The 56,524-nt window shown below is 73.3% G+C and carries 51 protein-coding genes and 3 pseudogenes (2 of these 54 cut by a window edge); 18 read left to right on the forward strand and 36 right to left on the reverse strand.

The window, feature by feature from the left end; genetic code table 11:
- Positions 1-251, forward strand: partial view of a type ISP restriction/modification enzyme gene (locus ACF07S_RS19390; RefSeq protein WP_391974646.1) — the 3' portion only. It extends 943 nt beyond the left edge of the window; 251 of the gene's 1,194 nt are visible here — the last part of the coding sequence; its start codon lies off the left edge, out of view; its stop codon occupies positions 249-251.
- A 557-nt stretch (positions 252-808) separates the two neighbouring features.
- On the opposite strand, the gene ACF07S_RS19395 is transcribed toward ACF07S_RS19390, so the two are convergent.
- The 3 genes and pseudogenes from ACF07S_RS19395 to ACF07S_RS19405 all read right to left on the reverse strand — a co-directional run bounded on the left by ACF07S_RS19395 (position 809) and on the right by ACF07S_RS19405 (position 2,844).
- A complete protein-coding gene (locus tag ACF07S_RS19395; protein WP_016826944.1) occupies positions 809-1,084 on the reverse strand; it encodes a hypothetical protein in 276 nt (91 codons plus the stop codon).
- A 126-nt stretch (positions 1,085-1,210) separates the two neighbouring features.
- Positions 1,211-1,777: pseudogene (locus ACF07S_RS19400) on the reverse strand (anti-sigma factor); the annotation flags it as partial.
- 260 nt (positions 1,778-2,037) lie between these two features.
- Positions 2,038-2,844, reverse strand: a complete 807-nt coding sequence (locus ACF07S_RS19405) for an SGNH/GDSL hydrolase family protein (protein ID WP_391964630.1) — start codon at positions 2,842-2,844, stop codon at positions 2,038-2,040.
- A 598-nt stretch (positions 2,845-3,442) separates the two neighbouring features.
- On the opposite strand from ACF07S_RS19405, the gene ACF07S_RS19410 reads away from it, so the two are divergent.
- The 5 genes from ACF07S_RS19410 (at position 3,443) to ACF07S_RS19430 (ending at position 7,427) form a co-directional block, all read left to right on the forward strand.
- Positions 3,443-4,264, forward strand: coding sequence for a glycosyltransferase family 2 protein (locus ACF07S_RS19410; RefSeq protein WP_391964631.1), 822 nt, complete (start codon positions 3,443-3,445; stop codon positions 4,262-4,264).
- Positions 4,261-5,259: a glycosyltransferase gene (locus tag ACF07S_RS19415; protein WP_391974647.1), complete on the forward strand. Its 999-nt coding sequence runs from the start codon at positions 4,261-4,263 to the stop codon at positions 5,257-5,259. Before ACF07S_RS19410 ends, ACF07S_RS19415 begins: the two co-directional genes overlap by 4 nt.
- Positions 5,252-6,052: a polysaccharide deacetylase family protein gene (locus tag ACF07S_RS19420; RefSeq protein WP_391964633.1), complete on the forward strand. Its 801-nt coding sequence runs from the start codon at positions 5,252-5,254 to the stop codon at positions 6,050-6,052. Before ACF07S_RS19415 ends, ACF07S_RS19420 begins: the two co-directional genes overlap by 8 nt.
- Positions 6,053-6,138: 86 nt before the next feature.
- Positions 6,139-7,233 carry a DUF5925 domain-containing protein gene (locus ACF07S_RS19425; protein WP_391964634.1) on the forward strand — a complete coding sequence of 365 codons (1,095 nt, stop codon included), beginning with the start codon at positions 6,139-6,141 and terminating at the stop codon, positions 7,231-7,233.
- Between the two features lie 8 nt (positions 7,234-7,241).
- Positions 7,242-7,427, forward strand: a complete 186-nt coding sequence (locus tag ACF07S_RS19430; protein ID WP_391974648.1) for a hypothetical protein — start codon at positions 7,242-7,244, stop codon at positions 7,425-7,427.
- 96 nt (positions 7,428-7,523) lie between these two features.
- Here the strand turns inward: ACF07S_RS19430 and ACF07S_RS19435 are convergent, their stop codons facing one another.
- Entirely contained in the window at positions 7,524-7,892 is a 369-nt protein-coding gene (locus ACF07S_RS19435) for a GntR family transcriptional regulator (RefSeq protein ID WP_391964635.1), read from the reverse strand.
- Positions 7,893-7,965: 73 nt separating this feature from the next.
- Here ACF07S_RS19435 and ACF07S_RS19440 point away from each other — a divergent pair, with 73 nt between their 5' ends.
- From ACF07S_RS19440 to ACF07S_RS19450, 3 genes are all read left to right on the forward strand, one after another.
- On the forward strand, positions 7,966-8,895 hold the full coding sequence (locus ACF07S_RS19440) for a GNAT family N-acetyltransferase (RefSeq protein ID WP_391974649.1): 930 nt from the start codon (positions 7,966-7,968) through the stop codon (positions 8,893-8,895).
- Complete coding sequence (locus tag ACF07S_RS19445; protein WP_391974650.1) at positions 8,876-9,376, forward strand: DUF402 domain-containing protein; 501 nt, start codon at positions 8,876-8,878, stop codon at positions 9,374-9,376. The genes ACF07S_RS19440 and ACF07S_RS19445 overlap by 20 nt, the downstream gene beginning before the upstream one ends.
- 524 nt (positions 9,377-9,900) lie before the next feature.
- The gene (locus tag ACF07S_RS19450) at positions 9,901-10,968 is read left to right on the forward strand and encodes a lytic polysaccharide monooxygenase (protein ID WP_391974651.1); all 1,068 of its coding nucleotides are present in this window, start codon (positions 9,901-9,903) and stop codon (positions 10,966-10,968) included.
- A gap of 71 nt (positions 10,969-11,039) precedes the next feature.
- Here ACF07S_RS19450 and ACF07S_RS19455 read toward each other — a convergent pair whose 3' ends face one another.
- The 4 genes from ACF07S_RS19455 to ACF07S_RS19470 all read right to left on the reverse strand — a co-directional run bounded on the left by ACF07S_RS19455 (position 11,040) and on the right by ACF07S_RS19470 (position 16,476).
- Positions 11,040-11,903 carry an esterase/lipase family protein gene (locus ACF07S_RS19455; RefSeq protein ID WP_391964639.1) on the reverse strand — a complete coding sequence of 288 codons (864 nt, stop codon included), beginning with the start codon at positions 11,901-11,903 and terminating at the stop codon, positions 11,040-11,042.
- A gap of 413 nt (positions 11,904-12,316) precedes the next feature.
- Positions 12,317-13,363 (reverse strand): S1 family peptidase, encoded by a 1,047-nt coding sequence (locus ACF07S_RS19460; RefSeq protein WP_391974652.1) that lies wholly within the window; start codon positions 13,361-13,363, stop codon positions 12,317-12,319.
- Positions 13,364-14,041: 678 nt separating this feature from the next.
- Positions 14,042-14,947, reverse strand: a complete 906-nt coding sequence (locus tag ACF07S_RS19465; RefSeq protein WP_391964641.1) for a S1 family peptidase — start codon at positions 14,945-14,947, stop codon at positions 14,042-14,044.
- 335 nt (positions 14,948-15,282) lie between these two features.
- Positions 15,283-16,476, reverse strand: coding sequence for a DUF5685 family protein (locus ACF07S_RS19470; RefSeq protein ID WP_391964642.1), 1,194 nt, complete (start codon positions 16,474-16,476; stop codon positions 15,283-15,285).
- Between the two features lie 292 nt (positions 16,477-16,768).
- On the opposite strand from ACF07S_RS19470, the gene ACF07S_RS19475 reads away from it, so the two are divergent.
- A complete protein-coding gene (locus ACF07S_RS19475; RefSeq protein WP_391964643.1) occupies positions 16,769-17,206 on the forward strand; it encodes a cell division protein SepF in 438 nt (145 codons plus the stop codon).
- A gap of 51 nt (positions 17,207-17,257) precedes the next feature.
- On the opposite strand, the gene ACF07S_RS19480 is transcribed toward ACF07S_RS19475, so the two are convergent.
- Positions 17,258-18,448, reverse strand: a complete 1,191-nt coding sequence (locus ACF07S_RS19480; protein WP_391964644.1) for an acyl-CoA dehydrogenase family protein — start codon at positions 18,446-18,448, stop codon at positions 17,258-17,260.
- Between the two features lie 75 nt (positions 18,449-18,523).
- Positions 18,524-20,158, reverse strand: coding sequence for an MFS transporter (locus tag ACF07S_RS19485; RefSeq protein WP_391974653.1), 1,635 nt, complete (start codon positions 20,156-20,158; stop codon positions 18,524-18,526).
- Positions 20,159-20,429: 271 nt separating this feature from the next.
- On the opposite strand from ACF07S_RS19485, the gene ACF07S_RS19490 reads away from it, so the two are divergent.
- Positions 20,430-21,683 (forward strand): glycosyltransferase family 39 protein, encoded by a 1,254-nt coding sequence (locus tag ACF07S_RS19490; RefSeq protein ID WP_391964646.1) that lies wholly within the window; start codon positions 20,430-20,432, stop codon positions 21,681-21,683.
- A 238-nt stretch (positions 21,684-21,921) separates the two neighbouring features.
- Positions 21,922-22,923: a phosphatase PAP2 family protein gene (locus tag ACF07S_RS19495; protein WP_391964647.1), complete on the forward strand. Its 1,002-nt coding sequence runs from the start codon at positions 21,922-21,924 to the stop codon at positions 22,921-22,923.
- Positions 22,924-22,995: 72 nt separating this feature from the next.
- On the opposite strand, the gene ACF07S_RS19500 is transcribed toward ACF07S_RS19495, so the two are convergent.
- Positions 22,996-23,211 carry an I78 family peptidase inhibitor gene (locus ACF07S_RS19500; protein ID WP_391964648.1) on the reverse strand — a complete coding sequence of 72 codons (216 nt, stop codon included), beginning with the start codon at positions 23,209-23,211 and terminating at the stop codon, positions 22,996-22,998.
- Between the two features lie 437 nt (positions 23,212-23,648).
- Positions 23,649-24,305, reverse strand: a pseudogene (locus ACF07S_RS19505) (transglycosylase family protein); the annotation flags it as partial.
- A gap of 537 nt (positions 24,306-24,842) precedes the next feature.
- Here ACF07S_RS19505 and ACF07S_RS19510 point away from each other — a divergent pair.
- The gene (locus ACF07S_RS19510; RefSeq protein WP_391964649.1) at positions 24,843-25,631 is read left to right on the forward strand and encodes a hypothetical protein; all 789 of its coding nucleotides are present in this window, start codon (positions 24,843-24,845) and stop codon (positions 25,629-25,631) included.
- Positions 25,632-25,720: 89 nt separating this feature from the next.
- Positions 25,721-26,140, forward strand: a complete 420-nt coding sequence (locus ACF07S_RS19515; RefSeq protein ID WP_391964650.1) for a hypothetical protein — start codon at positions 25,721-25,723, stop codon at positions 26,138-26,140.
- A 63-nt stretch (positions 26,141-26,203) separates the two neighbouring features.
- Here ACF07S_RS19515 and der read toward each other — a convergent pair whose 3' ends face one another.
- The 5 genes from der to aroH all read right to left on the reverse strand — a co-directional run bounded on the left by der (position 26,204) and on the right by aroH (position 30,690).
- Complete coding sequence (der, locus tag ACF07S_RS19520) at positions 26,204-27,682, reverse strand: ribosome biogenesis GTPase Der (RefSeq protein WP_391964651.1); 1,479 nt, start codon at positions 27,680-27,682, stop codon at positions 26,204-26,206.
- A 77-nt stretch (positions 27,683-27,759) separates the two neighbouring features.
- Entirely contained in the window at positions 27,760-28,431 is a 672-nt protein-coding gene (locus ACF07S_RS19525) for a lysophospholipid acyltransferase family protein (RefSeq protein WP_391964652.1), read from the reverse strand.
- On the reverse strand, positions 28,428-29,114 hold the full coding sequence (gene cmk, locus ACF07S_RS19530) for a (d)CMP kinase (protein ID WP_391964653.1): 687 nt from the start codon (positions 29,112-29,114) through the stop codon (positions 28,428-28,430). The genes ACF07S_RS19525 and cmk overlap by 4 nt, the downstream gene beginning before the upstream one ends.
- Before the next feature lie 131 nt (positions 29,115-29,245).
- Complete coding sequence (locus ACF07S_RS19535) at positions 29,246-30,331, reverse strand: prephenate dehydrogenase (RefSeq protein ID WP_391964654.1); 1,086 nt, start codon at positions 30,329-30,331, stop codon at positions 29,246-29,248.
- Positions 30,328-30,690, reverse strand: coding sequence for a chorismate mutase (aroH, locus tag ACF07S_RS19540; RefSeq protein WP_391964655.1), 363 nt, complete (start codon positions 30,688-30,690; stop codon positions 30,328-30,330). Before aroH ends, ACF07S_RS19535 begins: the two co-directional genes overlap by 4 nt.
- 177 nt (positions 30,691-30,867) lie before the next feature.
- On the opposite strand from aroH, the pseudogene ACF07S_RS19545 reads away from it, so the two are divergent.
- Both ACF07S_RS19545 and ACF07S_RS19550 read left to right on the forward strand, forming a co-directional pair.
- Positions 30,868-31,337, forward strand: a pseudogene (locus ACF07S_RS19545) (Rieske (2Fe-2S) protein).
- Between the two features lie 22 nt (positions 31,338-31,359).
- Complete coding sequence (locus ACF07S_RS19550; protein ID WP_391974654.1) at positions 31,360-32,049, forward strand: DNA polymerase beta superfamily protein; 690 nt, start codon at positions 31,360-31,362, stop codon at positions 32,047-32,049.
- 27 nt (positions 32,050-32,076) lie between these two features.
- Here ACF07S_RS19550 and ACF07S_RS19555 read toward each other — a convergent pair whose 3' ends face one another.
- The 14 genes from ACF07S_RS19555 to ACF07S_RS19620 form a co-directional block, all read right to left on the reverse strand.
- A complete protein-coding gene (locus ACF07S_RS19555) occupies positions 32,077-33,099 on the reverse strand; it encodes an ADP-ribosylglycohydrolase family protein (protein ID WP_391974655.1) in 1,023 nt (340 codons plus the stop codon).
- Entirely contained in the window at positions 33,096-33,815 is a 720-nt protein-coding gene (locus ACF07S_RS19560) for an NUDIX domain-containing protein (protein WP_391974656.1), read from the reverse strand. The genes ACF07S_RS19555 and ACF07S_RS19560 overlap by 4 nt, the downstream gene beginning before the upstream one ends.
- 68 nt (positions 33,816-33,883) lie before the next feature.
- On the reverse strand, positions 33,884-34,801 hold the full coding sequence (locus tag ACF07S_RS19565) for a transporter substrate-binding domain-containing protein (protein ID WP_391964692.1): 918 nt from the start codon (positions 34,799-34,801) through the stop codon (positions 33,884-33,886).
- Positions 34,802-34,822: 21 nt separating this feature from the next.
- On the reverse strand, positions 34,823-35,587 hold the full coding sequence (locus tag ACF07S_RS19570; RefSeq protein WP_391964659.1) for a hypothetical protein: 765 nt from the start codon (positions 35,585-35,587) through the stop codon (positions 34,823-34,825).
- Positions 35,584-36,060 (reverse strand): hypothetical protein, encoded by a 477-nt coding sequence (locus ACF07S_RS19575; RefSeq protein WP_391974657.1) that lies wholly within the window; start codon positions 36,058-36,060, stop codon positions 35,584-35,586. The genes ACF07S_RS19570 and ACF07S_RS19575 overlap by 4 nt, the downstream gene beginning before the upstream one ends.
- A 202-nt stretch (positions 36,061-36,262) precedes the next feature.
- Positions 36,263-37,321 carry a pseudouridine synthase gene (locus ACF07S_RS19580; RefSeq protein WP_391964661.1) on the reverse strand — a complete coding sequence of 353 codons (1,059 nt, stop codon included), beginning with the start codon at positions 37,319-37,321 and terminating at the stop codon, positions 36,263-36,265.
- Entirely contained in the window at positions 37,321-37,986 is a 666-nt protein-coding gene (gene scpB, locus ACF07S_RS19585; RefSeq protein ID WP_391964662.1) for an SMC-Scp complex subunit ScpB, read from the reverse strand. The genes ACF07S_RS19580 and scpB overlap by 1 nt, the downstream gene beginning before the upstream one ends.
- Positions 37,983-39,047 (reverse strand): segregation and condensation protein A, encoded by a 1,065-nt coding sequence (locus tag ACF07S_RS19590; protein WP_391974658.1) that lies wholly within the window; start codon positions 39,045-39,047, stop codon positions 37,983-37,985. Before ACF07S_RS19590 ends, scpB begins: the two co-directional genes overlap by 4 nt.
- Before the next feature lie 18 nt (positions 39,048-39,065).
- The gene (locus ACF07S_RS19595) at positions 39,066-39,635 is read right to left on the reverse strand and encodes a hypothetical protein (protein WP_391964664.1); all 570 of its coding nucleotides are present in this window, start codon (positions 39,633-39,635) and stop codon (positions 39,066-39,068) included.
- On the reverse strand, positions 39,620-40,621 hold the full coding sequence (locus ACF07S_RS19600; protein WP_391964665.1) for a ParA family protein: 1,002 nt from the start codon (positions 40,619-40,621) through the stop codon (positions 39,620-39,622). Before ACF07S_RS19600 ends, ACF07S_RS19595 begins: the two co-directional genes overlap by 16 nt.
- Positions 40,622-41,168: 547 nt before the next feature.
- The gene (gene ald, locus ACF07S_RS19605; RefSeq protein ID WP_391964666.1) at positions 41,169-42,293 is read right to left on the reverse strand and encodes an alanine dehydrogenase; all 1,125 of its coding nucleotides are present in this window, start codon (positions 42,291-42,293) and stop codon (positions 41,169-41,171) included.
- 135 nt (positions 42,294-42,428) lie between these two features.
- Positions 42,429-44,492 (reverse strand): tetratricopeptide repeat protein, encoded by a 2,064-nt coding sequence (locus tag ACF07S_RS19610; protein ID WP_391974659.1) that lies wholly within the window; start codon positions 44,490-44,492, stop codon positions 42,429-42,431.
- A 175-nt stretch (positions 44,493-44,667) separates the two neighbouring features.
- Positions 44,668-45,294, reverse strand: a complete 627-nt coding sequence (locus ACF07S_RS19615) for an NUDIX domain-containing protein (RefSeq protein WP_391964668.1) — start codon at positions 45,292-45,294, stop codon at positions 44,668-44,670.
- A 121-nt stretch (positions 45,295-45,415) separates the two neighbouring features.
- Positions 45,416-47,083: a CTP synthase gene (locus ACF07S_RS19620; RefSeq protein WP_391964693.1), complete on the reverse strand. Its 1,668-nt coding sequence runs from the start codon at positions 47,081-47,083 to the stop codon at positions 45,416-45,418.
- Positions 47,084-47,547: 464 nt separating this feature from the next.
- On the opposite strand from ACF07S_RS19620, the gene ACF07S_RS19625 reads away from it, so the two are divergent.
- Complete coding sequence (locus ACF07S_RS19625; RefSeq protein ID WP_391964694.1) at positions 47,548-49,350, forward strand: glycoside hydrolase family 15 protein; 1,803 nt, start codon at positions 47,548-47,550, stop codon at positions 49,348-49,350.
- A gap of 299 nt (positions 49,351-49,649) precedes the next feature.
- Entirely contained in the window at positions 49,650-51,281 is a 1,632-nt protein-coding gene (locus tag ACF07S_RS19630; protein ID WP_391964669.1) for a PucR family transcriptional regulator, read from the forward strand.
- Positions 51,282-51,296: 15 nt separating this feature from the next.
- Here ACF07S_RS19630 and ACF07S_RS19635 read toward each other — a convergent pair whose 3' ends face one another.
- The 5 genes from ACF07S_RS19635 to ACF07S_RS19655 all read right to left on the reverse strand — a co-directional run.
- Complete coding sequence (locus ACF07S_RS19635) at positions 51,297-52,448, reverse strand: glycosyltransferase family 4 protein (RefSeq protein ID WP_391974660.1); 1,152 nt, start codon at positions 52,446-52,448, stop codon at positions 51,297-51,299.
- A gap of 247 nt (positions 52,449-52,695) precedes the next feature.
- Positions 52,696-54,438 carry a DNA repair protein RecN gene (recN, locus tag ACF07S_RS19640; protein WP_391974661.1) on the reverse strand — a complete coding sequence of 581 codons (1,743 nt, stop codon included), beginning with the start codon at positions 54,436-54,438 and terminating at the stop codon, positions 52,696-52,698.
- A 196-nt stretch (positions 54,439-54,634) separates the two neighbouring features.
- Positions 54,635-55,540: an NAD kinase gene (locus tag ACF07S_RS19645; RefSeq protein WP_391964672.1), complete on the reverse strand. Its 906-nt coding sequence runs from the start codon at positions 55,538-55,540 to the stop codon at positions 54,635-54,637.
- Positions 55,537-56,352, reverse strand: coding sequence for a TlyA family RNA methyltransferase (locus ACF07S_RS19650; RefSeq protein ID WP_391964673.1), 816 nt, complete (start codon positions 56,350-56,352; stop codon positions 55,537-55,539). Before ACF07S_RS19650 ends, ACF07S_RS19645 begins: the two co-directional genes overlap by 4 nt.
- A 54-nt stretch (positions 56,353-56,406) precedes the next feature.
- A protein-coding gene (locus ACF07S_RS19655; RefSeq protein WP_391974662.1) for a hypothetical protein crosses the window boundary here: on the reverse strand, positions 56,407-56,524 show its 3' portion. Its footprint extends 206 nt past the window's final position; 118 of the gene's 324 nt are visible here — the last part of the coding sequence; the start codon falls outside the window, past its right edge — the gene reads right to left on this strand; its stop codon occupies positions 56,407-56,409.

Genomic DNA, 56,524 nt, shown 5'->3' on the forward strand with positions numbered 1-56,524 from the left:
GCACCCTGTCCGCGATCCGGCCGGCCACCTGGCCGCAGGCCTGGACCTCGGAGCTGCTGGAGCTGATCACGGTCCTCGCCCTGCTGGCCGAACTGCGCCCGCGGCAGGCGGCGTTGACCGTCCCGGACCCGATCGCCCCGGCCGAGCTGCGCGCGGCCGGCGTGCTCCCGGCACCCCCCTCCGCCCACCGCCCCGCCTCGGTGCTGGACACCCGCGAGGAAGGCCCGGAGGGCCAGCTCGCCCTGCTCTGACGGCCCTTCGGCGAGGGTCACCGGGGGCCGGCGCCGGGGACGTCGCCGTCGGGCATCCGCGCCGGTCGCGATCCGGCCGCCCGGGCAGGCGATCCGCACCGCGTTCCCCTGCTCCTGATCCAGCGGCCAGGGCAGCGAGCGGGTGCGCTCGACGGTGGCCGGCTCGGCGGCGACGTACGTGGTCACGACGCCGTCCGGCATCCCGATCGGCTCCGCTCACCCGGAACGAGGAGGCGGCCGGTCAGCTGGGCGGGGCACCTTCCCGCTGCCGCCGCCGTCCAGCGCGTACACCCCGACAGCGGGGTGGCCGGACGGGCCGCGCACGGTGTTCCGCCTCTCACGGTGCGGCAGCGCGCGCACGGAAGGCGGTGAGGCCGGCGGCGGGGCCGGAGGGAGGTCCCGGCCGGAGGGCGGGAAGGCCGACGGGCCCCCGGGTGACTGCCGGGTGGGGTCGGGGACGCCGGGAAGGGGGACGTGTCGGTGGGCGCCGGGGCACCGCGGGTACCGCGGACGGGGCGGGGCGCCGCGCCGGGACGGTGGTCCGTCCGGCGCGAGCGCTACCGGCTGCCGAACAGGGAACGGCGCAGCCGACGCAGCGGGGCGAAGAGCGAGACTCGGCTCGCCCGGGCCCGCGCGCTCCTGGCGCCGCGGTCGTGCGCGGTGTCACGCGCGATGAGCTCACGCATCAGCGACGTCGCCTCGGCCGTCTCCCGCTGCGGGACCGCGGGTCCCGCGAGAACCGAGAGGTGGCGGTCGAGACGCGAACTGGTCGCGCTGCTACCGCAGGTGATCGCAGGGACCCTGGCCCTGCTGCGCACTGTTATCTGTTCCATGTCACTCCCCACCCGTACGAGTCCACCCGGCCCGGGCAGGGTAACCCTATCGCTCCGTCCGGGCACGCGCGTATCGCGGCCACAGGATTCACCTTTCCCACAAGGGCGTTGACGAACACCTGGCGGCTACTCTCCGAAGCCGACCGTTTCCAGGTCGAGTTGGGCGGCAGGTCGGGTGGTGGGCCGTGGCGGCCCGCCGTCGGGCTCGACGGTCACGGCGAGTGACGTCGCGGAGGTGCCGAGGCCCGTCGCGACCAGGGGCGTGTCGTCCGCGAAAAGCCCGGGAGACCGCGGCCGCCCGCCCGGGCCCATGAGCCGGAGCAGGCGCACACGTCCGTTCGGAGGGTCCCCGTGTCCGCCGAAGGTGACGACCGCGCTCCGGGCCGAAGCGGAAGCGATTACTCCAATCGTTCGGCCGCGCGCCGTCCCGCGCGCTGTTCGCGCGGGCGTCCGGAGCCGCGGGAACGTGGGCGATCTCACGTGACCGGTCGCGGTCGGCGGCCTGCCGGTCCTGCCTCCGGTCCGCCCGGACGGCGAAGAGCGCGGCGACGACGGGCGCCGCGGGCGTGGGGCGGGGGCCGGCGACGTCCGCGCGGGTGCAGGTTCCTGCGGAGTGGTCCGTACGGTGGCCGGGACGCGATCCCGCGGCGCGGGCGGCGCGGGCGCGGCGGCGGACCGGGCGAGGCGGACGGCGGTGTTCCACGAAGGGGGCGGGCGTCCGCGGCGGGAGGCGGTCGCCGTGACGGCGCATCGGTTCGCGGCGGGACGCGGTCGTCATGACGGCGCACCCGGTGGCCGTGAGGTTCGAGAGCGAGATCGGTGTGGAGGCCGGGGAGCCGGTGCGGACGGCCTCCGCCCCGGTGCCGTTCCCGGTGACGTGCGGGAGGGAGACCCCGCCGGGCGGGGTCCCCCCTTCCTCGCGTGGTTCGGCCGACCGGTCCTGACGGGCCGGGTCAGGCCGCGGCGTCGAGCACCGGCAGGTAACCGCCCGACTGGCCGGCGGCCTTGGGGTGGTACGAGTTGCCGATGTTCAACCAGTCCACGCTGTGCAGCCAGGAGTCGCCGGAGCAGATCTCGTGGCCGGTGAACGCGGAGCGTACGTCGCCGAAGGTGAAGCCGTGCGCGCGGGCGCGCTGGGCGATGGCGTTGTCGAGGTGGTCGGCGGCGTCGTTGATCGCCTTCCGCTTGGTCTCGGAGAGCCCGACGCAGGAGGTGCCGAGCCGGTAGAAGCGCGGGTAGCCGATCACCACGACATGGGCGTTCGGGGCCCGGGAGCGGATCGCCGAGTAGACGCCGTCGAGCCCGCCGGGCAGCGTCGAGTCGACGTACGCCCGTGCGGTGGCGACCCGCGAGAGGCAGGCGCTGTCGGACTGGAGCACACAGGTCGTCATGACGTCGGCGAAACCGGCGTCGTTGCCGCCGACACTGATCGAGACCAGGCCGGTGGCGGAGCTGAGCGGGCCGAGCTGCCCGGAGAGAACATCACCCGTTCGGGCGCCCGAGCAGGCCGTGAAGTCGAAGGACGAGGGGGAGTTGGCGGCCGCCCAGAGGTAGGGGTGGGCCTTCGTGCTGCGCTTGCAGTCGCCGCTGTCGGAGAGGTAACCGCCGGCTCCGACACCGGAGGCGTAGGAGTCGCCGAGCGCCACATAACCGCCCGCTGCGGCCTGCTGGGACGCCTGGGCCGCCGTGGCGCCGGTGAGGGCGGTGACGGTGGCGAGGAGGAGGGAGCCGAGTAAGAGGGCAAACCGGGAACGTCTCATGAAGCCTCCGTTTAGCAGGATCTCTGCCACAACCGTGGTACCGGCTACGCGTGTTGACTGGGAGTGTTCATGCCAAAAACGAGGGTCGTTCAAACCTGGGGGGAATCCGGCCGCGGCACCGAGTGACCCTTGACGCCCCCTACGGGGTGCGCCACATTGAAGCCCGGCATCCGACGCTTCGGGGGGCAAAGTCGGCCGTGCAGGAACACACATCCGGGCAAGAGGCACACACAGCGGCCAAACCGACAAGAACGGGAGAGGTCGCTTCAGGCCTTGCCATACGGGTTCAATCGTCAATACCGTCATAGATCTCACCCGCACCGGTCCGTCATCATGTGGCTCCAGGGGAGGGCTCAGGACCGCGACGAACCGGCGCGGGGCGCGGTAGGGGGGTGCCGTGCCCGGTGACCGCATCGGTGACCGGGCCGTGCCGCGCGGTCGGCCGTCATTTCCGTGGCCGGCCAGTTCTGCCAGCTCACCCGGCGTGCACATCGGTTCCGCCGGTCGTGCCCGTGGGTGAGAACCCCCCTTTCGAACCGGACGTACAGCCGGGCCGCCCGAGGGGCGGGCGGTCCGCCGGACGAGAGGGACCAGACTCATGAGCTCCGTTCTGCAGCCGGCGACCGCGGATCAGAATCCGCCCACCGCAGGCAAGTACCGGCCCGTCTCCTCGCACCTGGCCATCGCGCCACCGGTGAGCGTGGTGATACCGGCCATGAACGAGGCGGAGAACCTGCCGTACGTCTTCAAGACGCTTCCCGACTGGATCCACGAAGTGGTCCTGGTCGACGGCAACTCCACCGACAACACCGTCGAGGTGGCCCGCGCACTGTGGCCCGGCGTGAAGGTCGTCGGACAGCGCGGCAAGGGCAAGGGGGACGCGCTGCGCTCCGGGTTCGAGGCGTGCACCGGCGACATCGTCGTGATGGTCGACGCGGACGGCTCGGCGGACGGCAACGAGATCGTCAGTTACGTCTCCGCGCTGGTCTCCGGCGCGGACTTCGCCAAGGGGTCCCGCTTCGCCAACGGCGGCGGCACCGACGACATGACCTTCATCCGCAAGCTCGGCAACCGGGCGCTGTGCGCCGTCGTCAACCGCAAGTTCGGCGCGCGGTACACCGACCTCTGCTACGGCTACAACGCCTTCTGGCGGCACTGCCTGGACAAGATCGACCTCGACTGCACCGGCTTCGAGGTCGAGACCCTGATGAACATCCGGGTCGTCAAGGCGGGCCTGAAGGTGCAGGAGATCCCCAGCCACGAGTACCTGCGCATCCACGGCACCAGCAATCTGCGGGCCGTGCGCGACGGGCTGCGGGTGCTGAGGGTGATCCTCGAGGAGCGCTCCAACCGGCGTGCGCTGCGCCGGCGCCCGCACCGCTCACCGCTGCTCGACCCGGTCCGGGGGAAGGTGTCTTGAGCGATCCCGGCGTGCCCGAGATCTCCGTCGTGATCTGTGCCTACACCGAGGACCGCTGGGAGGACGTCCGCGCGGCGGTCGCCTCGGTACGGGCGCAGTCACGGCCGGCCGTGGAGACCCTCCTGGTCGTGGACCACAACCGGGCCCTCCTGGACCGCCTGGGCCAGGAGTACCCGGAGACCGGGGACGTGCGGGTGCTCGCCAACGCGGGCCCCCGCGGCCTGTCCGCCGGCCGCAACACCGGGATCGCCGCCTCGCGCGGCGAGATCGTCGCCTTCCTCGACGACGACGCCGTGGCCGAGCGCGACTGGCTGAGGCACCTCGCCGAGGGGTACGCCGATCCGCGCGTGATGGCGGTCGGCGGGCGCACCGAGCCGGTCTGGGCGTCGGGCCGGCGCCCCGGCTGGTTCCCCGAGGAGTTCGACTGGGTGGTGGGCTGCACCTACCGCGGCCTGCCGCCCGGCCGGGTGCGGGTGCGCAACGTCCTCGGCGGCAACGCGTCCTTCCGGCGCAGCGCCTTCGACGCGGCGGGCGGCTTCGCCACCGGTATCGGGCGGGACGGGAACAAACGCCCGCTGGGCGGGGAGGAGACGGAGCTGTGCATCCGCCTCAGCCGCGCCCGGCCCGACGCGATCCTGCTGATCGACGACCGCGCGGTGATCCACCACCGGGTGCCCGAAGCCCGCGAGCGCTTCCGCTACTTCCGGACGCGGACCTACGCCGAGGGACTGTCCAAGGCGCTGGTGGCCCGCAGCGTCGGCGCGCGGAAGGGGCTGGAGTCCGAACGCCGGTACACCACACGGGTCCTGCCGGCCGGGGTGGTGCGGGGACTGCGCGACGCCCTGCTGAGCCGCCCCGGCGGCGCGGGACGCGCGGGCGCGATCGTCGCCGGGGTGCTCACGGCGGCGGGCGGCTATCTGGTGGGGAGCGTGCGGGCCCGGCGGGGCGGGGTCACCTTCTCCGTGACCGGGATCGAGGGGGCCGGCCGTGACTGACGAACGCGTGCCGATCCTGATGTACCACGCGGTCTCGGCCGACCCCAGCGAGGCGGCCCGTGCCCTGTCCGTGACCCCGGCGGCGTTCGCCGGGCAGATGGCGGTGATCGCCGACCGGGGCCTCACCCCCGTCACCACGGCCGACCTGGCCGCCCGTTGGCGCTCGGGCCGCCCGCTGCCCGACCGGCCGGTCCTGCTCACGTTCGACGACGGGTACGAGGGCGTGCACCGGCACGCCCTGCCCGTACTGGCCGAGCACGGCTTCCCGGCCACCCTGTTCGTCTCCACGGGCTGGCTGAGGGGACCGCACGACACCGGCGGCGGCCCGGACACCATGCTGGACTGGGACCAGGTGCGCGAACTGGCCGGCGCCGGCGTGGAGATCGGCGGCCACAGTCACAGCCACCCGCAGCTCGACCAGCTCGACGACCGGCGGCTGCGCTCCGAGCTGATCCTGTGCAAGGAGATCGTCTCGGACCGGCTGGGCACCGTACCCGCCTCGTTCGCCTACCCCTACGGATATTCCAGCCGCCGGGTGCGCGAGGCGGTGCGGGAGACGGGGTACGCCCAGGCGCTCGCCGTCGGCAACGGCCTCGCCCGGCGCGCCCAGGGGCCGTACGCCCTGCGGCGCGTCACGGTGCGGCGGTCGACGGGCACGGCCGAGTTCGAGCGGCTGGTGACGGGGCGGGCCGTCGCCCGCGCCTTCGCCCGCGACCGTGTCCTGACCAAGGGCTACGCGATGGTGCGCCGCGCGCGGCGGGCGCGGGCGCTGCTCGGCCGCCCGCCGGAGTGATCACGCGGCGACGCGCCGCACCCGGGCTTCGCGCGCACACCGGAAACCGGGTGCACGCGGAGCCCGGGTGACCGATCATGGCGGACATGTCCTCGCACCCGCACGACGCCCTGCCGATCCGGCTCAACGTCGACGACAGCGACTCCCCGTCCGATGTCGTCGACGCGCTGTTCCTCGGCCGCTTCGCGACGGGCGAGCAGCCGTACTCGCACGCCGTCAACATCGACCGCGTGCGCTCCGGGGCGACCCTGCTGCCCGCGAACGCGCGGGTGCTGCGGCTCGCCCGGGACGACGACCGCAGCGCCACCCTGGCCGAGGGCGACGGCTGGACGCTGCTGGTCTCCCGCTGGAACCGGGGCGCCGACGTCACGGTCACCGCGACCAGTGCCGAGCTCGCGGCGGAGATCCTGGACGAGACCACCGACGGCGCGGCGGACGAGCCCGAACCGCAGCCGGAGAACGTCGCCATGGGCTTCTGGTACGTCTCCCCGCGCCGCGGCCCGCACCGCACCACCCGGCAGATCGCCGCGGGCACCTGGGACGAGGTCCGGCCCAACTACACCGCGCCGGTGGCGGACGCGATGGACCGCCTGATGAAGACCACGCCCGAGGACATCTCGGGCCGGCTGCTCCTGCTGCACGGCCCGCCCGGCACCGGCAAGACGTCCGCGCTGCGCACCCTGGCCCGGTCCTGGCGGGACTGGTGCCAGGTGGACTGCGTGCTGGACCCCGAGCGGCTCTTCTCCGACGTCGGTTATCTGATGGACATCGCGATCGGCGAGGAGGACGCGGCGGGCAGGGGCCGCTGGCGGCTGCTGCTCCTCGAGGACTGCGACGAGCTGATCCGCGGCGAGGCCAAGCACACGGCCGGGCAGGCACTGTCCCGGCTGCTGAACCTGACGGACGGTCTGCTCGGCCAGGGCCGCAACGTGCTGGTCGGGGTCACCACCAACGAGGACCTGGAGCGTCTGCACCCGGCCGTGGTCCGCCCGGGCCGCTGCCTCGCCCGCATCGAGGTGGGTCCGCTGACCCGGGCGGAGGCGGTGACCTGGCTCGGCCGCGAGGAGGGCGTCGGCCGGGAGGGCGCGACCCTGGCCGAGCTGTACGCGCTGCGCCGGGGCACGTCCCCGACGGCGCTGCCGGAACCGCGCGGGGACGCGGACGCGGGACTGTACCTCTAGGTGTCCTGATGGTCGTACGACCCTGTCCGTCCTGGCCGGCCGGGGAGGACGTCCACGCGTACTTCGACGACGACCCGGGCGGGGCTGCGGTGACCGGCGCGACGGTCTTCGCCCGTGCGGCCCGCACGGCGGGACTCCGGGTGCCCCGGGCACCGGCGCGAGCCACCCGACCGACGGCCGGCCGCACCCCCTGAGGGGCGCGGGGAACTGCGCGGCCGGCCATCCCGCGGCCGACGTCCGGTCCCGCCCCACGGCACTCACCCCGCCCACCGCCCGCAGGGCACCTGCGCTCACGCCCCGTAAGCCGCCCGCAGGGCGTCCCGCACGGCGGCCAGCGCCTCGTCCTCGCCCATCCCCAGTCGCCGGACCCGCTCCGCATACCCCTGGGCCGCCGCCGCGGCCTCGCGCTGCGCCGCCGGACCCGCGGCGGCGACGAACGTGCCGTTGCGGCCCCGGGTCTCGATCACCCCGTCGGCCTCCAGCGCGCGGTAGGCCTTGGCCACCGTGTTCGCGGCGAGGCCGAGCGTCCCGGCCAGCCCCCGCACCGTCGGCAGCCGGTAGCCCACGGGCAGCGCTCCCGACCGCGCCTGCTCGGAGATCTGCGCCCGCACCTGCTCGTAGGGCGGCGTGCCGTCGTCGATCCGGATCTTCATGGTCACGGCCCGATTGTCCCGCACCCGACGACGGAAATTGAGAGGCACCCCGCTCACATCCCCCGTAGCGTGCGCCTCCATGACTGTGACCGTCCACGATCTCCGCCCCGACGCGCGCGACGATCTCGAGGGCTTCGCCCGCGTGCGGCAGGCCGCGCTGCCGTTCATCCTCGTCACCGCCGACTCCCTGGCCCACGACCTCACCCACATGCATCCCGACGCCCACTACCGGCCCCTGGTCGCCGTGGCGGACGGCGAGGTGATCGGCACGGCACAGGTGCACCTGACCCACGAGAGCGCCGAGCCGGGCCAGGGCAACGTCAACGTGTACGTGCATCCGGGGCACAGGCGCCGGGGCGCCGGGACGCTGCTGGTGCGCGCCGCCGAGGAGCACCTGGCCGCACACGGGGCCACCAGGCTGTTCGCCTGGGTCCTGGACGAGCCCGGCAACCGCGCCTTCGCCGAGCGGCACGCCTACCGGGCGAGCCGCGCCGCCCACTTCCTCGGCCTGGACCTGCGCAACGGCACCCTCCCACCGCTCCAGGACCCGCCGCCGGGGGTGGAACTGCGCAAGGGCTCGGACTTCGCCGCCGACCCGCGCCCGCTGTTCGCACTCGACGCCGAGACGACGGCGGACGAACCGAGCGACGTGGACACGGAGTTCACCGATTACGGGGCCTGGCTGAAGGAGACCTGGCGGCACCCCCTGTTCAGTCCCGAGCTGACCTCGGTGGCGCTGGTCGACGGCCGTCCCGCCGCCTTCTCCGCGGCCCGCACGGACGGCGGCACCCGGTACGGCACGGTCATGACCGGCACCGCCCGCGCCCACCGGGGCCGGGGGCTGGCCAAGCTCGCCAAGAACGACTCCCTGCACCGTGCCCGTGCCGCCGGGTACACGGAGGCGTTCACCGGCAACGACACCGGCAACGGGCCGATGATCGCGATCAACAAGTGGTTCGGCTACGAGATCTGCGGGACGGAGGTGCGGTATGTCCGCGAGCTCGGCTGACCGGCCGGCCCCGGTGGAGGTCGTCCTCGTCAAGGCGGGCCGCACCAAGATCCGCTACCCCGCCGAACTGCTCGCCGACGACGGCACCCGCGTCACCGTGCGCGCCCCCTGGGCGGGTGACGGCGTGCGCGACTTCGGCTTCGTGCGCTTCGAGCCGGGTGACGTCTTCACGGAGCACTACTGGCGCGACCGGTGGTATTCCGTGAAGGAGGTCCGCGCGGCGGACGGCACCCTCAAGGGCCACTACTGCGACATCACCCGCCCGGTCGAGTTCTCCGGCGGCCGGCTGGCCGTCGAGGACCTGGACCTGGACCTGTGGGTCTCCGCGGACGGGACGGACGTACGGCGGCTGGACGAGGACGAGTTCGCGGCGAGCGGCCTGGCGGTGACCGATCCCGGGGCGGCGGCGGCCGCGGTGGCCGCCCTCGACGAGCTGGACGCGCGGGCGCGCGGGGGCGGGCCGGCCGCGCTGCTCCGGTGAGCGCGGCCGGCCCGGTCGGGCACCGCGGCCACCGCGTGGCGCTCGTCGTCCGCCTCCCCGTCCCACAGCGCCCTGTCCCGTGACAGCCGCTCCACGCGCACCCGCCCGGCGACCGGGGCGAGGAGGACGGTGAGCCGGCCGGAGGGTGTGCCGGCCGGTTCCCCGCCTCCCGCCTCCTCCCCCACGAGGACCCGGCCCGCGGCCACGTTCGCCGCCCGGCCGGCCTCCACGGGCGCCGGCACCGGGCCGATGCGCGCGGTACAGGGCCGGAAGGCGGCGTCGACGACCGCCTTCGCCGCCGGGACGTCGGCGGGGACGGCGGGGCGGATCCGGTCGTCTGCCACGCCGCGCACGGTACCTACCTGATCCCAGCCTGAGCACTCCCTTAACGCGGCCATAAGGATCCCTCCCCAGGGCCTTCCGCCGGGGATTTCCCGCTCGCCCGGAGCTAGTTTCTGAGTCGTCCCCCCACGGGATCCACCCCCCACCCCATCCGTTGCCCGCTGTCGAGGAGTTGCTGCCCCATGTCCGCACGCCGCAAGGCCGCTGTCGCCGCCGTCGGTCTCGTACCGCTCGCCCTGACCGGGCTGTCCGCCGCACCGGCGTCCGCGCACGGTTCGATGGGCGACCCGGTCAGCCGGGTCTCGCAGTGCTTCGCCGAGGGCCCGGAGAGCCCGAAGTCGGCGGCGTGCCGGGCCGCCGTCGCGGCCGGCGGCACCCAGGCGCTGTACGACTGGAACGGCGTCCGCATCGGCGACGCGGGCGGACGCCACCAGGAACTCATCCCCGACGGCAAGCTGTGCAGCGCGGGCAGCGAGGCGTTCAAGGGGCTCGACCTGGCCCGCGCCGACTGGCCGGCGACGAGCGTGAGCAGCGGCCCGTACACCTTCAAGTACCGCGTGACGGCCCCGCACAAGGGAACCTTCAAGGTGTACGTCACCAAGCCCGGATACGACCCGTCGCAGCCGCTGGCCTGGGACGACCTGGATCTGGCGAACCCGGTGGCGACGTCCACCGACCCGGCCGCCACGGGCGGCTTCTACACCTTCACCGGCGCCCTTCCCGAGCGCTCCGGCAAGCAGCTGCTGTACGCGGTCTGGCAGCGGTCGGACAGCCCGGAGGCGTTCTACTCCTGCTCGGACGTCACCTTCGGGGGCGACGGAACCGGGGCAGGCGGAACCGGGGCAGGCGGAACCGGGGCGGGCGGAGCCGGGGCCGGCAGCGGTGGCGCTCCCGCGCAGGAGGCCGCCCCGGCACCGGCCGCGTCCGCCCCTTCCCAGGAGCAGATCGAGGACGGTGCCGGCCGGTCGACCGTCGAGAACCACGGGCACGGTGACGACGACCCCAGCACCTCGGCGGAACCGGCCGCGGCGGACGACGGCACCGCCCCGGACGCCCCCGGTGCCGACGCAGGCGCCGGCACCGCCAACCGGCCCGAGGCGGCCGGAGCCGCGGTGAACCTCGCGGAGACCGGCGGCGACGCCGACACCCCGTACCTGATGATCGGCGGCGCCGCGGCGCTGGCGCTCGGCTCGGCGGCACTGTTCGCCTCCGCCCGGCGGCGCACGGCGGGCGGGCGGCACGGCCGCTGAACCGGCCCGGGGCCCTGTCCGGCGGCTCAGGCCGGACGGGGCCCCGCCGTGTTTCCCGTGACCCGCACGTGTCAGCCGGCCGCGGAGGCGCAGGTGGTGGGCTCGGCGTGGGCCGGGTCGAGGGCGTTGGCCACCTCGTGGAAGGCGATCCGGTCCAGCAGCCCGATCGCCAGGTGCTCGGACAGATCGACCGGGCACAGGTCCTGGAGCAGGACGTTGCGCACGCCGGGCCCGTTCAGGTACCCGCTGGTGTGGGGCGTGACGACCTCGTCGTACCGGGTGGCGATGACGGTGTAGCGGACGCCGGGCACAGTGTCGCCGCCCGCGTTGAGCCGGGCGAGGAAGTCGGAGCCGGCGACCTGCTGGGCGAGGGCGGGAGTGGTCTTCTCCAACAGGTCCTCGGCGCCCGGGAAGTACGGCAGGAGCTTGGTGAGGCCGCCCAGCGTGGTGCCGTGGTTGCTGGGCGCGATGCCGACGAGGGCGTTCACCTCGCCTGCTCCGCCGAGGAACTTGAGGTAGTGGCGGGGCATCATGCCGCCCTGGGAGTGACCGACGATGTCGGTCTCGGCGGCGCCGGTGGCGGCGAGCACCTTGTCGACGAAGGCGTCGAGCTGCTGCGCCGACTGCTCGATGGGGCCGAGGCCGTGGAAGAGCGGGACACCGGCGAGCCGGCCGTAGTCGAGGGAGAAGACGCAGTAGCCGCGGTGCGTGAGATAGGGCGCGAGGCCCAGCCAGTTGTCGACGGAGTTGCCGAACGTGCCGTGGACCAGGACGACGGGACGGGGATGGGCGGCGGAGGGCTTGCAGGAGTAGTCGTTCCAGCCCGAGCCGGAGGCCTCGGCGGCGTGGGCGCCGGTCGCGGCGGGTGCGGTGACGGCCGCGGCGGCCAGCAGGAACGCGGTCAGCGGTCTGATCACTCGCTTCCAGGGCAGCATCGTGTGATCTCCTTGCGGTGGGGGAAGGGTGGGGCCTTACGCCCTGTGATCCGGATCACGGGATGCTGTTCACCCATCAAGTTACGGGTGAGTAGTAAAAGTCTGAGGTCACGGGTCGGCAAAAAGTGCCGGCCTCGACCGGCGGGACGGTCGCCCGCGGTCGACACGGAGTCACCAAGCGGGACGAATCGACCCGTCGGGCACGATACGCAGCGGCTTCTCCCCGGTGCGCGCCCGTTCGCCTCCCCAGGCGGACGGGCGGGGTGACCGCCGCCCCGACCCCGCCACGGACCGTCTTCCGAATGCGCGCGTGGTGTCGGTTCCGCCCCCTCCCCGCCTGCGCAGACGTCCGCGGACACGCGGACGTCCCGCCCCTCCGCGACGGAGGGGCGGGACGTCCTGACGAGCCGTGGTCAGCCGATCTGCGTACCGGTCGCGGAGAGGGCCTCCGTCACCGGCTGGAAGAAGGTCTCGCCGCCCGAGGAGCAGTCGCCGCTGCCGCCGGAGGTGAGGCCGACCGCCTGGTCGCCCGAGAAGAGCGAGCCGCCGCTGTCGCCGGGCTCGGCACAGACGTCGGTCTGGATCAGACCGTTGACGATGTCGCCGTTGCCGTAGTTCACGGTGGCGTCCAGACCGGTGACCGTGCCGGAGTGCACCTGGGTCGTGGAGCCGCTGCGGGTGACCTGCATGCCGACCGTGGCCTCGGCGGCGCCGGAGATCGCCTGGGCGGAGCCGTCGTAGAGGTTCACCTCGCTCGGGCGGTCCACGTCGGCGGTGTACCTGACCAGGCCGTAGTCGTCGTCCGGGAAGCTGGACGCCGTGTTCTCGCCGATCACGTTGCCCGAGGAGTCGGACCAGGTGGAGACGCCCTCGGTGCAGTGCCCGGCGGTGAGGAAGTGGGGCTCGCCGCCCTTGGTCACGTTGAAGCCGAGCGAGCAGCGCCCGCCGTTGCCGGTGATGGCGTCGCCGCCCGCGATGAAGGGCTTGAACTCCCCCTTGGTGCGCTGGAGTTCGGCCCTGGCGCCCAGTGCGTCGACGACCTTCGCCAGCTTGGCCCACTGGGCCTCGGAGACGGTGCGGTCCGCGGTGACGACGACCTTGTTGGCGGTCGGGTCGGTCACCCAGGAGGTGCCGGGGATGGTGGCGTCCCGCTGGAGGGTGGTGCGCGCGCTCTTCAGCTCGGCGAGGGAGTGCGCCACGACTCTCGCCTGGGCGCCCGCCGACTCGACGGTTTCGGCGGCGGCCTCGTCCAGCACGTTCACCACGAGGGCCTTGCTCTTCGCGTCGTAGTACGTTCCCGCCGCGTCGGCGCCCAGGTCCTGGGCGAGCGTCGAGGCGAGCTTTCCGGCCGCCGCGACCGAGAGGGTCCGGGGCGCGGAGTCCGCCGGAGCCTCGCTGGCGTTCGCAGTCTGGAAGGTGACCGCGCCGACGGCCAGTGCGGCGACGCCCGCACCTGCCATGACCGCGCGGCGCCTGGGTATGCGTCGGTGCTTCAACTCACGTCCTCCTGTGGGGGGACGGCCCGGGAGGTTGTGGGGACCTCACGAACCGGAAGGCGTACGGCCACGGGGGTGGAACACGAAAGAAGCCACGTCCCGTGCCGGTTGAACGGCGCCCACTCTTCCGAACCGCCCGGGGGACACACAAGGTCGACTTCAGGACGTGCGTACGGCGACGACCGCTCGCCCTCTATGTCCCGACAGGTCATGGACACGCCGGACGGTTCGCACTGCAAACGCTACGGACGAGTAACCGGAGGCATGGACCACGCGATCCGATCATGGCTTGAAACAGACCCTCCGGGGTCCGGATCCATGTGCGGTACGCCGGACGGAAGTTGCTCCCGCACCGACTTCGGCATCGTCCGCGCCACCCCTGCGGCACCGTCCGCGCCACCCCTGCGGCACCGTCCGCGCCACCCCGCGGCACCGTCCTCGGAGCCGCCGCGGCGACCGCCGGACGCGCGGCGACCGCGCCGGGAAGGGCCTGCGTCCGGCAGCCGTACGGGACGCGGTCCGCCCGGTGTCCGGACACGGACGAGCCCCCGCACGGCGATCGCGTGCGGGGGCTCGTCGAGCTGCCGGCTGCGGGCCGGACCCGTGGGAACCGGTGGCGCGGACCGGCTCCGGTGTCCGTTCCTAGGTGAGGCTGACCCCGTAGGCGCTCAGGGCCTCGGTCACCGGCTGGAAGAAGGTCGTGCCGCCGGAGGAGCAGTTGCCGCTGCCGCCGGAGGTCAGACCGTACGCGGTGCCGTTGCTGCCGTACAGGGAGCCGCCGGAGTCGCCGGGCTCGGCGCAGACCGTGGTCTGGATGAGGCCGGAGACGATGTCGCCGCCGCCGTAGTTCACGGTCGCGTTGAGCGCGGTGACCCGGCCGCTGTGCGTGCCCGTGGTGGAACCGTCACGGATGACGGTCGTGCCCACGGCGGGGGTGGCCGCACGCGTGATGTCCACGCCGTTCGCGGTGCCGGGCCGGCTGACGGACCCCGTGTACCGCACGATGCCGTAGTCGTTGCCCGGGAAGCTGGTGCCGGAGGTCGAGCCGAGCACCGTGGTGCGGCTGGAGTTGCCGTACCAGGTGGTCGAGCCCTCGGTGCAGTGACCGGCGGTCAGGAAGTAGTCGACTCCGCTGCTGGAGCGGACGTTGAAGCCGAGGGAGCAACGGCCGCTGCCCGAGTAGATGGCGTCTCCGCCCTGGATGAGCTTGCTGAACGTGCCCGGGGTGCGCTTGACGGTGATCGCGCCCGCGTCGTCCCCGGCCTGCTGCTTGATCTTGGCGATCTCGGCCTGGGAGACGGTGCTGTCGACGGTCAGGAGCACCCGGTTGGTCTTGCTGTCGACGGCCCAGGCGGTACCCGGGACGTCGGCCTTCAGCACCGAGCCGCTGACGCTCTTGAGCTCGGCGGAGCTGAAGGTGCTGGGGGTCTCGGCCGCGTTCGCGCTGGGGATCGCGATCGCGGCAGCGGCCACGAGGCCGGTGGATACGGCGATCAGCCGAGTCCGTCTCGAGATGCCGCTGCGGGGGGTGGTGCGCTTGATCCTCACTTCTCGTTCCTCCACAAAGGAAGTAGGGGGCCCTCGTGGGGTTGTGGGCCCGGTGAGGCGCAGTCAGGGAGCGGTGTGCCCGGATTCCGAACACGCCGTGCTCCTGACAAGCGCTGTGGGCGAGTATTCGGCCGACCGACCGTTCGGCGCAAGGGTGCCTTTTGGACGCCGGTCTTCGGACCGTCTATGAGGCTTGATCCCGGCACGCGATCACGTCGCCCGTGGTCACACCTCCGCGACGACCGGTCGAACATCCTCGCGATGTCCGAAAATCAATCCTGTCGGGCGGCTCCCCGCCGCCCCGCGGCCCCTGCGGCCCGGACTCCCTCCCGTCCTCAGCAGTCGCAGCCGCAGCCGCCGCAGCAACCGTCCTCACCGCAGCAGTTGCAGCACTCGCAGCACTGGCAGCAGTCGCCGCACCCGCTGCAGTCGCCGTTGGCACAGGGCCCCTGCTTGGGCTCCCGGGTCCAGGGGTCCTCGTAGGTGCCGCAGCACAACTGACAGGTACAGGCGAGTCCCAGCCACACGGCGCAGCCGGCGAACGCCCCGCGCCGGTCGCGGCGCGGCGGCTCCGGCGGCAGCGGGGCGCCGGGACCGCCGGGGGTTCCGGGAGGTGCGTAAGGGCCGGTTCCGTGGGCACAGGAGACCGTACCGAAGGCGCGACGGACGGAGTTGGGCAGTTCATGGACGAGCAGCCGGTGCGCCAGCCCTCCGCCGGCGCCGTGCCCTTCCGGGGAGATCCCGGGCCCCCAGGCCACCTCGCGCAGCGCGAGCCGGATGCCGCGCACCGCGTCGTCGGCGAGCCGGCGGGCCTCCTCCAGCGAGGTGCCGGTGGCGGTGAGCGGGTTCCAGGCGCCCGAGGCGGCGTCGGCCTCCCGGTCCTCCACGGCGTCCAGCAGATGCGCGAGGCGCCCGAAGAGGCGTCCGGCCTCCGCGAGCGGCGCGGCGTTGTGCGGCCGGCCGGCGAGCACCGCGGTGTGCGCGAAGGCCGCGGCGGTCGCGGTCTCGGTCGGTTCCGTGACGGTGAGGACAGAGGTGCCGGGACCGGCGAGGGACTCGATTCCGGTCTGCCGGTCCACGGCGTCGAGCAGGACGGCCGTGTCGAACCCGACGTCCGAACCGGTCCGCGCCCCGGCCCGGTCCCAGCTCGCCGCGACCCGGCGGGCGGCGAGCGCCACCGGCCGCCGCGCCAGCAGTCCGTCCCCGTCGGCGACGTGGTCGCGCACCTTGGCGGAGGCGAGGACGAGGGAGACGGCCGCCGCGAGCCGTGCGCCCTCGCCGTGCGCGACGGACGCGGTGCGCATCCCGCGCAGCGGGCACGGCCCCGCGGTGCGCCGTCCGGCGTCACCGCGTCCGGCCTGAGCCTCCGTCAGAACGGATACGAGGAGTCCGTCGTAGTTGGTGACGATGCGCGCGAGCTGTCCGTGATCCCCGCGCAACGCGAGGCACAGCCCGCACAAATGGGCCATCCACTGGGCCGTGAGGTTCTCTCCCAGCCGGTGCCGACACGGCCTGACCATTCCGAACACGACATTCCCCCGAGCAGTTGTGCGACGTCGAGCCGCGGCATCGTATCGGCCGCCGCGTTCACCCGTACGCACCGTCCCTCACCCGTACGCCGTGAAGAATCATATTTCACTCACAGTCAGCAGCCGTTTACACCAGGACCCTTGGGAAACCCGGACTCTCGACGGATCCGCTGTGCACCAGTACCGTCACAAACCCCCCGCGCGGCGTCTATCCACTTGGCGCGCCATCCGCATCATGGACGACCATAGGGATGCGGAAAGCAAGAGAAGACCGCTGTGAGAGGAGGCGTCCATGGGATCGGTACGCAAGGCGAGTGCCTGGCTGGGCCTCGTCGACGACAACGAAGACGAGCGTTACTACGACGACGACTACTCCGACGGGGCCGAGCCCGGGGAGGCCTGGGTCACCGATCCGCGGGTCAAGGTGGCCGCGGACGTCGCCGAGGAGAGGGGCCGCCGCATCGGCACGGTCACCCCGGACAGCTTCCGGGACGCCCGCGCCATCGGCGAGCTCTTCCGTGACGGCGTGCCGGTCATCATGAACCTCACGGCCATGGACGCCACGGACGCCAAGCGCGTCGTCGACTTCGCCGCCGGTCTGATCTTCGGTCTGCGCGGTTCCATCGAGCGTGTGTCCAACCGGGTGTTCCTGCTGAGCCCGGCCGACACCGAGGTCGTCAGCGGGGAGCCGGCCGCGCACCGGTCGGACGGTTTCTTCAACCAGAGCTGAGGCGGGGCCGCTCACCGGCCCCGCCTCCCCGTGAGGCCCGGTCGGCCGGCTCTACCGGAACGCGTCGATTCCGGTGAGCGCCTTGCCCAGCACGAGCTGGTGCATTTCGACGGTGCCCTCGTAGGTGAGCACCGATTCCAGATTGGTCGCGTGCCGCATCACCGGATACTCGAGCGAGATCCCGTTGGCACCGAGGACGGTGCGGGCCGTACGGCAGATGTCGATGGCCTCGCGGACGTTGTTGAGCTTGCCGAAGCTGACCTGCTCGGGACGCAGGCGGCCGGCGTCCATGCGCCGCCCCAGATGATGGGCGAGCAGAATCCCCTTGTGCAGTTCGACCGCCATGTCGGCGAGCTTGGCCTGGGTCAGCTGGAACCCCCCGATGGGCCGTCCGAACTGCTCCCGCGACTTCGCGTAGTCGACGGCGGCCTCGAAGGAGCTCCGCGCGGCGCCCATGGCGCCCCAGACGATCCCGTACCGGGCGTGCGAGAGACAGCCGAGCGGCCCCTTGAGCCCGGTCACCCCGGGCAGCACCGCGTCGGCGGGCAGCCGTACGTCGTCGAGGACCAGCTCGCTGGTGACGGAGGCGCGCAGGGACCACTTGTGCCGGATCTCGGGCGCCGAGAACCCCGCGCTGCCGGCCGGCACCACGAACCCGCGGATCCCCTCGTCGGTCTGCGCCCACACGACGGCCACCCCGGCCACGGATCCGTTGGTGATCCACATCTTGCGCCCGTTCAGCACCCAGTCGGTGCCGTCCTTCTTGGCGTACGTGCGCATCGAGGCGGGGTCCGAGCCGTGGTCGGGTTCGGTGAGCCCGAAACAGCCGATGACCTCTCCGGAGGCCATCCGGGGCAGCCACCGCTGCTTCTGCTCCTCGCCGCCGAACCGGTGGATGGCGTACATGGCGAGGGAACCCTGCACGGAGACCAGCGACCGGATCCCGGAGTCGGCCGCCTCCAGTTCCAGGCAGGCCAGCCCGTACTGGACGGCGCTCGCGCCCGCGCACCCGTAGCCGTCGAGGGACATGCCGAGCGCGCCGATCCCGCCGAGCTCCCGGGCCAGTTCCCGGATGCCGGGCAGCTCGCCCTTCTCGTACCAGTCGGCGACGTACGGCAGCACCCGGTCCGCGGCCCAGGTGCGCACGGTGTCCCGGATCGCGAGATCCTCCGGTTCCAGCAGGTCGTCGAGGCCGAGCGGGTCGGCGGGGTCGAAGGGGGGCGGCTTCGCGGACGCGGACATGGGCACCCTCCGGGGAGTACGCCGGAACAACTCCGGGACATCGACCGACACCGCCGGTCACGGCTCGGGGCGACGTTACGACGCGGTCTCCCGCACGTCCACCCGGCCGGGGGCGGCCCCCGCCTTCGGCCCGGACACCCGGCGCTGCGCGGGCACCTCCACGCGGGCCGTCTCGCACTGCATCACCCGCGGCAGCCTGAGCGCCATCGCCGCCCCGAGCAACAGCAGGGCCGCGCTCACCAGCAGGGTGACGTGCAGCCCGTGCACGAAGGCGTGGCGCGCCGCCTGCCGCAGGGCGGCCCCGGCGGGCCCGCCGAGCCGGTCCGCCACCTCGTGGGCCTCGCCCAGCGAGCGTCCCGCCGCGGCGGACGCCTGCGCCGGCACCCCCGGCACACCGGTGAGGCCGGGCGCGTAGGCCGCGTTCATGACGCTGCCGAGGAGCGCGATCCCTATTCCGGCGCCGAGCTGGTACGAGGTCTCGCCGATCGCCGCCGCCCCGCCGGCCTGCTCCGGCGGCGCCTCGCTGAGCATCGACTCGTACGCGCCGAACAGCGTGGTCTCCAGGCCGAGGCCGAGCAGGACGAAACCGGTGAGCAGCAGCGGGCCGTTGTCCTCGCCGCCCATCGCGGTCAGGGACACCACCGCGGCCGCCGTCAGACAGAATCCGGAGCACACCATGCGGCGCGGGCCGAACCTGCGCAGCATGCGCGCGCCCATCAGGCCCGCCGCCATCGCCGCCACGGTCAGCGGCAGCAGGCGCAGCCCGGTCTCCAGCGGCGAGAGCCCCAGCACCAGTTGGAGGTACTGCGCCGCGATCAGCTCCAGACCCACCAGGGCGAGCATCGCGAGCACGATGCAGCCGACCGACGTGCCGAACGCCGGCCGGGCGAACATCCGCAGGTCGACCAGCGGGTGCGCCCGGCGCCGCTGCCGGCGCGCGAAGGCGGCCAGCAGTCCGGCGCCCGCGATCAGCGGCAGTACGGTCCACACGCTCGCCACGGGTCCGCCGCCGAGCCGCTTCACGCCGAGGACCGCCGCGAACAGTCCGGCGGTGGCCATCAGCGCGCCGACGACGTCCCAGGGGCCGTCGCCCTCGCCCTTGGACTCCGGCAGCAGGACGCGCCCCACCGGCAGACCGACCAGCATCAGCGGGATGTTGACCAGGAAGACCGAACCCCACCAGAAGTGCTCCAGCAGGAAGCCGCCGAGCAGCGGTCCGACCGCCGCGCCCACCGCGGCGACCGCGCTCCAGACGCCGATGGCCATCGCCCGTTCACGCCGGTCCGGGAAGACCTGACGCAGGATCGACAGCGTCGCGGGCATGATCATCGCGCCGCCGACGCCCAGCAGCGCCCGCGCCACGATCAGCATGTGGGCGCTGTCGGCGAGGGCCGCCATGCCGGAGGCGACGCCGAACAGGGTGTAGCCGAGCAGGAGGACGCGTCTGCGGCCGATCCGGTCGCCCAGGGTGCCGAAGAGGATCAGCAGCGAGGCGCAGACCAGGGGGTAGGCGTCGACGATCCAGAGCAGTTCCGTCGCGCCGGGCCGGAGGTCCTCCGTGACGGCGGGGACCGCCACGTGCAGCACGGTGGCGTCGACGGCGACCAGCAGCAGGCTGACGCAGAGGACGACGAGCACCACCCAGCGGTCGGCACCGGCCCCGGCCGCCCGACGGCGCGGCGTGGCGGCGGCCGTGGTCGTCCCGGACATGTACGTACCTCCCAGATGTTCCCTCGCGATCGGCGGGCTCACGGGATGGGGGCTCCCCCGTGACCCGGCAGGAGGGGGAGCGGTGGCCTCCGGCGCGCGGGGCGAACGGCGAGTGACACGTCAGCGTACGCGAGTGCCGGCTGGGGTCCAGTGGCGGGCCTCTCACTCCCCCGGATGATCGGTGTGGCCTGCACCACTGCGCTCCGCCGGTGCGCACGCCCTGCCGGGCGGCCCGGTTTCCCGCCGGGTCGCCGGGTCGATAATCGGGCGCGTGAACGATCTCGACACGCGCGCCGCACCCGCCCGCCCCGGAGCACTGCGCCGCGCCGCGCCGGCGCTCCTGGGGTACGCCGCCGTGCGTGCCCTGGGCCTGGTCGTGCTGGCCCTGTGGAGCGGGGCGCGCGGCAAGGACGCGTACACCCTGCTGACCGCCCGCTGGGACGCGCTCTGGTACACCAGGGTCGCCGAGCTGGGGTACGGCTACGAGGTGCGCCTGCCCGGCGGTGACGTGCACTCCAATCTGGCGTTCTTCCCGCTGCTCCCCTGGCTGGAGCGGCTGGTGGCATCGGTGTCCCCGCTGTCGTACGCCGACGGGGGGTTCGTCGTCTCCCTGCTCGCCTCGCTCGCCGCGGCGTGGGGGATCTTCGCGGTGGCCGACCACGTGTACGGGCGCCGGGCCGGGGTGTATGCGGTGCTGCTGTGGGCGGTGCTGCCGGTCGGGATCGTGCAGTCGATGGCGTACAGCGAGTCCCTGTTCACCGCGCTGGCCGCGTGGTCGCTGTACGCCGTGCTCACCGGCCGCTGGGTGACGGCGGGGGTCCTCGCGGGCCTGGCCGGGCTGACCCGGCCGGTGGGGCTGGCGGTGGTGGCGGCGCTGTGGGCGGCGGCGGTCGCCTCCTTCGTGCGGGAACGCAGCGCGGCGCGGGCGGACGGCGCGCGGTCCGGGGAACGCGCCGGGGCTCCGGCGGCCGTCCCGCGCGTCCGCGCGCCGGAGGGAGCGCCACGCGGTCCGGGCGCCCCCGGTGTCCGCCTGCGCCGGGCTCTCGGCATGCTCCTCGCGCCCCTCGGAGCCGCCGGTTACGTTCTGTGGGTCGGCCACCGGAGCGGGAACGGGCCGCTGGGATACCTCGAAGTACAGGCGGGATGGCGGAACGGGTTCGACGGGGGCCATGCCTTCGCCCGCTTCGTCGCCGCGAAGTTCACGTCGTTCCCGTCCGCCCTGGCGGGGCTCGGACTGATGCTCGGTGTCGGCCTCGTGGTGTGGCTGTACGCGGTCTGCGTACGGCAGCGCCAGCCGCTGCCGCTGCTGGTGTACGCCGGTGCCGTCACCGCGCTCGCCCTGTGCACGTCGAGCTACTTCGGTTCCAAGCCGCGTCTGCTGCTGCCCGCGTTCCCCCTGCTGCTGCCCCTCGCCCTGGTCCTGGCCCGGCTGCGTACGCCCAGGTCGGCGCCGGTGGTGGGGGCGGTCGCGGTGGCCTCGGCGGTGTACGGCGCGATCTGGCTGAACGGCTCCGGTCCGCCCTGAACCGCCCCGGGCCGCCGATGAGCGGCGGGGAAATTCCCCACCAGCCCCCGGTGAACGAATTCAAAAGCGCGATAAAACAGTCGCCCTGAATGATCAAAGGAATTGCAGTGCGGAGCGCCCCGGGATTGCGGATTCACCGTGAATAAACGCCCTTCTGAGAGGAATGCCACATCACATCGTCATCACAAAGACGCTGATTCGACGGGCTTCAGCGCTCACTCGCTGTAACGTCGATTGGGTGCGTACCGAACGGAAGCCCACCCGTCTGGACCGGGTGTTCGCGAGGCTGGATCGTGAGCCGGAACGACCGGCTCACATCGGCGTGCCGCGGATGAGCCGGCACCGGGTGGTGCTTTTCGGCGCCTCCCTGGCCTTCTACCTGGCGATCGTGTGGGCCGTGCTGATCACTTCCTGGCTGGTCCGGCTGGACTGGCAGGTGATGTTCTTCCGTCCCTATCAGCAGTGGTCCGAGATCCACGCCTTCGTCGACTACTACGTGGTGCTCGGCCAGCGCGGGCCCACCGCCGTGATGGTCGCGGCCTGGCTGGGCTGGCGTTCCTGGCGGCAGCACACCCTGCGCCCGCTGCTCGCCCTGGGCGTCTCCCTGCTCCTGCTGAACGTCACCGTCGGCGCCGCGAAGTACGGCATGGGGCGGCTGGGCCCGCACTACGCGACCGAGATCGGCTCGAACGAGATGTGGCTCGGCGGCGATATATTTCCCAGCGGCCACACCGCCAACGCCGTGGTGACCTGGGGAATCCTGGCCTACCTGGCCTCCACCCCGAGAGCGCGCCGCTGGCTGTCCGCGCTGTCCGCGGTGACCTCGCTCGGCGTGGGGCTGTCCACCGTCTACATCGGGACGCACTGGCTGAGCGATGTGATCCTGGGCTGGGTCGCGGGCCTGCTGATCCTGCTCGCGCTCCCCTGGTTCGAGCCGGTGATCGCGCGCGCCGAGGCCCGGATCCTCGACCTGCGCGACCGCTGGTGGCCGGGTCGCGGCCGTACGGCACCGGCGGCCGGCCCGGTCGGGGCGCCCGTCATGCTCGGATCGCTCGCCGACCGCCCGGACCCGGCTCCCGAGCCGCTGCACGCGGGCCGCTCGCCGATCCGGCCGCCCGCCCGTCCGGCGCCGGGCCCGTACGCCAGCCGCGCGGAGCGCTCCCCGCTCACCCCGGCGGGCAGCCGCCGCCCTCCGCACTCCGAACGCCATCCGCGCGGCTCGTCGCCGGCGACCCGCTGACGGACCGCGCGAGCGTCCGGCGCGCACGCCACGGCCCCGGTTCCGGCGGGGAACCGGGGCCGTCGCCGTGTGTCAGCCCTTCCAGGCCCGCGCCACCCGGCCGTCCTTCACCTCGAGGTTCAGCCGGCCCACGCGGTACTCCATGGTGATGATCGCCCCCGGCGGCAGCGCCCGCACCGTGGACCAGCCGCGCTCGCGCGCGAGGTCCTCGGCCCGGTCCGCCGCGAGGCCGACATAGGCGTCCGGAGTGTCGTGGGGTTCCGCGGAGGGTGTCGGAATGGGTGCCATACGGCCACGCTATGCCCTGAGCGGTGAGTGCGGAAGCAGGCCCCGGGAACAGCGGTCCGGATCCCCCGGCGGTCACACTTCTGTCACAGGACCACGACAGACGCCGGAGACGGCGGCCATCACTCGTTCGGGCGGTTCGATACGACTTCCGCGGGCATTCGAACGCAATTCCCGCGCGTCCTGCCGCGGTCGCGATAAAGCCCGGCGGAGAGTGCCGGGGTAAGGCTCTCCGGGCTCCCTTCCCCTTTTGCCGCCGCGCATGATCACGAAAGCCGATGTGCACAGAAAACACTCGGTTCCGTCACACGATCCGCCATGCCCGCCGTCCGGACGCACGCGGGGACGAGCCTCACGGCGTGGGCCCGGGGTACATGTCGCGCGGGCTCCGGCGGGCCCGGCGCGGCCTTCCCGCGGCCGAACCGAACGAGGGCGGCTCGGACGTCGAGACGCTGCCCGGGCACGATCACGTCGGGGTCCCCTCCGATGACGGACCGGTCGGCCTCGTACAGGCGCTGCCGGCTCGTCCCGTGCCGCGCGGCGATCCCGCTCAGCGTGTCGCCCACGCGGACGGTGCAGGTGCCGCCCGCCGCGCCCCGGTCCGGGGGCCCGGCCTGACTCGCCGTCCGGGCGGACGGCGCCGACGGCGTCGCGGACTCCGGGGGCCGCGGGGGCGTCGCGGGCGCCTTGTCCGTGGTCACCGGGTCCGTGACGGGCGCGCTCCCGGACGCACCCGCGCGGGCCGAGCAGGTCGGCCAGACTCCCCATCCCTGGGCGCGCCGGACCTTCGCGGCGACCGTGATCTGCTGCGCCCTGGTGGCCCGGTCGGCCGTCGGCGCGTAGGCCGTGCCGCCGTAGACGCGCCAGGTGGCGGCGGAGAACTGGAGTCCGCCGTAGTGGCCGTTACCGGTGTCGATGTGCCAGTCGCCGCCGCTCTCGCACTGTGCGATGCGGTCCCACACCCCGCCGTCCGCCGCCGTGGCGTTCCCGGCCGCGGCCGGCAGGCCGAGGGGCGCGAGCAGTACCGCGCCGGCCAGGGCCGCCGCCGTGCGGGTCGTGCGGGCGTTGCCGCGGATGTTGTCGGCACATTCGGACATGCAGGTCCCTTCCCGAGGACTCGGGGTCCCCGAGGCGGTACGCCGCCCACCGCGCCGTGGGGCGCGTGAGCCGCGCCCGCCCCGTCCGCCTTCGGGTCGTGCGGTGGCGCTGTCGGTGCGGCCGGCGGACGTACCCGAGCGGTGCTCGCTGCACACGGCGGAGGAATTCAGGGAGCGTTCGGGGTCCGCATCAACCAACGCCCGTTCATGGCAGGCCAGTTGCCCCTTACCTCGGGTATCGGCGCTTTTCGGCCACCCACTTCATTCACTGATTTCCCGATTTGTCGACCAGCACCCTCGGTAAACCATGAGTCACCTCACCCGTTCAACAGCATTGTGTTCCCTGTCAGTTGACGATGAGTGGCCGATTCCGCGCCCGCCGTGACCGTGCGCGCCGGATGGTTCGATTCCGTTCGCCTTGGGGCGTGACTCCCGCCACAGGTCGCCCGTTGTCTTCTTCATGAGCCGGGGAGCCACCCGGACCACGGGCCGGGAGCCAACCGGCCTCGCCAGTACCGCATCCCGAGGGAGCCACCCGTGCCGCGCATGCTCGACGTCAGCGACGAGGTACGCGCCGAGATCGGCGACGAAGAAGCAGACCGCCTGCTCGCCGGAGAGTCCGCCCCGGGCGGTTACGACTGCACCTCCTGCCGCACCCCGGGCAACCCGGAGCAGGAGCACACCAGCACCGTCCTGTTCATCGGGGACGAGACCGCCGTCCTCGCCTTCGCCCACGCCACGTGCCTGCCCTCGCAGGTCGTCCAGGTCACCGAGGAACAGCTCCAGGGGGCCGTACGGGCCATCGGCGGGGACGGCCCGGTGCCGGCACCGGCGCCCGCGAACGTCGTCCCCGAGCAGGCCGTCCTCGGCGTGACCAGCGGACTGGTGCTGATCTCCGACGAGCTGCACCCGGCCCTGGTCGTCGAGCCGACCGCGCCGGTCGCGCGGCCCGGTTCGCTCGGGGCGGGCGACGACTTCCTGCCGCTCCTCATCGAGCAGGGCTTCATGCCCCTGACCGAGCTGTCGGCGGTACCGCCGGCGCTGCACGGCTGGTCGGTCCTGCTCGCCGCGGGACAGCTGCACGCCGTGCTCCAGCCGAACCCCCACGGGGGCCGCCCCGTGGCCTGGTGGCAGGCGCACCAGCCGCTCCAGGTCACCGACGGCTGGCGGGCTGCCGCCAACAAGCACCACCGGGTGCTGATGTTCGCCGCCCCGGTCGGCTCGATCGGCCGCCAGCCGCGCGAGGACCTGCTGCGGGACGCACTCGACAAGGCGGCGGCGAACGGCACACTGGTCGCCGCCGCGCTGCCGCTCGCCGGCATCTGAACCGATCCGGCCGGGGCACGGGAGCCACCCGACCGGCGAAAGGCACAAAAGGGCCGCATCCCTTACGGTACGGGGTCGTTTGGACATACGTGCACGCATACGACGTTCCCCGCCGCCAGTCCCTCGCCCCGGTTCCCGCCCCCGTGCGCCCGGCGCGGGACTCCCGGAGCGGCCCCTCGGCCACGCCGATCTACGACGCCCTCTACACCGAGTACGTCAAGTCCTTCCGTTCACTGCCGGGTGACCGCAGCGGCGAGGAGGACCTGGGCTTCACCGCCTTCGGGAACATCCCGCACAGTACGGGCTCGTACGGCGGCCACAGCCCCGGGTCGTTCGGCGCCTCCCTGGTGAGCGGTGCGTACGGCGCCTACGGCACGGGGGCGGGCGGCGGCCGCCAGGGCACCGGCCAGCAGTCGCAGTGGCAGCGGGTCGGCACGGTCGCCCGGAACGCCGCCGGGATGCACCACGTGCCGGCCGGTCTGCCGCCTGCCCCGCGCAGGGGCGCCTGAGGCGGGCATAGGCGAGGGGGCGGTCCCGGCCGGGACCGCCCCCTCGCCTATGCCCGGCGTCCGCTACTTCTTCTTGCCGCGCTTCTCGCGCACCCGCACGGAGATGTGGATCGGCGTCCCCTCGAAGCCGAACTCCTCCCGCAGCCGGCGCTCGATGAACCGCCGGTAGCCCGCCTCGATGAAGCCGGAGGCGAACAGCACGAACCGCGGCGGCCTGGTGCCCGCCTGGGTGCCGAACAGGATGCGCGGCTGCTTGCCGCCCCGCACGGGGTGCGGGTGGGCGGCGACCAGTTCGCCGAGGAAGGCGTTCAGCCTGCCCGTCGGGACCCGGGTCTCCCAGCCCTCCAGGGCCGTCTCGATGGCCGGGACCAGCTTCTCCATGTGCCGGCCGGTGCGCGCCGAGACGTTCACCCGGGGCGCCCACGCCACCTGGCCGAGCTCGGTCTCGATCTCCCGCTCCAGGTAGTAGCGGCGCTCCTCGTCGAGGGTGTCCCACTTGTTGAACGCGAGGACGAGGGCGCGGCCCGCCTCCACGGCCATGGTGACGATGCGCTGGTCCTGCACCGAGATGGAGTCGGCGGCGTCGATCAGGACGACGGCGACCTCGGCCTTCTCGACCGCGGCGGCGGTGCGCAGCGAGGCGTAGTAGTCGGCGCCCTGCTGGAGGTGGACGCGCTTGCGGATGCCCGCCGTGTCGACGAACTTCCAGGTCTTGCCGCCGAGTTCGATCATCTCGTCGACCGGGTCACGGGTGGTGCCGGCGAGTTCGTTGACGACGACGCGGTCCTCGCCCGCGACCTTGTTCAGCAGCGAGGACTTGCCCACGTTGGGCCTGCCGATCAGGGCGATGCGCCGCGGGCCGCCGACCGCGGTGCCGAAGCTCTGCGCCGGGGCCTCCGGCAGCGCCTCGAGGACCTGGTCCAGCATGTCGCCGGTGCCCCGGCCGTGCAGGGCCGAGACCGGGTACGGCTCCCCCAGGCCGAGGGACCACAGGTAGGAGGCGTCGGCCTCCCCGCTCGGGCCGTCCACCTTGTTGGCGCACAGCACGACCGGCTTGCCGGCCTTGCGCAGCAGCCGGACGACCGCCTCGTCGGTGTCGGTGGCGCCGACCTTGGCGTCCACCACGAAGACCACCGCGTCGGCGGCCTCGATGGCGTACTCGGCCTGCGCGGCCACGGAGGCGTCGATGCCGAGGACGTCCTGCTCCCAGCCGCCGGTGTCGACGACCTTGAAGCGGCGGCCCGCCCACTCGGCCTCGTAGGTGACGCGGTCGCGGGTGACGCCCGGCTTGTCCTCGACGACGGCCTCGCGGCGGCCGATGATGCGGTTCACCAGGGTCGACTTGCCGACATTGGGCCGGCCGACGACGGCGAGCACGGGCAGCGGGCCGTGCCCGGCGGCCTCGAGGGCGCCCTCGACGTCCTCGGGGTCGAAGCCCTCCTCCGCGGCGAGCTCCATGAACTCCGCGAACTCGGCATCGCCCAGCGCCCCGTGGTCGTGCTCGTACGCGTCCGAGCCGTCGGGCTGGATGTGGTCGTTCATGAAGTCCGTACCTCGTCGTTCATCGTGGTGATCGGTGGGGCACCGCGCTCGGCGGTGATCCACTACTCAAGTGTCGCTCAGGCCCCGGTGAGGCGCCTGGCGTTTTCCAGGTGGGCGGTGAGCTGCTTGCGGATGCGCTCGGTCGCCTCGTCCAGCGCCTTGCGCGTGCGCCGCCCGCCGCCACCCGTGCCGGAGCTCCGCGCCCCTTCGACGGCGTCGAAGGGGTCGCCGAAGACGACGTCGACGCGGGAGCGCAGCGGGGGCAGTCCCTTTATCAACCGTCCGGGCCGCTCCGAACTTCCCAGGACCGCGACCGGCACGATCGGCGCGCCGCCGCGCACCGCGAAGTACGCGAGTCCGGCGCGGAGCGAGGCGAAGTCGCCCTCGCCACGGGTGCCCTCGGGGAAGATGCCGAGGGCTCCGCCCTGCTGCAGCACGCCCAGCGCCCGGGAGATCGCCGTGCGGTCGATGGCCGTCCGGTCCACCTCGAGCTGGCCGATGCCGGTCAGGAACGGGCCGAGCGGGCCGACGAACGCCTCCTTCTTGATCAGGAAGTGCGTCGGCCGGGGGGCCACCCCCATGACCATCGGGCCGTCGATGTTGTGGGAGTGGTTGACGGCGAAGATCACCGGGCCGGCCGCGGGCACCCGCCAGGCGCCCAGCACCCGGGGCTTCCACAGCCCGTACATCAGGCCGACGCCGATGCGCCGGCCGACCTCGGCGCCGCGCACCGATGGGACGTCGGTCACTTCCCGGCCCGCTTCTCCCCGACGAGCGTGACGACACACTCGATCACCTGCGCCAGGGTCAGCTCGGTGGTGTCCACCTCGACCGCGTCGCCGGCCTTGGCCAGCGGGGAGGTCTTGCGGCTGGAGTCGGCCGCGTCCCGCCTGGCGAGGGCCTCGCGGGTGGTGTCCAGGTCGACGCCCTTCAGCTCCCCGCTGCGGCGGGCGGCCCGCGCCTCCGCGGAGGCGGTGAGGAAGATCTTCAGGTCGGCGTCGGGCAGCACCGTGGTGCCGATGTCCCTGCCCTCCACGACGATGCCGGTGACGGCGGAGGCGGCGATCGTGCGCTGCAGCTCCGTGATCCTGGCCCGCACCTCGGGGACCGCGCTGACGGCGCTGACCTTGGAGGTGACGTCCTGCCCGCGGATCGGTCCGGCCACGTCGATCCCGTCGACGGTGATCGTCGGGTTCTCGGGGTCGGTCCCCGAGACGATCTCCGGCTTCGCGGCCACGGCGGCGATCGCGGTGGGGTCGTCGGTGTCGATGCCGTGGTGCACCATCCACCAGGTGATCGCCCGGTACTGGGCGCCGGTGTCCAGGTAGCTCAGGCCGAGCTGCGCCGCCACGGCCTTCGACGTGCTCGACTTGCCCGTGCCCGAGGGGCCGTCGATGGCGACAATCACGGGCTGGGCGGCGCCGTTTTCCACGGAGGAACACCTTCCTGGTGCGGTGGAGTGGTGGGTGCGGGACGCGGACACGCCCCGCACCAGGTTACTGGCTCCCCGGAACCCCTCCGACAAGCGAATGATCCGGCCCTTCGGGGGAAGGGCCGCGGCCGTCACTGCCGGATCGCCCAGCCCCTCTCCCGCAGCCCCGCGGTGAGCACCGGCGCCGCCTTGGGCTCCACCATGAGCTGGACCAGGCCGGCCTGCTGCCCGGTGGCGTGCTCGATGCGGACGTCCTCGATGTTGACCCCGGCGTGGCCGGCGTCGGCGAAGATCCGGGCCAGCTGGCCGGGCTGGTCGTCGATGAGCACCGCCACGACCTCGTAGAGGCGCGGCGCGGAGCCGTGCTTGCCGGGGACGCGGACCTGGCCGGCGTTGCCGCGGCGCAGCACGTCCTCGATGCCCGTGCCGCCCTCGCGGCGCTTGTCCTCGTCGGAGGACTGCAGCGCGCGCAGGGCGCGCACGGTCTCCTCCAGGTCGGCCGCGACGTCCGTGAGCAGGTCGGCGACCGGCCCGGGGTTCGCGGACAGGATGTCGATCCACATCCGGGGGTCGGAGGCGGCGATCCGGGTCACGTCCCGGATGCCCTGGCCGCACAGCCGTACGGCGGTCTCCTCGGCGTGCTCCAGGCGGGCGGCGACCATGCTGGACACCAGGTGGGGCATGTGGGAGACGAGGGCCACGGCCCGGTCGTGGGCGTCGGCGTCCATCACCACGGGCACGGCCCTGCAGTGCGAGACCAGTTCCAGGGCGAGGTTCAGCACCTCGGTGTCGGTCTCCCCGGTCGGGGTCAGCACCCAGGGACGCCCCTCGAAGAGGTCACCGGTGGCGGCCAGCGGGCCGGACTTCTCCCGGCCGGACATGGGGTGGGTGCCGATGTAGGAGGCCAGGTCGAGCCCGAGCGCCTGGAGTTCACGGCGCGGTCCGCCCTTGACGCTGGCCACGTCGAGGTAGCCGCGGGCCGCCCCGCGCCGCATCATGTCGGCGAGCACGCCGGCCACGTGGGCGGGCGGGGCGGCGACGATCGCCAGGTCCACCGGCCCGTCGGGCGCCTCGTCCGTGCCGGCGCCGAGCGCGGCGGCCGTACGCGCCTGCTCCGGGTCGTGGTCGGCGAGGTGGACGGTGACACCCCGCTGGGTCAGGGCGAGGGCGGCGGACGTGCCGATGAGTCCGGTGCCGATGACGAGTGCGGTTCTCACTGGGCGATGTCCTTGCGCAGGGCGGCCGCGGCACCGAGGTAGACGTGCGCGATGTCGGCGCGGGGCCGGTCGGACTGGATGTGCGCGAGGACCCGGACGACGCGGGGCATGGCGCCCTCGACGTCGAGTTCCTGGGCGCAGATCAGGGGGACGTCGACGATGCCGAGCCCCCGGGCGGCGGCGGCCGGGAAGTCGCAGTGCAGGTCGGGCGTGGCCGTGAACCAGATACTGATCAGGTCGTCGGTGTGCAGGCCGTTCCGCTCCAGTACGGCGGTGAGCAGCGCACCGACCCGCTCCTCCATGTGACCGGCCTCGTCCCGCTCCAGCTGGACGGCCCCCCGGACCGCGCGTACCGCCACGACGTTGCTCCTTGCTGAGAGTTCGTCTGTTCCGTTCGGTCGTCCAGCGTAGTCAGGCCGGGCGGGGCCGGTGTCGGGCGCTCAACCGCTGAGACGGGACGACCTGCGCGTTCGACGGCATTTCGCATGGATTCCTTCTGCTTCGGTCTTTCGGTCTTTCGGTCTTTCGGTGCCACGATGCCGGAACGGTGTCACCACCGTGTTCCCCACGCCCTCTCCCGGAGTGACGACACGCCCTCTCGCGCGACGCGCCGCACGGTCCTCCTCGCGACCGGTGCGGCGGCACTGGCCGCGGGCTGCGCCCGGACGGCGACGCAGGCGGCTCCTCGCCGGGATCCGCCGCACCGCGGGCCACCGCGGGGCAGGAGCTGGCCTCGACCGCCGGCATCCCGGTGGGCGGGGGCGTGGTCCTCAAGGACGAGGAGGTGGTGGTGACCCAGCCCGAGGAGGGTGACCTCAAGGCCTTCTCGGCGATCCGCACCCACCAGAACTGCGTCGTGGCGGACGCCGCGGACGGCAGCGTCGACTGCGCCTGCCACGGCAGCCGGTTCCGGATCGCCGGCGGCTCGGCGGAGCGGGGCCCGGCGACCAGGGCGCTGCCCGAGGAGCGGATCACGGTGCGGGGAAATTCGATCCGCCGGGCGTGAGCCGCCGCGTACGCTCCCGAGCATGCGTCCCGAGACCCTGGTCAACGACCACACGATCTACGCCTGCGTGATGGGCTCGCGTGCCTTCGGACTGGCCACGGAGGGCAGCGACACCGACCGCCGGGGCGTCTTCCTCGCGCCCGCTCCCCTGTTCTGGCGCTTCGACAAGCCGCCGACGCATGTCGAGGGGCCGGCCGAGGAGCAGTTCAGCTGGGAGCTGGAACGCTTCTGCGAGCTGGCCCTGCGGGCCAACCCCACCATCCTGGAGTGTCTGCACTCCCCGCTCGTGGAGTACGCCGACGCCACCGGCCGCGAGCTGCTGTCCCTGCGCGGGGCGTTCCTCTCCCGCGAGGTCCACCGGACGTTCACGTGCTACGCGCGCGGCCAGTTCCGCAGGCTGGGGGCGGACGTGCGTGTGCACGGCGCCCCGCGCTGGAAGCACGCGATGCATCTGCTCCGTCTGCTGACCGGCGTCCGCGACCTGCTCCGCACGGGCGCCCTCACGATCGACGTGGGCAAGGAGCGCGAGCCGCTCCTCGCGGTGAAGCGGGGCGAGGTGCCCTGGCCCGAGGTCGAGGCGCGGATGAGCCGCCTGGAGCGGGAGGCGGAGGAGGCGGTCCTCCGCACCCCGCTCCCGGCCGGACCGGACCGGCGGCGCGTCGAGGACTTCCTCGTCCGCGCCCGCCGCGCCTCGGTCCTGCGGACCGGTTAGGGCCGCCCCCCGCGCGGCCCCGGCCGGTCACGCGTCCCAGAGCTCTCCCAGCGCCAGCAGTTCCCGCCGGTACTCGATGCGGTCCGCCCAGGCCGGCGGCCAGGCGTCGGCGCCCAGATACGCGCCCGCGAAGGCGCCCGTCAGGCAGGCGATCGAGTCGGAGTCGCCCGCGGTGCAGGCGGCGCGGCGCAGGGCGGTGAGCGGTTCGTCGACGAAGAGGAGGAAGCAGAGCAGTCCGGTCGCCAGGGCCTCCTCCGCGATCCAGCCCTGGCCGGTGGCCAGACACGGGTCGGTCTCCGGCGAGACGGTGCGTACGGCGTCCTGGAGGCGGCCGAGGACCTCCAGGCACTCGTCCCAGCCCCGGGCGATGAACCGCTCGGGCGTCGGGTCCTGGGCGCGGGTCCACAGGTCGCCGAGCCAGACCTCGTGGTAGCGGGTGCGGTTGTCGTAGGCGTAGGAGCGCAGCAGGCCGACCAGGCCGGTCGGGTCGGCGCCCTCGGCGAGCAGCCGTACGGCGTGCGCGGTGAGGTCGGAGGCGGCCAGCGCGGTGGGGTGCCCGTGGGTGAGGGCGGACTGCAACTGGGCGGCGCCCGCGCGCTGTTCGTCGCTCAGACCGGGGGCGAGGCCGATCGGGGCGACGCGCATGTTGGCGCCGCAGCCCTTGGAGCCGGTCTGGGAGGCGTCCTGCCAGGGCCGGTCCTCGCGGGCGAGCAGGTGGCAGGCCTTGAGGCAGGTGTTGCCGGGTGCGCGGTTGTTCTCGGGCGAGCGGAACCACTCCACGAACTCCTCGCGCACCGGCCGTTCCAGCCGCTCCGGGGTGAGCGTCCCCCGGCCCGTCGCCGTGCGCAGCCCCCTGCCCAGGGCCAGCGTCATCTGGGTGTCGTCGCTGACGATCGCCGGCTGCGGCAGAGCCGCTTCCCGCCACGGCCCGGACTTCGCGAGGATGGAGGGGACGTCGTCGAACTCGGTCGGGAAACCGAGCGCGTCCCCGAGGGCGAGCCCGGTGAGCGCTCCCGTGGCGGCGCGCTTCGTGACGGTGGTCGTGGTCATGCGGGGCGTCCTTCCGGGGTGGGCCGGAGCAGCGGCGGGTGGAGGGCGGCGGCGGTGCCCGCGCGGTACAGGGCGGCGGGTTTGCCGCGGCCGCCGGTGAGGCGCGCGGCGCCGGGGACGGCTTCGACGAAGCCCGGGGTGGCGAGCACCTTGCGCCGGAAGTTGGGCCGGTCGAGGGCGGTGCCCCACACGGTCTCGTAGACCTGCTGCAGCTCGCCCAGGGTGAACTCGGGCGGGCAGAAGGCGGTGGCGAGGCAGCTGTACTCGAGCTTGGCGCCGACGCGGTCCCGCGCGTCGGCGAGGATCCGGTCGTGGTCGAAGGCGAGCGGCCCGGCCGTGTCGTACGGCGTCCAGCGGGCCCGGGCCGCGTCGCTGCCGCCGTGCGCCTCGGGGGCGTCGGGCAGCAGCGCGGCGAAGGCGACCGACACGACCCGCATGCGGGGGTCGCGACCGGGTTCGCTGTAGGTGCGCAGCTGCTCCAGGTGCAGTCCGGAGACGTCCGTGAGCCCGGTCTCCTCGCCGAGTTCGCGCCGCGCGGCCCTCTCCGCGGACTCCTCGGGCCGGAGGAATCCGCCCGGCAGCGCCCACCGCCCGGCGTACGGTTCCCGGCCCCGCTCGACGAGCAGCACGTGCAGCACGCTCTCGCGGATGGTGAACACGGCGAGGTCGACGGTGACGGCGAAGGGCTCGAAGGCGTACTTGTCGTAGCCGTCCATGACCGGCACCCCCTTTAATAGTCAGAAGGACTATAAAAGGAGGTGCGGTGCGGGCACAACCCCCGCTCTCAGGTCTTCGGCTTGTCCACGCAGGAATGGGCGTCGATGAGGTCGTCCTCGGGTTTGTGCCGGCTGATCCAGTCCGGCTGCTCCTCCACCAGCAGCGGCAGCGCCTCGCGGAAGTTGCCCTGCCACTCGCGGCCGCCCACGTGGCCCTTCAGCCATTCCGCGAGCCGGCGGCAGTCCTCCCGGTGCCCCTTGGCCACTCCGATGCCGTAGTGCTGCGGGGCGCCGACCGTCAGGCCGGGGACGACCTCCAGGCCGTCCCGGCCGGCGGTGTGCTGGGCGAAGCCGTAGAGCAGGACCTGGTCGGTGGACACGGCGTCCACCAGGCCCTGCCGCAGCTTCTGCACGCACTGCTCGGCATCCGTACCGCCCACCGAGACGGAATCCCTCAGTTCGCCGAGCGCCACCCGGGACGTCGTGCCGTCCCAGGTGCAGATGCGCTTGCCGGCCAGGTCGGCGTGGTCGCGGATGCCGGAACCGGAGCGCACCAGGAAGCCCTGGACGGTGGTGAGGTAGGGGCCGACGAAGTCGACCTCCTTCATCCGGTCCGGGGTGATGGAGAACGAGGCGACGACCAGGTCCGCGTCGCCCGACTGCAGTCTGGCGATGCGGGCGGCGGAGGAGACGTCCGCGTTCCGGGTGACCTGCACGCCCTCCTCGCCCTCGAGCCACTTCTCCAGGTCGAGGTAGAGCGCGTTGTCGAAACCGGAGTAGGTGTAGTTCTCGAACAGCGACATGCCGGGCAGGTCCTTGTGCGTCACCACGTCGATCTCCTCCGAGCCGAGGAACTCCCCGTCGCGCTCCCTCGACGAGCACGCCGTGGCCGTCAGCAGCAGTACCGCCGCCACGGCCGCCGCCGCTCGGTGCCGGTACCGCCGGCCGCCCCGGCGCACCGGCGCCGCGGTCCACTCGCACGACATCCGTCTCACGTTCCGTCCCCCTCAGTCGTGCAGTGCCGCTTCGGCGACGGTCGCGCCCATGCGGCACCCCGTGTCGGTGTGCAGGACGACCTCCACGCGGACGTCGCCCCGGATGCCGCCGAGCGGCAGGGAGAACGCCTGCTCGCTGCGCATCCCCTCCGCCCGGCGGGCCCCGCTGCTCCCCAGCCGGGCGTCGTACGTGGTGGCCGGTACGCAGGACTGCGCGCCCGGGACCGCGTCGACGAGGACCAGCGCCAGGCGCAGCCGGTCGCGGGCCGGGTCGTTGCGCACGGTGACGGTCAGCCGGTCGCCGTCCGTCAGCGGCCCCTCGGCCGTGATCAGGGCCCGGCCCGTCACGTCCACCTCGCCGTGGTCGGCGTAGTACCGCATCCCGACGATTCCGAGGACCGCGAGGAGTACGCAGCCCAGGGAGACCGTCGGGGGGAGGTAGGCCATGCGCGTCCCTGCCCGGTCGGCCAGCGCTCCGACGACTCCGGCCACGCGGCAGAAGGACAGCAGCAGGGCGGCCGCCATGACGGCGTACAGCCATCCGAGCCGGCCCGCGTCACCGTCCGGGGAGGTGAGCAGCGCGACGGCGTCCAGGAACAGGACCAGCAGGAACTGCGGCCAGTTCCAGCCGCTCCAGCGCCGCACCTCCCCCGCCACTTCGCGCCAGTCGCCGCCCACCAGGCTGAGGTTGAGCAGGTGCACGTACCCGAAGCCGGCCGCCCCTTCGCCGTGGACGCCGACGGTGACGTCCCGCGTGTGGGCTCTGCCCGCGCTCACCGGCCCCGCGCCCCCTGCGGTTCCTCCCCCGGATCGCTCCGCGGGCGGCCGCCGAGGTGGAGGCCGCCCAGGTTGTGCACGTAGCCGAAGCCGGCCGAGCCCTCACCGCTGACGTCGACGTTGATCGAGCCGGCGACGTGCGGGCCGGGCGCCCGGTGCTCCAGGACCTCACGCTCGATGACCTCGCGCAGGTCGCCCGACCGCTCGTCCAGCCACTTCCCCACGGCCGCGTCCAGGATCCGCCGGTCCTGCGGCGACAGCTCCCGGATCCGTTCGACCGCCTCGGTCGTCCCGGAGTCCCGCGGATCCTCCGGCCGGCGTTCCAGGAGCCGGCCCACCAGGGCCCGGCCGCGCTGCACCACCCCGTCCGCGGCCCGGCTCTGCGCGGACTGGACGACCGCACCGGCGAAGCCCGCGGCGGCGGTGGTGATCACGGGCACGATCGTGTTGGCGACGGTCAGCAATTCCGACACGGGACCCCCCAAGTCCTCGGAATCAAAGCTGCGTTCACCGAGGGACTCCGGCCGTGACGGCTCGTCACCTCGTACACCGATCGTACTCGCCGGGCACGTTCGGTGTGACCGCGGTTACCGGACGGTGACCGGGGGCCCACCGGGTCCGGCGGGCGGCATGATCCGCCGGACGGGCTCCGGAACCACCGGGACGGGCCCCGGTCTAGAGGTCGACCTCCTGCATCAGCATGCCGACCTCGGTGTTCGACAGCCGGCGCAGCCAGCCCGACTTCTGGTCGCCCAGGGTGATCGGCCCGAAGGCGGTGCGCACCAGCTTGTCGACCGGGAACCCGGCCTCGGCGAGCATGCGGCGCACGATGTGCTTGCGGCCCTCGTGCAGGGTCACCTCGACGAGGTAGTTCTTGCCGGTCTGCTCGACGACCCGGAAGTGGTCCGCGCGCGCGTAGCCGTCCTCGAGCTGGATGCCGTCCTTCAGCCGCTTGCCGAGGTCGCGCGGGATGGGACCGACGATGTGCGCGAGGTAGGTCTTCTTCACCCCGTACTTGGGGTGGGTGAGGCGGTGCGCCAGCTCGCCGTGGTTGGTGAGCAGGATGACGCCCTCGGTCTCGGTGTCGAGCCGGCCGACGTGGAAGAGCCGGGTCTCGCGGTTGGTGACGTAGTCGCCGAGGCACTGCCGGCCCTCGGGGTCCTCCATCGTCGAGACGACACCGGCGGGCTTGTTCAGCGCGAAGAACTGGTAGGACTGCGTGGCGACGGTCAGGCCGTCCACCTTGACCTCGTCCTTCTCCGGGTCGACCCGCTTGCCCTGCTCGAGGACGATCTCGCCGTTGACCTCGACCCGGGCCTGCTCGATCAGCTCCTCGCAGGCGCGCCGGGAGCCGTAGCCGGCGCGCGCGAGCACCTTCTGCAGCCGCTCGCCCTCCTGCTCGGCGCCCGGGAAGGTCTTCGGGAGTTTGACGTCCTTCCTGTCCGCGTACCGGTCGCGGTTGCGCTCCTCGATCCGCGTCTCGTACTCGCGCGAGCGCCCCGGGGCGGTGCGGCCGCGGCCGCCCTTCTGCGGGGACTGGCCGGACGGCCTGGCTCCGGTGCGCCCGGACTTCGGGCCGTCCTTGGTGGCCCCGGGGCCCACGTCGTAGCGGCGCTCCTCGGGGCGGGGCTTGCCGGGGCGGCCCTGCCCCTGCTTCTGGTCCCTGTTGTTGCCGGCACCGCGGTGGTTGCCGCGTCCGCCGCTCTTGCCGCTGCCGCTGCCGCTGCTTCGCATCAGAATTCCGTCGTCGTCGTGTTCGTCGGGGGACCGTCGTCCGGGTCCGGTGTGTCCGGATCGAACGACGGCACGCCTTCCTGGGTCTCGGCCTCGATCGCCTCCGCCTCCGGGAGGAAGGGCGCGAGCTCCGGGAGCTCGTCCAGACCGCGCAGGCCCATCCGCTCCAGGAAGTAGTTCGTCGTCGTGTACAGGATCGCACCTGTTTCGGGTTCCGTGCCCGCCTCCTCGATCAGACCGCGCTGCAGGAGGGTGCGCATCACACCGTCGCAGTTGACTCCGCGTACGGCGGAGACGCGGCTGCGGCTGACCGGCCGGCGATAGGCGACCACGGCGAGGGTCTCCAGGGCGGCCTGGGTGAGCCGGGCCTGCTGGCCGTCCAGGACGAAGCGTTCGACGGCGGCCGCGTACTCGGGGCGGGTGTAGAAGCGCCAGCCGTTCGCGACGAGCCGCAGCTCGAAGCCGCGGCCCTGGAGGGTGTATTCGTCGGCCAGCTCGCGCAGCGCGTCCGCGACCCGGCGTGCGGGGCGCTCCAGTATCTTCGCCAGGTGCTCCTCGGTCGCGGGCTCGTCCACGACCATGAGGACCGCCTCCAGGGCGGGCTTGAGGTCGAGGTCCGCGACGGTGCGCGGCCCGGCGGGGACGCCGGTGGTCTCGTCGCTCATGTCCTCTTCTCCTCCTCGGGCTGCTCGGGGGGCCGGTCGAACTCGTCGGTGACGGTGGGTGCGGCGGCCCCGTCCCCGCCGGTCCAGCGCACCGTCAGCTCGCCGAGCGCGGTCTCCTGGTCGAGGGCGACCGCCTTCTCGCGGTACAGCTCCAGCAGGGCGAGGAAGCGGGCGACGACGGTCAGGGTGTCACCGGTGTCCGCCACGAGCGTGCGGAAACTCGCCTCGCCCAGCTCCTTCAGCCGCGCGACGACGATCCCGGCCTGCTCCCGCACGCTGACCAGCGGCGCGTGGATGTGGTCGACGTACACCTGTGGCCTGGGCCTGGGCTGCATCGCCTTGACGGCGAGCCTGGCGAAGCCCTCGGGTCCGATGCCGATGACGACCTCGGGCAGCAGCTCGGCGTGCTGCGGCTCGAGCCCGACGGTACGGGGGTACCGCCGGCCCTCGTCGTCCAGCCGGCGGCTGAGGATCTCCGCGATCCGCTTGTACGCGCGGTACTGCAGCAGCCGCGCGAACAGCAGGTCCCGGGCTTCCAGCAGGGCCAGGTCGGCCTCGTCCTCCACCTCGGCGGCGGGCAGCAGGCGTGCCGCCTTGAGGTCGAGCAGCGTGGCCGCCACGACCAGGAACTCGGTCGTCTCGTCCAGGTCCCAGTCCGGCCCCCTGGCCCGGATGTACGCCATGAACTCGTCGGTCACCCTGGACAGGGCGACCTCGGTGACGTCCAGCTTGTGCTTCGAGATCAGCTGGAGCAGCAGATCGAACGGGCCCTCGAAGTTGGTCAGCCGCACCTTGAACCGACCGTCGCCCTCCCCCTCCGCCACGGCCGTGCCCCGCGCCGGTCCGGCGGGCGGGGAGACGCCTCCGCCGGGGCCGGCAGGGGCCGCCGCGTCCGGCGAGGCGCCCTCCGCGACGCCCTCGGCAGCGCCCTGCGCCGGAGGACCGGGCGCCGGGTCCGCGGTCCGCCCGGCCGGCGGGGCCGTGCCCGGCCCCCTCCCCAGCGCGCGCCGGCGGCCGGGTGGAGTGCCGTGGCCGGGGTCGGGGGCGTCGTTCGAGGTCATGACCTCCGCAGGCTACCGCTAGCGTCCCCGGAGACGTCGTACGAGGATGCTGGCGTCCCCGCGGCTCTCCAGGTCGGCGAGGACCACCGCGACCGCCTCACGGACGATCCGGCCGCGGTCGACGGCGAGGCCGTGCTCGCCGCGCAGGACCAGACGCGCGTGCTCGAGGTCCATCAGTTCCTCGGCGGACACGTACACGGTGATCTTCTCGTCGTGCCGTTCACGGCCGCTGGGCCGCCGCGCCGCCGCCCGCCCCCGCTTGCGGGAGTCGGCGGCCGCCGCGGCCGAGGCCGCACCTTCCTGTGCCGTCTGGCGCCGCCCGGGGCCCGCCGCGCCGCGGCTGCGGGACTCCCCGGCCTCGGCCGGCCCCGCGTCCGTCGCGACATGCTCCGCGCCCTCGCCGTCGCCGCCCTGCGCGGGCACCGACTGCGGCGCGTCCTCCTGGGCCGCCACCGCGTCGGCCTCCCCCGCGGGAGCGGGAACGCGGGCGTCGCCGCCGGCGCGTCTGGGCGTGGACGCCTGGAGCGCCATCCCCCCTGTCGTACGGAAGAGTTCGTCGGCCCCGGGCAGACTCACTCGGCGTGACACCGGGCGAGCACCTCCCTGGCGAGCTGGCGGTAGGCGGCGGCCCCGACGGAGTTGGAGGCGTAGGTGGTGATCGGCTCACCGGCGACCGTGGTCTCCGGGAAGCGGACGGTACGCCCGATGACCGTGTGGTACACGTGGTCGTCGAACGCCTCGACCACGCGCGCGAGCACCTCGCGGCTGTGCACCGTGCGCGAGTCGTACATCGTGGCGAGGATCCCGTCGAGCTCCAGGTCGGGGTTGAGCCGCTCCTGGACCTTCTCGATGGTCTCGGTCAGCAGCGCCACACCGCGCAGCGCGAAGAACTCGCACTCCAGCGGCACGATCACCTTGTGCGCGGCGGTCAGTGCGTTGACCGTGAGCAGGCCGAGCGAGGGCTGGCAGTCGATCACGATGTAGTCGTAGTCGTCCAGCAGCGGCTTCAGCGCCCGCTGCAGCGTCGACTCGCGCGCGACCTCGCTCACCAGCTGGACCTCGGCCGCCGACAGGTCGATGTTGCTGGGCAGCAGGTCCATGTTGGGGACCGCGGTCTTCAGCAGCACCTCGTCGGCCGCCATGCCCCGCTCCATGAGCAGGTTGTAGACGGTGAGGTCGAGTTCCATCGGGTTGACGCCGAGTCCGACCGACAGCGCGCCCTGCGGGTCGAAGTCGACGAGCAGCACCCGGCGGCCGTACTCGGCCAGCGCGGCACCCAGGTTGATGGTCGACGTGGTCTTGCCGACGCCGCCCTTCTGGTTGCACATCGCGATGATCTTCGCGGGGCCGTGGTCGGTCAGCGGGCCCGGGATCGGGAAGTACGGCAGCGGGCGCCCGGTGGGACCGACGCGCTCACGGCGCTGGCGCGCCGCGTCGGGCGCGAGCGTGGCCGCGTACTCGGGATCGGGCTCGTACTCGGCGTCGGGGTCGTAGAAGTGCCCCTCGGGCAGTTCGTCGTAGTCGGCGAGATGGTTGTGGGGCGCGCCACTTCCGTCGCCGGCCATGGCGTTCACGTGATGGCCATCCATGCTTCGGTGTGCTGGGTGAGTCACCCCTGGACTCTGGTGACCCTGATGGGCTGCGAAGGTGCGCACCGCGACGGAGCCGACAGCAGCGAATCCCTCGGACCCCTGGCCCGGTGCAGGCATTCCTGGTTGACCACCCCCGGGAGTAAATGTCGACTCATTCACAAGTCGTCTTACCTCCTTGGTGACCAGGAAATTTCTAGACAGGTCAGCGTGGCACCATGCCGACGATTGGCGACTCTATGGCGTGTCGGCCGTCCGCAGCAACACAATCCGCCGGACCCGACCCGATGTGTCGGCAATGAAACATCCCTCTGTCAAGGGCGTACGGCCGTCGCACGGCAGGTTTCACGGGTGTGCGAATCGGTAGAAGGGTTACGTTCGAGGCAAGTTGCCCCGGAATCAGGAAGTGACCATACACACACCCGGCCGGACCTTGTCGACAAGGTCCGGCCGGGTGTGCCGCGTTGACGCGGGATGTTGACGTATCACCTTCGCCGAACGGTGACTTGGTCGACTTACCGTCCCGGGCGGCTCAGCCGAGCAGGGAGGCGAGCTCCACGTGCTCCAGGCCGTGGGCCTCGGCGACCTCCCGGTAGACGACCTTGCCGTCATGCGTGTTGAGGCCCTTGGCGAGCGCGGGGTCACGGCGCAGCGCGTCCGCCCAGCCGCGGTCGGCGAGCTCGACGATGTACGGCAGCGTGGCGTTGGTCAGCGCGTAGGTGGAGGTGTTGGGCACCGCGCCGGGCATGTTGGCGACGCAGTAGAAGACCGACTCGTGCACCCTGAAGGCCGGCTCGGCGTGCGTGGTCGGGCGGGAGTCCTCGAAGCAGCCGCCCTGGTCGATCGCGATGTCGACAAGGACACTTCCGGGCTTCATGCGCGAGACCAGCTCGTTGGTGACCAGCTTCGGGGCCTTGGCGCCGGGGATCAGCACCGCGCCGATCACCAGGTCGGCCTCCAGGCAGGCCTTCTCCAGCTCGAAGGCGTTGGAGACGACGGTCTGGATCTTCGTACCGAAGATCTTGTCCGCCTCGCGGAGCTTGTTGATGTCCTTGTCGAGCAGGGTCACGTGGAAGCCCATGCCGATGGCGATCTGCGCGGCGTTCCAGCCGGAGACGCCGCCGCCGATGACGACGGCCCGGCCGGCCGGCACACCGGGGACCCCGCCGGGCAGCACGCCGCGGCCGCCGTTGGCGCGCATCAGGTGGTAGGCGCCGACCTGCGGGGCCAGCCGGCCCGCGACCTCGGACATCGGCGCGAGCAGCGGCAGGGCGCGGCCGGGCAGCTCGACCGTCTCGTAGGCGATGGCGGTGGTGCCGGACTCCAGGAGGGCGTCCGTGCACTCCCTGGATGCGGCCAGGTGCAGGTAGGTGAAGAGGGTCTGGTCCTTGCGCAGCCGGTGGTACTCCTCCGCGATGGGCTCCTTGACCTTCAGCAGCAGGTCGGCGGCGGCCCACACCTCGTCGGCGGTGTCCAGGACCTGCCCGCCCGCGGCGATGTACTCGCCGTCCGGGATCGAGGAGCCGACGCCGGCGCCGCGCTCGATGACGACCTGGTGGCCGTGGCGCACCAGCTCGTGCACGCCGGCGGGGGTGATGGCCACCCGGAACTCGTTGTTCTTGACCTCGCGGGGGATGCCGACCTTCACGTCGATCACGGTCCTTGGCTCAGGGGGCAGGGGATATCACTACACATACCCGGGCACACACGCGCACACCGGGGGAGACCGCAGGAGAAGGTGCGGCAGAGCCAGTCTAATGAAGGTGTTCCCGCTGTCTAGCCTTTCATTGCATCAATCTTCAGCAGGTGTGCTGCGGATTTCGCAGGCGTTATCGGCTTGTTCCGGTTCGGAGTCGTCCTCCGGGGCCTCCTCGGCCAGCATCCGCTCCGCCACGCCCCGGTGCAGCGCGGCCGACGCGGGGTCGCCGAAGTGCTCGAAGGAGTCCGCGAGCCGCAGGTGCAGCGCCGCCTCCAGCCGGGTGTCCTCGGCCCGGCGCGCCCACTCCACGGCCTCCCTGCAGGTGCGCAGCGACTCCTCGAGCCGGCCCGCGTACTCCTGCACCCGGGCCAGTTCGCTCAGCGCCCGCGCCTGTGCGGCCACGTCCCCGTTCTTGCGGTGCCCGGCGACGGCCGCGCGCCAGTTGCGCAGCGCCTGGCCGTAGCGGCCCGCGTAGGTGTGGGCGGCGCCGATCCGGCCGTAGAGCCGGGCGGCGTCCGCGCGGTCGCCCCGGGCGAGCCGCTCGGCCAGGGCCCGGCCGAACCAGTCGGCGGCCCGGTCGTAGTCGCCGAGCTCGAGATGGGCACCGCCGACGGATTCCATCGCGCGGCCGGTCGCGTACGGGTCGTTCGCCTCGCGTCCGGCGTCCAGCGCGGCCCGGTAGCGCAGCAGGGCCCCGGCGGTGCGGCCGGTGCGGGCGTCGAGGTCGCCGAGGTTCAGCAGGGCCGCCGCCCGCTCGCGCGGCAGTCGGCGGCGCTCGGCGACGTCGAGGACCAGGCCGTGCAGGTCGTAGAGGTCGCTCGCGGCGGCCTGGGTGCCGAAGTGGGCGACCATGGCCCGCACCAGCTGGGACATCAGGCGCCGGGCCAGGGTGTCCAGCTCCCCGTCGGCGACCGCGAGCCGGGCGGCGGCCAGCAGCGCGGGCCGGCGCAGGCGCAGCCAGTCGGCGGCCGCCCGGGGGCCGGTGAAGCGCAGGGCGCGCGGCGTGCCGAGGAGCTTCTCGCGTGCCTGGGGGCTGTCGGTCTCGGTGATCGCCCTGCACGACTGGAGCAGCCGTACGGTCCGCTCCAGCATGCGGGCGCGGGCCAGCTGGAGCTCGGCGGGCCGCTCCTGGGCCCTCGCGAGGTCGGCCAGCAGGGGGTGCAGGCAGCAGGGCACCGCGTACTGCGGCTGCGGCTGCGGGGAGCTCACCGTGTGCAGCAGTCCGTGGGCGACGAAGTCGTCCAGGGTGGCGCGGGCGGCCTCCACCGAGCAGCCGGCGAGGGCGGCGGCGGTGTGCGGGTCGACCAGGCCGGCCGGGGCGAGGCTGAGCAGACGCAGCATCCGGGCGGCGGAGGCGGGCAGCGAGGCGTGCACGAGCCGGAGCACGTGGCTGACGACGGTGCCCTGGACGGGGTCCGTCTGCAGCTGCTTGGCGAGGTCGGCGACGGCGGATTGGGGCCGGGCGGCGAGCCAGCCGCCGGCCAGGACCAGGGCGGCCGGCTGGCCCTGGCACTGCTCGGCGAGCCGCTCGGCGGCCCGGGGGTCGACCGTGATGCGGACCGACCCGGTGAACCGGGACAGCAGCTCCACCGCGGACTTGGTGTCGAGGCCGCCGAGGGTGCAGGGGCGGACGTCGGCGATGCCGGTCAGCGGCCCGGAGGAGACGGCGACGGCCAGGCAGTCCGGGTTGTCCGGCAACAGCGCGTCGACCTGTTCCGCGTCGGCCGCGTCGTCCAGCAGGAGCACCGCCCGGCGGTCGGCCAGGGCGGTGCGCAGCGCCTCGGTGAGATCGCCCTCGGGGGCGCCGGCCGGTGCGGGCTCCTCCAGCGTGCCGAGGAGCTCACGCGCGGCGCGCTCGACGGGTACGGGCGTGCCGTCGGGTTCGCTCAGGCGGGCGCGCAGCACCCCGTCGGGGTAACGGTGGGCGACCTGGCGGACGAGTTCCCCGGCCAGCGCGCTCCGGCCGGAGCCGGGCCGGCCCGCGATGAGCAGCACGCGCGCGCGGGGCGCCTTGCGGCCGGAGAGGGTGTCCAGTCCCGCGCGCTCGATGTCGGCCCGCAGTTCCTTCAACTCCCTTGTGCGGCCCAGGAATCGACCCTCGGCTGCGGCGTCCTGAGCAAGCCGCACACCGGCTGGGCCCACCGCCTGATCCGTCACGGGCCACACTCCCGTCCCACCGCACGCGCAAGCCCGCCGGAGCTCCGGATCGGGCGTTTTCCAGAGCCTAGTTCACGCTCTGCGACGTTCCGTGCGGAGCGCGGCGGGCACATCCCCCAAACAGATCAACCGATCGTCACACCACTGCGGGCACCGGGGCGGACCGGGGCGGGATTCAGGCCTGGAACGGGCGCGCCGGCCACGGCGCCTGAGCCGGACGCAGCGCTTCCAGGCCGTCGCCGTCCCGCGCGGCGACGAGCGAGAGGACACCCACCACGAGGCAGTTGTTGTGCAGGTCACCGCCGAGCACCCCGCGGACCAGCTCGGGGACCGGGACGCGGGCCAGCTCCATGTCGGCCTCCTCGTCCTCGACGGCGAAGCGGTCGCCCTCGGCCTCGGACAGCCCGCGCGCGAGGAAGATCCGCACGGCTTCGTCGCAGCCGCCGGCGGTGGTGTACACGTCGGTCAGCACCCGCCAGTCCTCCGCCTTGACGTGCGCCTCCTCGTACAGCTCGCGCTGGGCTGCGTGCAGCGGGTTCTCCCCGGGGACGTCCAGCAGGCCGGCCGGGATCTCCCACAGCTTGTGGCGCACGGGGTGGCGGTACTGGCGCAGCACCAGGACCCGGTCGGCGTCGTCGAGGGCGAGGACGGCGACCGATCCGGGGTGGACCTGGTAATCGCGGCGGACCACGGTTCCGCCGGGCATGACCACGTCATCGGTGCGGACGGAGGTCTTGTTGCCCACGAACGGGGTCTCGGTCCCCCGGATCTCCCACTCCTCCGGGATGTCCTTGATCGTCATGCCTGTCCTTCCCCACGTACAGCGGTCGTGCGAGCGCCCTGTGCGGACATCTGCGTACAAAAATGGCCGGGGTGCGCACCCTTCGAGGGTGTGCACCCCGGCAACGGTACAACCGGGTGTGTTACTGCGAGATCTTCCGCTCGACCGCGGCCTTCACCAGACCCGCGAAGAGCGGGTGCGGGCGGGTCGGACGCGAGCGCAGCTCCGGGTGCGCCTGGGTCGCGACCAGGTACGGGTGGACCTCGCGCGGGTACTCGACGTACTCCACGAGCTTGCCGTCCGGGGAGGTCCCGGAGAAGACGATGCCCGCCTTCTTCTCCAGCTCCGCGCGGTAGGCGTTGTTCACCTCGTAGCGGTGGCGGTGGCGCTCCTCGACGTACTCCTTGCCGTCGTACACCTCGCGCACGATCGAGCCCTCGGCCAGCTTCGCCGGGTACATGCCGAGCCGCATGGTGCCGCCCATGTCGCCCTCACCGGCGACGATGTCCAGCTGCTCGGCCATGGTGGAGATGACCGGGTGGGAGGTGGCCGGGTCGAACTCGGTGGAGTTGGCGTCGGAGATGTCCGCGAGGCTGCGCGCCGCCTCGATCACGATGCACTGCAGGCCCAGGCACAGGCCCAGCAGCGGGATCCGGTTCTCGCGGGCGTAGCGGATCGCGCCGACCTTGCCGAGCACCCCGCGGTCGCCGAAGCCGCCCGGGATGCAGATGGCGTCGACGTCACCGAGCTGCGCCCGGGCGTCCGCCGGGGTCTTGCAGTCGTCGGAGGTGACCCACTTGATCTTGACGCGGGCCCGGTTGGCGAAGCCGCCCGCGCGCAGCGCCTCGGTGACCGAGAGGTAGGCGTCGGGCAGGTCGATGTACTTGCCGACCAGGGCGAGGGTGATCTCGTGGTCGGGGTTGTGGACGCGGTCGAGCAGGTCGTCCCAGGTCGTCCAGTCCACGTCCCGGAACGGCAGGTCCAGCTTGCGGACGACATAGGCGTCCAGGCCCTCGCCGTGCACCGTCTTCGGGATGTCGTAGATCGAGCGGGCGTCGGGGCAGGCGACCACGGCGGCCTCGTCGACGTCGCACATCAGCGAGATCTTCCGCTTGATCGCGGTCGGCACCTCCCGGTCGCAGCGCAGCACGATCGCGTCCGGCTGGATACCGATGTTGCGCAGCGCCGCGACCGAGTGCTGGGTCGGCTTGGTCTTCAGCTCACCCGAGGGGCCGATGTAGGGCAGGAGCGAGATGTGCACCACAAACACGTTGTCGCGGCCGACCTCGTGCCGCACCTGGCGGACGGTCTCCAGGAACGGCAGCGACTCGATGTCGCCGACCGTGCCGCCGACCTCGGTGATCACCACGTCGACCTCGTCCGTCGCCATGCGGCGGATGCGGTGCTTGATCTCGTTGGTGATGTGCGGAATGACCTGCACGGTGTCGCCCAGGTACTCGCCGCGCCGCTCCTTGGCGATCACCGTGGAGTAGACCTGGCCCGTGGTGACGTTGGCGGAACCGTCCAGGTCGCGGTCGAGGAAGCGTTCGTAGTGGCCGATGTCCAGGTCGGTCTCGGCGCCGTCGTTGGTGACGAACACCTCACCGTGCTGGAAGGGGTTCATCGTGCCCGGGTCGACGTTGAGATACGGGTCCAGCTTCTGCATGACCACGCGCAGCCCCCGGGCCTTCAGCAGCATGCCGAGGCTGGAGGCGGTCAGCCCCTTGCCGAGCGAGGAGGCGACACCCCCGGTGACGAAGATGTGCTTGGTCGTCGAAGCGGTGCTGTTTCGAAAAGCAGCGGGCGGCATGGCCAAGAGGGGGCTCCCGTGGTCGCGGTCTGTGGGTGCGGTTCCGGGGTTTCTCGCCCACCGGTCCACGGGCTACCAGCGTATCAGCGCCGGACGGGGATGGCTCCCGGCCACGCTCCGCGCACGCGCGGACACTCCCGAGGCCCCGCACACCGGACCCTCACCCCTTGCTCACTCGTTCAGCGGCGTCGCGTTGTCCGGAGCGGCACACAGATCATCTACATGCGTCGTATCCTGCTCGGACACTCGCTGCCGAGCCCGGCCGGCCGAACGGCACCACCCCCGTCCGTCAGATCCGGAACAACGTGAGCTCGTCAGTTCGTTGAGCAGAGATTGGCGCTTTCGCATTCACGTGCTGGGCGACTGCTCTGCTTCACAGCTCAACGACGCATTCCATACATCCCTTGACCGCACTAGCGACAGCCCCCTTATGGGGTGACGTGGCCGTTCGACTGGAGTTGCACGTGGCCGGGCGCATCGAAGATTACGCACTCATCGGAGACATGCAGACCGCTGCCCTGGTCTGCCGGGACGGCACAGTCGACTGGCTGTGCCTGCCCCGCTTCGACTCGCACGCCATCTTCGCCGGCCTGTTGGGCACCGAGGAGCACGGCTTCTGGCGGCTGGGCCCCGCGCACGCCGCCGAGGCCGAGCCGCCCCGGGCGACCCGGCGCGGCTACCGGGGCGACTCACTGGTCCTGGAGTCCGAGTGGGACACCCCGCGCGGCACGGTCCGGGTGACGGACTTCATGCCCCCGCGCGACGGCGCCCCCCAGCTGATCCGCATCGTGGAGGGCGTCTCGGGCCGGGTGCCCATGCGCTCGGCGCTGCGGATGCGTTTCGCCTACGGCCGGGTGGTCCCCTGGGTGCACAAGCACGAGGGGCGCACGGTCGCCGTCGCGGGCCCGGACTCCGTGTGGTTCGACACACCGGTCGAGACCTACGGCAAGTCGCTGACCACGTACTCGGACTTCACCGTCGCGCCGGGGGAACGGATCGCGTTCACCCTCTCCTGGGAGCCCTCGCACAAGCAGCCGCCGCCGCTGCCGGAGCCGGAGCAGTCGCTGGAGGCGACGGAGGACTTCTGGCGGGACTGGGTGGAGCACTGTACGTACCACGGCCCCTACCGTGAGGCCGTGATCCGCTCCCTGATCACGCTGAAGGCCCTGACGTACGCCCCGACCGGCGGCATCGTCGCCGCGCCCACCACCTCCCTGCCGGAGGACATCGGCGGCGTCCGCAACTGGGACTACCGCTACACCTGGCTGCGGGACGCTGCGATCACCCTGTCCTCGCTGCTGCGCACCGGCTACCGCGAGGAGGCCCGCGCCTGGCGCGAGTGGCTGCTGCGCGCGGTCGCCGGCGACCCGGAGAACCTGCAGATCATGTACGGCATCGCCGGTGAGCGCGAGCTCGGCGAGGCGGAGCTGGACTGGCTGCCCGGATACGAGAACTCCGCCCCGGTCCGGGTCGGCAACGGCGCCGCCCACCAGCTCCAGCTGGACGTGTACGGCGAGGTCACCGAGGCGCTGCACCTGGCGCACATGACCGGCCTCGCCCGCAACGACTACGCCTCGCTGCTCCAGCTGAAGCTGATCCGCTACCTGGAGAAGCACTGGCAGGAGCCGGACGAGGGCATCTGGGAGGTGCGCGGCCCGCGCCGTCACTTCGTGCACTCCAAGGTGATGGCCTGGGTCGCCGTCGACCGCACCATCAAACTCATCGAGTCCGGCGACGCCGACGGCCCGCTGGAGGAGTGGAAGCGGCTGCGCGACGACATCCACCGGGACGTGTGCGAGAAGGGCTACGACAGGGAACGCAACACCTTCACCCAGTCGTACGGCTCCCGGGAGCTGGACGCCTCCCTGCTGCTGATCCCGCAGGTGGGATTCCTGCCGCCGGACGACAAGCGGGTGATCGGCACCATCGAGGCGATCCAGCGCGAGCTGTCCACCTCCGACGGCTTCATCCTGCGCTACCCGACGGAGGGGAAGCACGAGGGGGTCGACGGCCTGCCGGGCGACGAGGGCGCGTTCCTGGCCTGCTCGTTCTGGATGGCCGACGACCTGGCGATGATCGGCCGCGTGGACGAGGCCCGCAAGCTGTTCGAGAAGCTGCTGGCGCTGCGCAACGACCTCGGGCTGCTGGCGGAGGAGTGGGACCCGCGCCTGAAGCGCCAGGTGGGCAACTTCCCGCAGGCGTTCAGCCACGTGCCGCTCATCGACACGGCCCTGCGCCTGACGGCCTCCGGGGCGTACGGGGGCTGAGGCCCGCCGGCGCGGCGCGGGCGCCGCCGGACTCCGTGCCCCGCCAGGGGGGCCGGCCGTGGCCGGACCGGAGCGATCCCGCCGGTCCGGCCGCCGCGCAGTCCTCCCTCCGAGCCGTACCGCGCGGTGTCCGGGCCGGTCGACCAGCCGCCGCGGGGCGCGGCGGCTGGTCGACGGGGCTGCCGGCCTCCCGCGCCGCGGCGGCCACGGTGCTGTCCGCGGCCGCCCCGCCCGTCCTCCGCGGCACCCGCCCCGGCCACGGATGTACCGGGGACATCCCCGCAGGTAGCGTCCGGGTCATGGACAGCGGATACGACACCCGGGGCGCCGGGATCACCGTGCGGCGGGCGCTGGAGCTGCCCGGCCTGCGCAGTGGGCTGCCGGAGATCGTGGCGGGAGCCGACCGGACGGGACGCACGGTGCGCTGGGTGCACGCGGGCGAGGTGCCCAACATCGCCTCGCTGCTCAAGGGCGGCGAGCTGCTGCTGACCACCGGGTACGGGCTCGGCACCCGGCCGGCCGACCAGCGGGCGTTCGTGCGCACGCTGGCCGAGCGGGGCATCGCGGCGCTCGTGGTGGAGCTGGGCCCGCGCTTCGCCCGGCTGCCCGCCGCTCTGGTCGACTCCGCCCGCGCGGCGGGGCTGCCGCTGGTGCAGCTGCACCGCGAGGTGCCGTTCGTGACGGTCACCGAGGAGATCCACACCGAGATCGTCAACGGGCACTACGCGCTGCTGCAGCGGGCGGAGGAGGTGCACCGCCGGTGCACCGAGGCGCTGCTGCGCGGCGGCGGGGTCCCCCAGGTCCTGGAGATCCTCGCCGGTTTCACCGGCAACCCGGTCTTCCTGGAGACGACCGGCGGACAGCTGCTGTACGCCGCCGGGGAGGGCCCCGAGGGCGCGGACCCCCTCCAGGTGTGGGAGGGGCTGCGGGACCGGCAGCAGGACGATCCGCCGGCCGGTTCGGCCCTGGTGGACGTGCCCGGCGGCGGCCCCGGCAGCGGCGGCGTACGGGCGCGTCTGGTCCTGCTGCCGGTCCGCAGCACGCCGGAGCCGGTGCACCGCATGGCGGCCGAGCGGGCGGCGGGCATCCTCGCCGTGGTGCTGATGCAGGCCCGTCAGGAGGAGGAGCTGGCGGCGCGGGGCCGCGGGGACTTCCTCACCGACCTCGCCGAGGGCCGTGTCACCGCCGGGGACGCGCCCGCGCAGGCCCGCGTGCTGGGCTTCAAGCCGGGCGCGGGGCCGCTGCTGCCGGTGGTGATGCGCCTCGGCGACCTGCTGTCCCCGCAGGGCGGGAGCTGGGCGGTGCTGGCCCGCGCGGTGGGCGGGGAACTCGCCGCGCTCGGCGTGCCCGTCCTGCTGGGCGTGCGGCCGGTCGAGGGGCGGGTGCCGCTGCTGCTCGGGCTGCGCGCGGAGGCGGAGCGGCCGGCGGTCGCGGACCGGGTGGCGACGGCGCTGCGGGCGGGGGTGGAGCGCGCGGGGATGCTGCGTCCGGGGGGCCGCCCGCCCGTCGTGGTGGTCGGGCCCGCGGGTGGCTGGGCGGCGGCTTCGGCGGGTCTGCGGCACGCGGCGGAGACGGCGGCCGCGGCCCAGGGGCTGCCCGACCGTCCCTGGTACGACGCCCGGCGCCTGGACATCGACCTGCTGCTGTGGCGGCTGCGCGACCACCCGGACCTCGCGGCGTTCGTGGACCGCGCGATCGGTCCGGTCCTGGACCACGACGACCGCTCCAGGCCGCCGCTGCTGCCCACCCTGGAGACGTATCTGGCCCACGCCGGCCGCAAGGCGGAGACGGCCCGCGGACTGCACCTGAACCGGCAGACGCTCTACAACCGGCTCGCCCGCATCGGCGAGTTGCTGGGCGCCGACCTGGACGACCCCGAGACGGTCCTGGCGTTGAGCCTGGCCCTGCGGGCCCGGCGGCACGTGCCGTGACCCCGGCGACCGGTGTCAGACCAGCGGCCGGGGCTGCGTCAACTCGTCGTAGATGCTCAGCACTTGGGCGACCGTCTCGTCCTCGGTCGGCCAGCCGGCCGCCTGCCGCGCGCCCCGCTCCCTGAGCAGTTCCCGCCGTCCGGGGTCGGCCAGCAGCCGTACGACGGCGTCGGCGAGCGCTCGCGCGTTGCCGTACGGGACGAGTTCGGCGGCGTCGCCGACGAGTTCGGGGACGCCGCCCACGTCGGTCGCGACGAGCGGTACGCGCGCCCGCAGGGCCTCCTGGGCGAACGGGGAACACGCCTCCCACCGGCCGGGCAGCAGCGCGATGTCGGCGGCGGCGAGCAGATCGGTGACGTCGTCGCGCCGGCCGAGGAGCCGGACCGCCAGTTCCTCCCCCTCGATCCTGCGCTGGAGTTCGCCGCGCAGCGGCCCCTCTCCCGCGAGCACCATCAGCGGCACGGGGTCGAGTCGCTGCCACGCGTGCGCGGCGTCCAGCAGGACGTCGTGGCCCCGGTGCCGTTCGAGGGAGCCGACGGCGACGAGCAACGGGCGGCCGATGGCGCCCAGTTCGGCCCGGACCTTGGGCCGCAGCCGGTCGGGGTCGTCCCGAGCGGGAGAGGTGCGGGGCCCGGGGAGGGAGACCGCGGCCAGCCGCGCGTCCCGTGCTCCCGTGCGGCGGGCCCGGTCGACGAGGGCGGAGGTCGTCCCGAGCACCACGGTGGCCGCCCTGACGACCCGTCGCTCCAGCAGGCGCAGGAAGTGGGCGCGCGGGCCGTCGGCGTGGACCCGGTCGTGCCAGGTCACGACGAGCGGGGTGCGCCGTCCGCTGAGCGCGAGCGCGGTGCGGAAGGAGGCGTGCAGCCCATGGGCGTGCACCAGGTCGGCGCCGGTGCAGGCGGCCCGCAGCGCGGCCACCGATCCGGGGTCGCTGCTGCGCGGCACGTGCACGTGCCCGGCACCCACGCCGGTGAAGTCGTGGGCCTCGTCCGCCTCGACGGGGGCGCACACCGTGACCCGCACACCCCGGGCGACGAGCCCCGCGGTCAGCGAGCGCACATGGGCGCTGCCGGCGTCGTTGCCACCGCCCAGCACCTGCACGGTGCGCAGCGGCGACTGGCCGTGCGGTGAGTGGCCGTGCGGTGAGTGGCTGCTCACGGGGGTCACGTGGCCGGGCTCCTGGTTCGGGTCGGACGGTCACGAAGAACGTACAGAAGGTTCGCGCGGAGAGGGTGTACCGCGCGGTTCCTCCGCGTCCTCCGTCAAGCATGCCAGCCCGCACGCCGGTCCCGGCGCCGCCGAAGCCCTCCGTACGGCGGCCTCCCGCCCACCCAATCACCCGTACGAGTGAGGAACCCTTGGTTCCGTTCCGGCCGCCGCACGTGGCGGCCGGGCGGGGGCGCGGAGGCTGCCGCTACGCGTCCGCCCGCGCGGTCGCCAGCAGCTCCTCCGCGTGGGCGCGGGCCGTCTCGGAGTCCTCCTGGCCGGCGAGCATCCGGGACAACTCGCGGATGCGGTCCTCCCCTTCGAGCACCTTCACCCCGGACCGGGTGACCGACCCGTCGTCGGTCTTCTCCACCAGGAGCTGGCGGTCGGCGAACGCGGCCACCTGCGGCAGATGCGTGACGACCACGACCTGCGCCGTCTTCGCCAGCCGCGCGAGCCGCCGCCCGATCTCCACCGCCGCCTTGCCGCCGACGCCGGCGTCGACCTCGTCGAAGAGGTACGTCGGCACGGGGTCCGTACCCGCGAACACGACCTCCACGGCCAGCATCACGCGCGACAGCTCACCGCCGGACGCGCCCTTGGCGATCGGCCGGGGCGGCGCCCCCGGGTGCGGGGCCAGCAGCAGCTCCACCTCGTCCACGCCCGACGGCCCGTAGGCGACCGTGCGCCCGCCGACCTCGACGCCCTCCGGGTCCTCGGTCTGCCGGATGTCGAAGGACACCCGCGCGTGCGGCATGGCGAGCGAGGCCAGCTCGGCGGTCACGGCCGCCGCGAACCGCCCCGCCGCCTCCGTGCGCGCGTCGGTCAGCTCCTGGGCCAGGACGCCCAGCTCGGCGCGGAGCGCGTCGCGTTCGGCGGTGAGTTCCCCGGTGCGCTCGTCGTCGCCGTCCAGTTCGGTCAGCCGCGCGGCGCTCCGCTCGGCCCAGGCCAGTACGGCGGCGGCGTCCTCGCCGTACTTCCGGGTCAGCCCGGTGAGCGCGGCCCGCCGCTCCTCGACCGCCGCCAGCCGCAGCGGATCGGCCTCCAGGTCGTCGGCGTAGCCCGCCAACTCCCCGGCGACGTCGCGCAGCAGGATGCCGACCTCCCCGATCCGGTCGGTGAGCGCGGCCAGCGCCGGATCGTGCGCCCGTACGGCCTCCAGGGCCCGCTGGGCGCCCGCGACGAGCGTCCCGGCGTCCACGCCCTCGGGGTCCTCCGGGTTGCCCGCGAGCGCGGCGTGCGCGACGGCCGCGGCGGACGCCAGCGCCTCGGCGTGACCGAGCCGCTGGGCCTCCTCCGCCAGTTCCGCGTCCTCGCCCGCGCGGGGCTCGACGGCGGCGATCTCCTCGAGCCCGAAGCGCAGCAGGTCGGCCTCCTGGGCCCGTTCCCGCGCACGCGTGGTGATCTGTTCCAGCTCGGCGGAGACGGCCCGCAGCCGCTTGTACGACTCGGCGTACCTGCCGAGCGGCCCGGCGACCGCGTGCCCGGCGTACCGGTCGAGCGCCGCCCGCTGCCGGGACAGCTTCAGCAGCCCCTGCTGGTCGGTCTGCCCGTGCACGGCCACGAGATCGTCGGCGAGCTCGGCGAGCAGCCCCACCGGCACGCTCCGCCCGCCCAGGTGCGCCCGCGAACGCCCCTCGGCGGAGACGGTGCGGCTGACCAGCAGCGTCCCGTCGTCGAGCTCGGCCCCGGCCTCCTCGGCCCGTACGACGGCCGCGGCGCCCTCGGGCACGGCGATCCGTCCCTCGACGACCGCGTTGCGCGCGCCGATCCGCACCAGGGCCGCATCCGCCCGTCCGCCCAGCAGCAGGCCCAGGCTGGTGACCACCATGGTCTTGCCCGCGCCCGTCTCACCGGTGACGGCGGTGAACCCGGGCGACAGCTCGACAACGGCGTCGTCGATGACTCCGAGTGACCGTATCCGCATCTCCTCAAGCACGCACCCGACCATACGAGGTTTCGTGCTTGCCGTGCGACGCGACCCCACCCGATCAAAGGTTGCCGCACGGTCGTGACCTGCCGGCCGGTCACCCGCCGAACGGGTGTTCCCGCATCGGCGGGGGATCCGGTCGGGTCCGTCGCCGGGCGGGTTCCGGGGGCGCCGCTCCCCGCCGGCCCGGGGAGCGGCGCGCCGCGCGGGGCCGTGCCTAGTGCGGGGCCCCCCGCCACCCGGACACGGGCAACGCGAACTTCGCGACCAGCCGGTCGGTGAAGGAGGCGTGGTGCAACCGGGCCAGCCTTACCGGCACGGCCCCGCGCCGCACCTCGACCCGTGCCCCGGCCGGCAGCTCCACGGTGCGCCGCCCGTCGCACCACAGCACGCCCGGCGGAATGTGCGGCAGCACCTCCACCGCCAGCACCGAGTCCGGCGAGGTCACCAGGGGCTTGGCGAACAGCGCGTGTGCCGAGATCGGCACCATCAGCAGCGCCTCGACCTCGGGCCACACCACGGGCCCGCCCGCGGAGAACGCGTAGGCGGTCGAACCGGTCGGCGTGGCGCACACGATCCCGTCGCAGCCGAACCCGGTGACCGGCCGCCCGTCGATCTCCAGGACGACCTCCAGCATCCGCTCGGCGGACACCTTCTGCACGGCCGCCTCGTTCAGCGCCCAGTCGGTGTGCACGATGTCGCCGTTGCGGTGGACGACGACGTCGACGGTCATGCGCTCCTCGACCTCGTACGCCTTGTTCACCACCCGGTCCACCACTTTGTCCAGGTCGTCCCGCTCGGCCTCGGCGAGGAAACCGACCCGCCCGAGGTTGACACCGAGCATCGGCACACCGGAGGCACGGGCGAACTCGGCACCGCGCAGCAGCGTGCCGTCACCGCCCAGCACGATCAGCAGCTCGCAGCCGTCCAGGCACTGCGGGGTGGCCTCCTTGGCGGTCTGCACGTCGTCCGGCAGCGGCAGGTCGCGCGCCTCGTCCTCGAGCACCCGGACCCCGAGTCCGGCGCGCAGCAGCCCCTTGACCACGAGTTCGGCGCTGCGGATGGCCGCGGGCCGCCCCGTGTGGGCGAGCAGGAAAACAGTACGAGCTCGGTTCTCGGTCAACGCGGCCCCTCCGCCACTGCACGGTCGACGTCGGCCGGGTCCGGTTCCGGAGCACCGGTCCGCAGCCACAGGAAGTATTCGACATTGCCCGAGGGTCCGGGCAGCGGACTCGCCGTCACGCCCATCGTCCCGAGCCCCAGTTCCCAGGCCTTGGCCGCCACGCCCCGCACGGCCTCGGCACGCAGCTGGGGACTGCGGACGACTCCGCCGCTGCCCAGCCGCTCCTTACCCACCTCGAACTGCGGTTTGACCATCATCACCAGGTCGGCGTCCGGCTTCACGCACCGCTTCAGGGCGGGCAGCACCAGCCCGAGCGGGATGAAGGACAGATCCCCCACGACAAGATCCACAGGCTCCCCGTCGATCACCTCGAGCGTCAACTCGCGTACGTTCGTACGGTCCTTGACGGTGACGCGTTCATCGTTGCGGAGGGACCAGGCGAGTTGTCCGTATCCGACGTCCACGGCGACCACGTGCGCGGCGCCGGTCCGCAGCAGGACGTCGGTGAAGCCGCCGGTGGAGGCGCCGGCGTCGAGCGCCCGCCGGCCCTCGACGACCAGCCCCCGCGGCACGAAGGCGGCGAGCGCGCCGGCCAGCTTGTGGCCCCCGCGCGAGACGTAGTCCGGGTCGCCCGCGTCGTCGGCGACGACGATCGCGGCGGCGGTCTCCACCTGCGTGGCGGGCTTGGTCGCGACCGTCTTGCCGACGCTGACCCGCCCGGCGGCGATCAGCTGGCTGGCGTGCTCACGCGAGCGCGCCAGCCTACGGCGGACCAGCTCCGCGTCGAGACGGCGGCGTGCGACTCCTGCCACGTTCGGTTCAGCTCCTGTGTCCGTGTGCCACATGGGATCGGTGGCCCGAAGGCCTCATCGGGGGGTGGTCGGGTGACGGCCGGGACCCGGAGGTCCCGGGCGGGCGTCGAGCGCGGTGAGCGCGTCGCGCAGCCCCCGGTGCACATCCTCGTACACCTCGGCATGGCCGTCC

The sequence above is a fragment of the Streptomyces sp. NPDC016640 genome, assembly GCF_043076215.1.
Classification (GTDB): domain Bacteria; phylum Actinomycetota; class Actinomycetes; order Streptomycetales; family Streptomycetaceae; genus Streptomyces.

What these genes read in the sequence shown, in the direction of transcription:
- ACF07S_RS19395 (WP_016826944.1), bottom strand. Translation starts at nt 1,084, where the DNA reads ATGGAACAGATAACAGTGCGCAGCAGGGCCAGGGTCCCTGCGATCACC.
- ACF07S_RS19405 (WP_391964630.1), bottom strand. Translation starts at nt 2,844, where the DNA reads ATGAGACGTTCCCGGTTTGCCCTCTTACTCGGCTCCCTCCTCCTCGCC.
- ACF07S_RS19410 (WP_391964631.1), top strand. Translation starts at nt 3,443, where the DNA reads ATGAGCTCCGTTCTGCAGCCGGCGACCGCGGATCAGAATCCGCCCACC.
- ACF07S_RS19425 (WP_391964634.1), top strand. Translation starts at nt 6,139, where the DNA reads ATGTCCTCGCACCCGCACGACGCCCTGCCGATCCGGCTCAACGTCGAC.
- ACF07S_RS19430 (WP_391974648.1), top strand. Translation starts at nt 7,242, where the DNA reads ATGGTCGTACGACCCTGTCCGTCCTGGCCGGCCGGGGAGGACGTCCAC.
- ACF07S_RS19440 (WP_391974649.1), top strand. Translation starts at nt 7,966, where the DNA reads ATGACTGTGACCGTCCACGATCTCCGCCCCGACGCGCGCGACGATCTC.
- ACF07S_RS19445 (WP_391974650.1), top strand. Translation starts at nt 8,876, where the DNA reads ATGTCCGCGAGCTCGGCTGACCGGCCGGCCCCGGTGGAGGTCGTCCTC.
- ACF07S_RS19450 (WP_391974651.1), top strand. Translation starts at nt 9,901, where the DNA reads ATGTCCGCACGCCGCAAGGCCGCTGTCGCCGCCGTCGGTCTCGTACCG.
- ACF07S_RS19455 (WP_391964639.1), bottom strand. Translation starts at nt 11,903, where the DNA reads ATGCTGCCCTGGAAGCGAGTGATCAGACCGCTGACCGCGTTCCTGCTG.
- ACF07S_RS19460 (WP_391974652.1), bottom strand. Translation starts at nt 13,363, where the DNA reads ATGGCAGGTGCGGGCGTCGCCGCACTGGCCGTCGGCGCGGTCACCTTC.
- ACF07S_RS19475 (WP_391964643.1), top strand. Translation starts at nt 16,769, where the DNA reads ATGGGATCGGTACGCAAGGCGAGTGCCTGGCTGGGCCTCGTCGACGAC.
- ACF07S_RS19480 (WP_391964644.1), bottom strand. Translation starts at nt 18,448, where the DNA reads ATGTCCGCGTCCGCGAAGCCGCCCCCCTTCGACCCCGCCGACCCGCTC.
- ACF07S_RS19485 (WP_391974653.1), bottom strand. Translation starts at nt 20,158, where the DNA reads ATGTCCGGGACGACCACGGCCGCCGCCACGCCGCGCCGTCGGGCGGCC.
- ACF07S_RS19500 (WP_391964648.1), bottom strand. Translation starts at nt 23,211, where the DNA reads ATGGCACCCATTCCGACACCCTCCGCGGAACCCCACGACACTCCGGAC.
- der (WP_391964651.1), bottom strand. Translation starts at nt 27,682, where the DNA reads ATGAACGACCACATCCAGCCCGACGGCTCGGACGCGTACGAGCACGAC.
- ACF07S_RS19550 (WP_391974654.1), top strand. Translation starts at nt 31,360, where the DNA reads ATGCGTCCCGAGACCCTGGTCAACGACCACACGATCTACGCCTGCGTG.
- ACF07S_RS19555 (WP_391974655.1), bottom strand. Translation starts at nt 33,099, where the DNA reads ATGACCACGACCACCGTCACGAAGCGCGCCGCCACGGGAGCGCTCACC.
- ACF07S_RS19560 (WP_391974656.1), bottom strand. Translation starts at nt 33,815, where the DNA reads ATGGACGGCTACGACAAGTACGCCTTCGAGCCCTTCGCCGTCACCGTC.
- ACF07S_RS19565 (WP_391964692.1), bottom strand. Translation starts at nt 34,801, where the DNA reads ATGTCGTGCGAGTGGACCGCGGCGCCGGTGCGCCGGGGCGGCCGGCGG.
- ACF07S_RS19580 (WP_391964661.1), bottom strand. Translation starts at nt 37,321, where the DNA reads ATGCGAAGCAGCGGCAGCGGCAGCGGCAAGAGCGGCGGACGCGGCAAC.
- scpB (WP_391964662.1), bottom strand. Translation starts at nt 37,986, where the DNA reads ATGAGCGACGAGACCACCGGCGTCCCCGCCGGGCCGCGCACCGTCGCG.
- ACF07S_RS19590 (WP_391974658.1), bottom strand. Translation starts at nt 39,047, where the DNA reads ATGACCTCGAACGACGCCCCCGACCCCGGCCACGGCACTCCACCCGGC.
- ACF07S_RS19615 (WP_391964668.1), bottom strand. Translation starts at nt 45,294, where the DNA reads ATGACGATCAAGGACATCCCGGAGGAGTGGGAGATCCGGGGGACCGAG.
- ACF07S_RS19620 (WP_391964693.1), bottom strand. Translation starts at nt 47,083, where the DNA reads ATGCCGCCCGCTGCTTTTCGAAACAGCACCGCTTCGACGACCAAGCAC.
- ACF07S_RS19630 (WP_391964669.1), top strand. Translation starts at nt 49,650, where the DNA reads ATGGACAGCGGATACGACACCCGGGGCGCCGGGATCACCGTGCGGCGG.
- recN (WP_391974661.1), bottom strand. Translation starts at nt 54,438, where the DNA reads ATGGTCGGGTGCGTGCTTGAGGAGATGCGGATACGGTCACTCGGAGTC.